This is a genomic window from Clostridium sp. BSD9I1 (assembly GCF_900185645.1).
Taxonomy (GTDB): Bacteria; Bacillota; Clostridia; order Clostridiales; family Clostridiaceae; genus Clostridium_AK.
In genome coordinates, this window is the sequence record NZ_FYAM01000023.1 from 922008 (window position 1) to 979678 (window position 57671).

Below are 57671 nucleotides of genomic sequence, written 5' to 3' on the forward strand. Positions count from 1 at the left end.
GATGCTAAAAAATCCATGGAATTATTTAAAGGCTGCGCTTATAATGAGTGGATTGAGTTATTTGATGGATTAAAAATTAAATTTACAGATGCAGGACATATTTTAGGCTCGGCCATAACTGAAATGTTGATAAATGAAAATAATCATACAACTAAGCTTGTTTACTCTGGTGATCTGGGAAATATAAATATACCTATTTTAAAAGACCCTACCTATATAGACAATGCAGATTATATTATTATGGAAACCACCTACGGAGATAAACTTCATGGAGACGTATTCTGTGATTTAAAAGAGTTAGTTAATATAATACATGACACTGTAAACCGAGGAGGAAATATTATAATCCCTTCCTTTGCTATAGGAAGAACTCAAGAAGTAATTTATGCATTAAATACCTATGTTGAGTCTGGAATCTTAAAGGGCATAAAGGTATATGTGGATAGCCCTTTAGCTTCAGAATCTACAGAAGTATTTAAAAAATATACAAAGTATTTTGATACTGAAGCTTTAAGATTAGTTAACTCTGGTGATAATCCACTAGAATTTACTGGTCTTACATTTACCAAATCACCTCAGGAATCCATGGATATAAACAATATTCAAAGTGGTGCTGTAATAATTTCCTCCAGCGGCATGTGCGATGCAGGAAGAATAAAACACCATCTTAAACACAATTTGTGGAGAAAAGAATGCTCAGTGGTATTTGTAGGCTATCAAGCAGAAGGAACTCTTGGAAAACGTATATTGAATGGAGAAGAATTAGTAAAAATACTTGGAGATGAAATCGCAGTAAAAGCACATATATATAATTTACAAGGACTCTCAGGACATGCGGACAAAAATGGGCTTTTGAATTGGGTAAAGGGATTTAAAAACAAACCTAAGAATATATTCTTAGTTCATGGTGATGAAGAAGCACAAGAGAGTTTTTATAAAATGCTTAATGAAGAAGGATTTAATTCTCATATAGTTAGATTAGGGGAAGATATATATGTATAAAGTCTCCATATTTTGCTAATAATATTACCACTAAAGTAACTTAATTCTTTATATTTACTTTAATACCACTTAATAAGTCATTATTCTTTCATTAGCTTGACAGGGAAATCATAGTATTATATGATAGAATTGACTTAAAACCTATCCCTTTCGTCCTTAATCTAAAGGATGAGAGGTTTTTGTTTTACTGAATTTTTAAGTCCTTTTATGGATTAAAATATTTATACAATAGGGAGTTGAAAAACTATGGATGGAAAAAAAGTAAGAACTAGATTTGCTCCAAGTCCAACCGGATACATGCATGTTGGTAACCTTAGAACAGCACTTTATGCCTATCTAATTGCTAAACATGATGGAGGAGATTTTTTATTAAGAGTTGAAGATACGGATCAAGAAAGACAAGTAGAGGGCGCTTTAGAAGTAATTTATAACACATTAAATGTAACAGGTCTTCATCATGATGAAGGTCCAGATGTAGGAGGTCCTGTAGGTCCTTACATTCAAAGTGAAAGAAAGCCTATTTACATGGAATATGCTAAAAAGCTTATAGATAAAGGCGATGCTTATTACTGCTTCTGTGATAAAGAAAGAATTGATATGCTTAGACAAAATTCAGAAGCTTTAAATAGACCTTTTAAATATGACAAACATTGTCTTCACCTATCAAAGGAAGAAATAGATGAAAAGATAAAGTCCGGCGTTCCATTTGTTATAAGACAAAATAATCCTTCCACTGGAACTACTACTTTTGAAGATGAGCTTTACGGAAAGGTTACAGTAGAAAATAATGAACTTGATGATATGATACTTTTAAAATCTGATGGTTTCCCTACTTATAACTTTGCTAACGTAGTAGATGATCATCTTATGAATATAACTCATGTAGTTAGAGGAACAGAATATTTATCTTCTTCTCCAAAATATAATCGTTTATATGATGCTTTTGGCTGGAATGTACCAAAATACATTCACTGTCCTCCAATAATGAGAGATGCCCAAAATAAATTAAGTAAAAGAAAAGGAGATGCTTCCTTTGAAGATTTACTTGAATTAGGATTTCTAAAGGATGCTATATTAAACTATATAGCCCTACTTGGATGGAATCCAGGAACTACTCAAGAAATATTTAATTTAGAAGAACTTATAGAACAGTTTGACTTCACTCACATAAATAAGGCACCTGCAATATTTGATATTGTAAAACTTAGATGGATGAATTCAGAGTATATAAAAATGCTTCCTATAGAAGAATTCCACAAGATGGCTCTTCCATATTACAATCAAGTTATTAAAAAAGACTTAGATTTAATGAAGCTTAGTGAACTTTTACACACTAGAACAGAAGTATTAAGTGAAATACCTGGCCAAATTGATTTCTTTGAAGAAATGCCTGATTATTCTCCAGAATTATATATTCATAAAAAGATGAAAACTAATTATGAAAATTCCCTAGTAAGTCTTGAAAAGGCCCTTCCTATATTAGAAGGACTAGAAAACTGGGATTTAACTTCTATTCATGATTCCATGATGGATTTAGTTAAGCAATTAGAAGTTAAAAATGGAGTAGTTCTTTGGCCAATTAGAACTGCAGTTTCAGGAAAACAATTTACTCCTGGTGGAGCTTTTGAAATAGCTGAAATACTTGGCAAAGAAGAATCACTTAGAAGAATCAGAATAGGAATAGAACAGTTAAAAGAAGTTCAATAAAATAAAAAGTCTCCTTGATTTTTAAGGAGACTTTTTACTCTTTAGGGGAAATTTCGCTAGACACATACTTTTCCCAAGTAATATACATATAAAATAAGCTTACTACGTCCTGCTCATTATAAAGAAGTATCTTTTCCTTCTTTTCAGCTGGCATTCGATTTATATACTCTCTATCCTTTATTACTTTTCCAAAGGTTTTGGCAAGGTTTTGCCCGCTTATAAGCTCACTTTCTCTTTCTATCTCAAATTCCTTTTCTAATGCCTTAAGACCTATATTTACGCCTTTGCACTTTTCATATTCCTTTTGCAAATCTATATGAGTAAAATATTCTTCTAAATTAAGATTCAACTTATATTTATTCATGAGATAATTTATTACAGTAAAATCGTTATTCCCTGAAAAAGTAACAATATACCTCTTCCCTTTATTTTCATATAAATTTATAAAATATTTTTTAGCTAGTCTTAAAATTTCTAAGGAGTCAGCTTTATTTTCTATCATATATTGAGTAGTGTTTAAAACCTGCTTCTCTTCATCATAATAACTGCATCCAAACACTCCTATACATATAGGTTTTTTATATACATAATGCTCTAAGTCAAAAAATACTGCTTTTTTAAATATTGATTCCTTTGTATTTATTTTTAAAGCCATATCTTCATTTATTTCTTCAACCTTTTGTGTATTTTCTCTTACAATCATAAACTCCACTCTTTCTAGATTATTTATCTTAACTTCTACATATTTAATATATCTAAACAATCAGTACTTAAGTTATAAACACTGTCTTTTCTTTCAACTATTATCTTTATTTTGTTTTTTACCTCTTCATCACTCATAACCTTTTTTAATAGTTCTTTAGTTGGATTTACACAAATGGGATACCTTATCATTTGAAACATAGAAAAGTCTCCAGCTGTATCTCCATAGGCATAACTTGCATTTAAGTCTATATTATAAAGATCTTTCAGCTCATTTATCGCTCTTTTTTTATTTACGCTGTCCCACATAGGTATAACTTCTCCGGTATATATTCCCTCTTCATTTAACTTATAAATTGTGCCCCTATAATCATCAAATCCATGTTTAACGCTCATTTCCTTAACAAGTTCAATAGGACTTCCCGAAACCGTTACAACCACATGCCCTTGGCTTCTATGCCATTTTATTCTGTCACGAGTAAAAGTGTATACTCTATCTCCCTTTTGTTCTATTACATTTTTAGCTATATATTCTACTTGATATTTAGGAAGACCTTTTACTGCTTCTATATAAATACTAGCCATTTTCAATAAATAATCATCATAATTTCCTTCTCTTTTATCCCACTTTACGTATTCAGGCTTTACTTCTTTGTACCATCTATCTTGAGATATTATTTCATATTTTATAAGCTTTTTAAATAATTCCGTAATTAACCCTTCTCTATAAAGAGTACCATCTATATCAAAAAACGCTGCTACCTTCTTCATATTCATACCTCCCTGCAATTATTATTTTAATTATTATAGATAAGTTATTTTCACTAAAAAAGTATATATTTCCAATTTACTTTTTATTATACCCTTTACTAAAGTATTTGTAAAATATATAGCTTTTAATACTTAAAAGCAGATTTATTTTTATTTAATATCTCTGTCAAGCTAAAATTTATATTGACATTCCCTGCCTATGGTGGTATATTAATATTGAGAATGATAATAATTATCAACGAGGAGCGGATAATATGTGTATTATAGATTTAAAACCTGGAGAAAAGGCTTGTATAGAAAATGTTTTTGGAAATGAAAAATTAGCAAAACGTCTTTTATCCTTAGGTTGCATCGCAGGAACAGAAGTTTGTTTAAAAAACAAGGCGCCCTTTGGTGATCCTATAATTATAAATTTTAGAGGTTTTGATTTAGCAATAAGAAAAAATGATGCAAAAAATATACTTGTAAGAGGAATAGAATATAAGGAGGCAGTTTATGACAAATGCAGCATTGTTGGGTAATCCTAACGTAGGTAAGACTTCTCTCTTTAACGCACTAACTGGTTCCAATCAGTACGTAGGAAATTGGCCTGGAGTAACGGTTGAGAAAAAAGAGGGTTATTTAGATTCTAATGTTAAAATAGTAGATCTTCCTGGTATATATGCCATGGATACCTATTCTAATGAGGAAAAAGTATCAAAAGAATTTCTTTTAAATGGCGATGTGGATGTAATCTTAAACATTGTAGATGCTTCTAATTTACAAAGGAACTTATATCTTACCCTTCAATTAAAAGAATTTAATAAGCCTATTGTATTGATATTAAATATGGTAGATATAATCAACGAAAGAGGAATAAAAATAAATTATGATGCTTTAGGTAAGGCATTAGGCGTACAAGTAATTCCAATATCAGCTTCTAAAAATATAGGTATAGATGAGTTGAAATTGCTGCTAAAAAGCGGTACTTTTTTTAGAGATAATAATGATAATGATTATCAGTTTCAGGATGAATCTCAAGCATATGCTTTTATTGATGAAGTGCTAAATAAAGTAACAGTATCTCCTGAAAATGATAATAAAAATATTGGTAAAGCTATAGATAAGATTGTTTTAAATAAATTCTTAGCTTATCCTATTTTCTTAGGACTATTATATTTAATATTTGAATTCACATTTACTTGGGTAGGAAATCCCCTAGCTGATGTTCTAGATGGTCTTTTAAATGATAAATTTGTACCATTTGTAGAAATGGCACTTTCCAGTACAAGCCCTTGGTTCCAATCATTAATAATTGATGGAATAATTGGCGGTGTTGGTTCAGTAATAGTGTTCTTGCCAGTTATACTTGCTCTTTTCCTAGGAATTTCTTTCTTAGAAGACAGCGGATATATGGCTCGTGCAGCTTTTATAATGGACAAATTCATGAGAAGCATGGGACTTTCAGGAAAGGCATTTATTCCTCTTATAGTTGGTTTTGGATGCTCAGTTCCTGCAATAATGACAGCTAGAACATTAGAAAGTGAAAAGGATAGAAAACTTACAGCACTAATAGTTCCACTTATGTCCTGTAATGCAAGACTTCCTGTATATGGTCTTTTTGCGGCAGCATTTTTCCCTGGACATGAAAGCTTATTGGTATTTTCCTTATATCTTCTAGGCATATTTATAGCTTTTATTATAGGTATAATATTTAAAAACACATTATTTAAAAAAGATGAAGAGCCATTTATACTTGAATTACCTGAGTATAAACTACCTACACTTAAAAACCTAGCTCTTCATACTTGGGATAAAGGAAAAGGATTTTTAAGAAAAGCTGGTACTATAATATTTTCAATATCAATTATAGTCTGGATATTATCTAATTTTAACATGCAAGGTATAACTGATATGAATAACAGTTTACTTGCTTCTATTGGTAAGTTTATAAGCCCTATTTTTAGCCCTCTAGGCTTTGGAAACTGGGAAGCTTCAGTTTCACTTCTTACAGGCTTTATGGCTAAAGAAGTTATAATTGGCTCCATGGGAGTAATATACGGTGGAGACTTAATGGGTATACTTCCTCAGCACTTTAACTTTGTAACTGCTTATACATTTTTAGTATTTGTTCTTCTCTACACTCCATGTGTTTCAGTTATAGCTACAATGAAGAAAGAATACGGAAATAAAATGGCTATCTTCTCTATGGTATATCAATTTGTTTTAGCTTGGATTATATCTTTTATAACATACCAGATTCTAAATGTTATATTTTAGGTGGTGAAAGGCATGATTATTCAATATATCATTACAGCAGCAATTGTCGGCTCTGCTGTATATATACTTTATAAAAATATAAAAAATAAAGGTCAAGGAAAGTGCGACTGCGGTAGTTGCTCTTCCCACTGTCCTAGTTACAAAAAGAAGTAATAGTGAAATTTCACTATTACTTCTTTTAATAACTATTTTTTATTATTGTCATCAATTCTTCTATATCTATATTTCCCCTTAGCAAGCAGTCAATAACCTTGCCTGCAGACTTTTTAGATATCTTTTCTACATCACAGGGAATTTCAATATTGCTTTTTTTAATCAAATACTGGAGATACTTGTACTGCTTTTCTGTTATAATATCATCTCTTCTTAAATCATCTTCATCAATCTTGGACACAATTTCAAACAGCTTGGGCAAATTCAGTACATCTTCAAAATTATGAAGCATGATCGTTTCTTTTAACTCTTCTCCACGTTCTTGTAAGTATTTATAATATAGATCGATGCTTATTCCACCATCAATTAAATCTTTCCTTTGTATACCTATAAATTTTTCAACAGTTTTTAAATTACATCTCTCTATACCAAGCTTTTTATAGTAAGGTCGTATCATTCTATATAAATCCACATGGTTATCAGGCATTATACAATTTATATTATGTTTTGTAAGCTTTATCTTAATAAATGGTTCATCAAATGCTTTTCCATTATAGGAACACCATGTATTAAAACCTTCAATGTCTTTTTTAAATTGCATTAGTATATCTCTTTCTTCTTGCAAGTTTTCTGCAAAGTATTGTTTAACACAAAAGGTACTTTTTTCAGAAAACCATCCTAAAGAAATAAGCATAATGCAATCCTTTTCTTTGTCAAATCCCGTGGTCTCTATATCAAAGTAAGCCATATTTTCCATATCATATTTATAAAATATATCAGGTTTTAGATCAATTGTTTCTTCTCGAGTTCTTATATACATTACTCTCCTCCAAACCAAAGCAACCCTTACTTATACAAATGCATGTAGTACCCTATTCATAAGTTAAGTACTACATGCACAATATTTATACTTACATCTCTTCTACTACATCTATTCCTAAAAGGTTCAATCCATTTTTTATAACTTGGCAAGTAGCTTCTACTAGCTTAATTCTTGCAACCTTAGTTTCCTCATCTTCTGCATTCACAATACTATGTGCATTATAGAATTTATTAAATCCTTTAGCTACATCTATAACATATCTTGTAACGATAGATGGTTCTAGTTTATCTATAGAGTAAAGTATTGCCTCATTGAAAGAGGATAGTGTTTTTGCAAGCTCAAATTCTTCTTTTGAGGATAGTTTTTTATAATTTATGCTTCCTTCTATATTGCCTGCTTTTCTTAATATGCTTTTACCTCTTGCATAACTATATTGAACATATGGTCCTGTTTCTCCATCAAAGCTCAACATTTCTTCCCAGTTAAATACTATATCTCTTTCTCTATTGTTTTTAAGATATGTGAATATAACTGCTCCGATCCCTACCTTCTTAGCCACTTCTTCTTTGTTTGCTAAATCAGGATTTTTTTCTTTTATTACTGCTGTTGTTTTTTCTATTGATTCATTTAAAAGCTCTTCAAGGAATATAACTTCTCCCTTTCTAGTTGAAAGCTTTCTGTCTGCAAATCTTACAAGTCCAAAACCTACATGTTTGCAATAATCTGCCCATTCCTTACCCATAAGTTTTAAAGTCGTAAATACCTGCTTAAAGTGCAGTGATTGTTCAAGTCCTACTACATATATGCTCTTGTCAAAATCATATGTATTTTTTCTATATACAGCTGCTGCAAGGTCACGAGTGGCATATATAGTGGCTCCGTCGGATTTCTTTATTATACATGGAGGCATATTGTAATCTTCAAGCATTACTACCTTTGCTCCATTACTTTCTGTAAGTAGACCGCATTTATCTATTTCTTCTATTACAGCATCCATTTTATCTCCATAGAAACTTTCTCCAGCATAGGAGTCAAATTCTACGTTTAACATTTCATATACTTTATTGAACTCTTTAAGACTTAAATCTCTAAATCTCTTCCAAAGTCTTACTTCTTCCTCTGATCCGTCTTCTAATTTTTTAAAGTGCATTCTTCCTTCTTCTTCTAAAGAAGGATCCTTTTCTGCTTCATCATGGAATTTTACATATATTCTAAGCAGCTCTTTAATAGGTTCTTTTTCTAATGCTTCTTCATCTACCCATCTTTTATAAGCAGAAATAAGCTTTCCAAATTGAGTTCCCCAGTCACCTAAGTGATTGATTCTAGTACAATTATATCCTTCAAAACTCAATATTTTATAAAGAGAATTTCCTATAGATGTACTAAATAAATGTCCTACGTGGAAAGGCTTTGCTATATTTGGAGATGAGTACTCCACTGCTACATTTTTACCTTCACCTGAATTTGTTTTACCATAGTTTTCTTTTTCGCTTAATATTTTTTCTAAGGTATTTTGAGTGAATACTGATTTATCCACAAAGAAGTTTAAGTATGGACCCATAGTTTCTATTCTTTCAAACCCTTCTTTGTTTATATTAGTTTTTAGCTCTTCAGCTATTAAATTTGGTGCCTTTCTGAGCACCTTTGAAAGCTGAAAGCATGGGAATGCATAATCTCCCATTTCTGGTCTAGGTGGAATTTCTATTAATGCTTCTATTTTTTCTTCTGGCATATCTACATGTTCTTTAATTCTTTTTACTAAAGTATTTTTAAAATCCATATATGTACTACCTCCATTTATTATTATTTTTACCACATATATCATTTATTATAATGCTATATCACAAAAACCCGTCCTGTAAAAAAACAGAGACGGGTAAATTCCGCGGTACCACTCTAATTGACTAATGTCCACTCCAAATTTTAACGCAAACTTGCGATTTATCTTACTTTCATAAGTACTGATTTTAGATAAACTTCTCCAAGGCTCTCTTCCTTTTTACTTTCTTGTAGACTCTCACCATACTCTACTCGCTTTAAAGAACTTTATAAAAAGTACTTTCCTTTTCATAGAATTTATATTATTTCCTTTTAAGTTACATTTTATTATATTATCATTTTTCTTATATTGTCAATATCATATATTATAATTTATCTATAAAAAGTAAACAACTACACAAGTATGCTCATAATTATAATTACATTTCTTTTTATTAAAAAAACACCATAACCTCAGCTCATAATTTGATATTTTTTATAAAAATATAGTTTTTTATGTAGAAAAGTACTAAAATAAAGATTGTACATTTAATATAATTCTTAAAGAAAGAGGTGTTCTAGTGAAACTTTTAAGACAATTAGCTATTATTCTTATAATAGGCTATTTGGGAGAACTAATACATACCGTTTTTCATTTGACAATCCCAGGAAATGTTATAGGTATGTCAATTTTATTTGCCTGTCTTTATAAAGGCATTATAAAAGTGACTATGATTGATAAAATCACAGCTTTTTTATTGGACCATTTAGCCTTCTTTTTTATACCTGCCGGAGTAGGTATACTTACTTGTTTACCTTTATTAAAAAGCAAATGGATGAGCTTTATTATAATTTGTCTTATAACAACTGTATTAATTATAGTTGTTACAGGTTGGACTATCCAATTGTATATAAGGAGGGTTGAGAAAGATGACTGAACTTTTAAACTCTCCTATGACTGGAGTGCTCATATCATTAATATGCTTTGAGCTGGGTTTATATATATACCATAAGACTAAAATACCATTTTTTAATCCATTATTAATAGCAATTATTTTAGTTATATTTATAATTAGACTTTTTAATATTAGTTTAGATTCCTTTAATATCGGGGGTAACCTCATAAGCTTCTTTTTAGGCCCTGCAACAGTTGTACTTGCAGTACCTTTGTATCATAAACTTGATCTTATTAAAAAGTACTTTACTCCCATACTTTTAGGAGTAACAGTTGGATCAATTACAGCAATGTTTAGCATATATTATATATCTAAATTATTTGGACTTAACGATGAGCTTACATTTTCCTTAGTACCTAAATCTATAACAACGCCTATTGGAATAGAGGTTTCCAAGGTAATAGGAGGGATCCCTGCTATTACTGTAGCTGCTATTATACTTACAGGTATTATAGGCGCAGTTATCGCTCCTTTAGTTTGTAAAGTATTTAAAATAAAAAATAAAATTGCTATAGGAATATCTATAGGTACAGCATCTCATGCTATAGGAACTACTAAAGCAATTGAGATGGGAGAAACAGAAGGTGCAATGTCAAGCCTTGCTATTGGAATTGCTGGTATAATGACCTCTATTTTGGCTCCAATTTTAATTAGCATGTTGTAGATAATTACGGCATTTTTAATGTTGCCTCCCGTATGGGATTTCCATCTAGGAAAACGTTCATTTCGCTAAAAACGGCTAATATTTATAAATTTAAAATACCTAAGCCTTCTAAACTCGCCTTAGCTCAGACAATAGAAGACTCTTAACGGTATTTTAAATTTATAAATAAAACCGTTTTAAAGCTCATTCAATGTTTTCTACGATGCAAATCCCATACTACATTCAACATTAAAAATGCCTTCATTTCAAGATTTAGCACACAAAATAATCAGTACATTCAATAAATCAAATAACAACTCTAACGTATTTTAATTCTTTACTTCTATTTTAAATGAAAATGAAGAAGTATGTGTTTCGTCCCATTGACCATTAATTTCATAAACATATATCCCTGTTTCATTAGGTGCATAAAAAAATCCTTCTTTTGTTCCTTTCAATGTTTTTTCAGAAACAATTTTCCCATTTCTCCAAGAAATAAGTGAAATGTTTTTTGGTTTCAAAAAAACATCAAAACTAAAAAATACTTTTCCATTGGACTCTATAATTACAGGTTGTATATTTTTTACGCTCTCTTCAGGAGGTAATCCTAAAACACTATTTCCACCTTTACCTTTATTAAACCATGCATATGTAGATGGAATAACTTTGATTTCTGAATTATTATATTTTATTAATGGAATAGGTACCTTTCCTGGCAACTTAAAAGTCTCGAAACATAAAATTGAAATTGCTAAAACAAAAATCATCCCTAAAATCATCAACAATTTTTTCAATATTTAAACCTTCTTATCATATAAATTTCATTAAGTTTGTAAATATGAGTGATATTTTTAATGTTGAATATATAGTATAGGATTTGCATTGTAGAAAGCATTGAACAAGCAACTAGAAGGTCTTTATTTCCGAATTTAAAGCACCGTTAAGAATTTTCTACTGTCTGAGCGACAGCGAGTTTAGAAAATTTAGGTGATTCAAATTCAGAAATAATTAGAGCTTCTTTGCGCAGTGAACGGTTGCATGATTTATAGAAATCTCTGATTTCATTATAAATCAGCACATCTCAGGATACTGAGATGTTTCATTAATTATGCAAATTCTATACGACCAATTCAATACTAAAAATGCCTAGCATTTTTCTTATAATATGAGTATCTATGGAAAATTATGTTTAGTGCTGACCAAAAGGCACCAGCCGACCATCCTGCTAGTACATCACTTAAATAATGTACTCTTAAATACACTCTGCTTAATCCTATAGCTATAGCTAGCATTATTAATAAAGTCGCAAAAACCCATCTTATGGTCATACCCTTTAGATGAATCAATATAAGATAAGAAGCTATTATTGCCAGTGTCATAAAAATCATAGCATGTCCACTTGGCAAACTATACCCATGCACTTCTATAATTCTTATATCTGGCCTATTTCTTTTAAAAAATGCCTTTAAAGCCTCATTTAAAAGCCATACCCCTAAAATATTCAAGGATAAAAATGCTGCCTCACTTTTAAGTTTTTTATAAATTAAGAATGAAGCTCCTAAAAGTGTGAGTATTATTACACCTGAAGAATTTCCAAGTGTAGTTATGCTGTATACTATCTTACTTAGCAAAGGTGTCTCTATAGATTTTACAAAGTTTATAGCTACCTTATCTATAGCATAATTACCTCCATTTTCAAAATAATCTTCTATTATACTTAAAAATGCAAATAAAGATATAAATGATACTAAAACTCCCAAAACCAAGTACTTCCACCTTTCATCATGTTTCTTATATGTAGAAAATGAGTGCTTAAATCTTATAAAAAAACTTTTCAATTGCCTTCCCCCCCAGATTATTCTATAACTATAATACAAAAAATGCCATGTTCTTACAACATGACATTTAAAATTTCTCATCATATAATTTTTAGCAGTTTATAAAATGCTTCATTAACTCTCTACTTCTGAATATGCATTGTATATAAAATCATATACCTTATCATATACATTAGTTGTGCCTATAACCACTATTATATCCTCGTCTTTAAATACATAGTCAGGCCCTGGGGATACTACTATTTTCCCATTTCTTCTGTAAGCTAATAAAGTAGCACCAGTAGCTTGCCAAAATCTTAATTCGTTTATTTTCTTATTTAATACTTTACAGTCCTCTTTTATTTCAACCTCAATAAGAGTAAATGGGGTTATATTTTTAAATCTATCAACAAAATCTAACACTTTTTCAAAATTCACTTCTATTTCTTCATCTAATTTTCTTTTTTTATCTATAAGGTCAAATATATTTTCTTTAACAGTTGCTAAATACTCAGTATCCTTATTTTTTTCTATAAACTTTTCGGCTGCTTGGATTGACATTATTTCTACACCACTGCCCTTTGTAGATAAAACAACATTCATGTCTTCCAATAATGCTATTGCTCTTCTTATAGTTTCTGGAGATACATTGTACATACTAGCCAGCGTTGATCTTCCGCTTATCTTTTCAGTAGCTTTAAGTTCTCCAAGTACTATTTTATTTGCTATGTCTAGAGCTATATTTTTATATACCGCTCCGCCATGTGGATTTTTCATCTATATTCCTCCAATTTTCATTAGAAATGCTTTTTTACATGATTTCGTTATAAATCAGTACATCAAATATAATATATCAAAACCCACCAAATTTCTAGTGCTTTTCACATTTTTCAAAGTATTCTATAGTTCCTCTATAAATTGCTCTTACAAAATAATCATCACTATCTTCATTAAATTCTTCTCTACTTAATCTTATAAGCTTTTGAATTATAGGAAATAACTGAATTCCATAAAGCTTCATGCACTCTTCTGGCTTTATTCCTGGCCATGCATTGCAGCTTACAACTGTTCTTCTAATTGAATTATTTACTCCTTCAGGAATGTTTTTATATACTTCATCATTTTCATATATAACTGGTTTATCTAGTGTTCCTGTAGGTATTCCCTCTATAGCTTTTACCTGAATAGGATTTATATCAGTCAAATATGGATCAGCAGTTAAATCTAGTATAACAGCATCAGGCTTTAAATATCCTATAAGTTCATTATTTATGATATATTGCGAAGGATTATCTCTAGTTGATGCATCAACCAATATATCTGTGTTCTTAAGTATCTTAATAAGCTCTTCTCTATCATTTGTTATACTTCTAGGAAGCATATTTACTATTACTCCCTTAGTATTTAGCTTGTTCATCTTTTTATTCAGCTCTATGCTACCATACTTTCCTGCTGCCTTTGCTGCATAAAGCCCTACCATTCCCATACCTATTATAGATACATTTATGCACTCTCTATCTGGATAATAAAAATTTGGCATTATCTTTGATAATTCATTAAAGGCCATTTCTATACCATTTCCAGAAGTACCATTATAATTTACTACTATTCTTTCTAAAAAGTCATTTCGCAAGGAGTCCATTGAAATTCCAAATATATTTTTCTCCTTAAGCTTTCTTACCCTAGTATCTCTAGTAGGATAATGAAGCATACTTACTAATGTTGAATTGTCATTCATAATATCTATTTCTTTAAACTCTGGGGATCTTAAAACCACTACTATATCCTTTTTATAACACTCTTCATTACTTACAAACCTTATATTTGGATTTACCTTCAAGTAATCCTCTTCTGTTATTCCCATTTTACTGCCATACTCTTCTTCTAAATAAAACATGCATTCTTCGTTTTTTAACATATTAAAAAATTCTGGTAAGAAATCTCTTTTTTCGTTTTCTTCTTTATGCATTCTTGGAAATCCTAAAGTTATCATATTTATCACCCTTTTCAAAATTTTTAAAAATATGCACTGAAATTTTTTGACAACCTAACACTTGTATTATATAATTAAGTTGTTAATATATACAACTTAATTATACTTGCCAAGTTGTAATTTTTCAATACATTTATTTACATATTGGGAATTCATCTTATATTTTTTTGAATTTTGTGTAAATTATTCTAAGAATAAATAATTGTAAATCAATAATTAATATAGAGGGGGTTTTTTTATGGGTTACATAAAAGACTTTTTTAAAAAAGATGGATTTGATTTCGCCTTATCCATAGACTCAGAAGGGACAAACTTCGATAAAAACTTAGAAAATAACGTTAAACACTTAGAAAGATTACTTAAGTTAAATACAGATAATGATGTATACACCATTCTTTTTATCACACCTTATTTTGCAGACATGCTTCATAAACTTAACTTAGTCCAGGTAATAAAAAAATACAAAGTAATTTTTGGTCTTCATATTCATCCAGATAATTTACCTGAAGAAATAAGTATGAACTGTCCATTTTTAAAAGAAAATGAGGAACTTTTAGCTTCATACAATTATGAAGAACAAAAAACTTTAATAAAATTATGTTTAGACTACTTACATTCTAAAGAAATTGCTCCTATTGAAATATTTAGAGGTGGTTATTTCTCAATGGATGATAATACCGCTAAAGCATTAATAGAAGTAACAGATATAAAATACGAATCTCACAATATTTATCGCAGTCAATATAACATTACTGAAAATCTTTTAACACCTATTCCTGTTTACGCCTACGATGATGCTGAAGAACTTAGACTAGAATATTTTAACTCAGAAAAATTGAGCGAGCTTTTAGTAGATGCTATGGAAAATAATAAGAAAGCCTTAGCTATTACTCATAGCTATCTTCTAGATCCTGAAGATTTCCACTATAAGAGAGATAATATATCTCCAGATATATATACTCGTTTAAATAACTTATTAAAAATGATAAAAATTTACAAGCAAACTATAGAACCAATTGAAAGTTCAGAATTCTAAAAGGAGAGTGAATTGTATGATAAATTATAAAGATATAGAGTTATGGAAAGATGTAACAGAAGAACAGTGGAATGATTGGAAATGGCAGGTAAAAAATAGAATTACCTCAGTAGAACAATTAAAAAAAGTTATAAATATTCTTCCTGAAGAAGAAAATGCTATAGATAAGTGCTTAAAGACATTGAGAATGGGAATCTCTCCCTATTATGCAACTTTGATAAATCCAAATGATCCTCAAGATCCTGTGAGAAAACAAGCTGTACCTACAATACACGAATTAAATTTTTCAACAGCTGATATGAATGACCCACTTCATGAGGATGCTTCTTCACCAGTGCCAGGACTTACTCATGCTTATCCAGATAGAGTATTACTTTTAGTAACAGATATGTGTTCTATGTATTGTAGACACTGCACTAGAAGAAGATTTGCAGGACATAAGGATGATTCCATGCCTCAAGATAGAATAGATAAAGCTATAGAATATATAAGAAATACTCCAGTGGTTAGAGATGTGTTACTTTCTGGTGGAGATGCTCTTATGATAAGTGATGAAAAACTTGAATATATATTAAAAAAGCTTAGAGAAATTCCCCATGTGGAAATCATAAGACTTGGTACAAGGACGCCGGTAGTTAATCCTATGAGAATCACTGATGATTTGGTTAACATGCTAAAGAAATATCATCCAATTTGGATTAATACCCACTTTAATCATCCAAATGAAATAACAAAAGATTCAATAGAAGCCTGTGAAAAGCTAGCTAATGTTGGAATTCCTCTAGGAAATCAAACAGTACTTCTAAGAGGCATAAATGATTGTATCCATATTCAAAAGGACTTAGTTCATAAACTTGTGAAAATGAGAGTTAGACCTTATTATCTTTATCAATGCGATTTATCTCAAGGTATAGAGCATTTTAGAACCAAAGTTTCTAAAGGGATAGAAATTATCGAAGGATTACGCGGTCATACTTCTGGATATGCTGTTCCTACATTTGTTGTAGATGCTCCAGGGGGTGGAGGTAAAATACCCGTAATGCCTCAATACTTAATAAGTCAATCACCAAATAAAATTGTGCTTAGAAATTATGAAGGCGTTATAACTACTTATACTGAGCCAAAACATTCAGAAGACTCTACCTGTCATTGTCCTGTATGTAGTACTTCTGAAGAAACAACTACTGATACCGGAGTATCTTCTTTATTCCATGGAAAGAAAATTAATTTAGAACCTAAATCCTTGGATAGAAAAAAGAGAATTACTGAATATAAAAAACACTCTCACCATAATTAAACAAAAAGCTCTATCCTTTGAAAGATAGAGCTTTTTATTATTCTATTTTAAATTTATTTATTTCGCCTGAAAGCTTTTGAGCCATTCTATTAAGCTCTTCTGATAATGCACTTACTTCTTCCATTTCAGCATTTTGTTCTTCAGTTACTCCACATACACTTTGTGTTGCATCCGCTATACTATTTGACATTTCTGAAACGTCTTCTACTACCTTAACAACCTTATTTCTGCTATCATCTACATTTTTTAAGCTTTCAGTTATATTGTTTATCTTTTGAACTACATTTTCTATTGCTGTGTTTATTTCTTTAAATGTTTCCTTTGTATTTTTAACTGCATGATCTTGCTCTGAAACTACTGCTTCTGCATGTTTCATAGTACTCTTTGCACGCTCAATATCTTTTTGTATATTATTGATTATACTTTTTACATTGCCTGTTGATTGCGCAGTATTTTCAGATAACTTTCTTACTTCTTCTGCAACTACGGAGAATCCTCTTCCAGCTTCCCCTGCTCTTGCAGCTTCAATTGCCGCATTTAAAGCAAGTAAGTTTGTTTGTTCTGAAATTGAAGTTATTGTTTCTACAATACTTCCAATACTATTTGCTTTTTCACTAAGTGAATTTATAACCTCTACTATTTCAAGAGATACTTCGTTGTTTTCTCTATTTTTTTCCTCTAGCTTTTCAATAGTTTCAAATCCTTTATTGGATATTTCATATACCCTATTTGAAGACCCTCTGCTGTCCTCTATATGCTCTACTACCTCATCTAACTCTGCTGATAACTCATTAGCTGCTTCTACACCATCCTGAGCATTTTGTGCTCCTTTATCAATACTAATTGTAACATCGCTAATTGTTTTTGCTACTTCTGTAATTGAAGTAGTAGTTTGCTGAGTTGACGCAAGTAATGATTCTGAGGAATTAGATACTACTTGTGAAGCTTCAAGTATATCTTGTATAAGTCTCTGCATGTTTCCTATCATTAAATTAAAACTGTTACTTAGAGTTCCAAACTCATCCTTTGAATTATAGGTACTTTTAACTGTTAAGTCTCCCTCTGATGCTTTTTTAATTAAATCTACTAAATATATAAGAGGCTTAGTGAATTTATTTGAAACAATATATGTTATTACTATTACAATTATAAGTATAATAAGTCCTAAGAATATATTTGTATTTCTTATACTTGTTATCATTGCAAAGGCATCTGATTCCTTTTCTACAGTAATAACTGCCCAGTTATCTGAACTTCCTGGAAGTTTTATTGTTTCATAAGCACTAATTACCTTATTTCCATCCTTATCCTTATATTCTTTAATTCCTGAATTTCCTTGTAATGCTTGTAATGTTATCTCTTTAAGTTCCTCAGGAACTACTATATCATCTTGATTAGTTTTAGGAGCACCACCGGCATCCTTTACTACCTTTCCAGAAGCATCCTTTACTTTTACAGTCTTAGTTAAATTCTTATAATTATAAATTTCTTGAACTTGGTCTTTCTCTGGATGGGCTATAACAGCACCTTCTCCATCTATTACATAAGCATAAGCTTTATTTGTACTATATTTTTCTACCATCTTTTGAAGCTCGTCCAGTTTTAAGTCTGCATCCATGACTCCCAGCATCTTGCCTTTATCATCTAGTATAGGAAATATAATAGAGTTAATTGCTTCGCTATCGTCATTTACAGTTAAATAAGATTTGCTCACGAACGGTTTTTGAGTAGAAACTGATTGTTTGAACCACCATCTATCTGCTCTATTAGCAAGATTTCCCTTAGTCCTAGAAGTTTGATCTCCTTTCATGTCCTGTATACAGAACAAATCAAAGTAAGGATTTCTCTTTATTGTATCCTTTATGGCTTTTGTTTGAGCCGGTCCGTCAAATGCTTTTATTATGTCACTGCTAATAACTTCTTCAGTAAGTACATAGGCTTTATTCATATAATCCGTAACTCCATTAGCAATGGTTTTGCCAAGAGTTGCATGATCTCCATATACATGTTCTTCTAAACTTCTTTGCATGGAGATATTAAAAATCAAATTGGATACTAGCAAAGGAATTGCAGCTATTAAAACTGCCATAAGTATTAATTTTTGCTTTATTGATTTCATTTGTTCCCCCTCTTCCTTGCACAATTTACAGAAATTTTAATTTTGTTGTAAATTAGCACATATCAATTTTACTGAGATACTTCCTACATAACTTTTACATTTTAATTTTATTACAAATTAGCCCATCTTATAGTTGCTGAAATGTTTACTTATAAGTGTATAATATATCAAATATTAACAAACTTCAATGAAATTTAACAATTTTTTCTGAAATATTATAACTTTCTTCAAGTACACACTTTGATACATGCAAAATTCACTATATTCAAAATTTTATATTAATTTTTATAAATCCTTTACATATATTTTCGGCAAAGTTTTCCAAAACTTTAGTTTATTTATCTTGATAAGTTTATTATATCTTTAAGTCCTGCTGCGGCAGCTCCTAAAGGATTAGAAGCCCCTCCTAATACATATATTTCTCCCATAGTATCCGTACTAAATACTGCTCCCTTATTTGTTCCCTCTACGTAAGATAATATATCATTTGAGTAAACTTCCGTAGGTTTTACCTCAATGGAAACCTTATCACGTTCTTTATAAGCATGAGCTAGAAGTTTTAATTTGGCACTTTTCTCCTTAGCTCTTTTTATGTCTTGCTCTTTAATTTCCTCTATACCCTTTATCTTTATGTCACTTAAGCTATATTCTGACTTCATAAGGCTATTAGCTAAAATTAATATCTTAGATGCACTGTCTATGCCTTCTATGTCTAGCTTGGGATTTTTTTCAGCTATTCCTTTTTCTTGTGCCTCTATCAAAGCTTCATCAAAAGAAATATTATTTTCATGCATTTTACTTAATATATAGTTAGTAGTTCCATTTAAAATACCCTTAATAGAATTAATTTTACATCCTGCTAAACTATAATGTCCCACATCCATGGTTGGAAGAGCTGCAGCTGTAGCGCCGCTATACTTTATATTTACACCCTTCTCCTTTGCCTTTTTCATTATAGTAGAAAAATTTGAAACTAATGCTCCTTTAGAAAGAAGTACTATATCCATTCCCGAATTCATTGCATTTATTGTATGCTCTAAACCAACTCCTCCATTTACATCACTTGGGGTGCAATCTACAAAAATATCTCCTTCATATATTGAATAGCTGTAAAAGGAATCACTATTCTGTTCTCCATATTCTATAAGTCCATCAGATCCCGTGGTGCATTTTAGAAGCATGTCTGAATTTAATCCATTATATTCAAATACACACCCCTTACTTCCTATAACTCCACTTAGAATTAAATTAATGTCATACTGTTCATATATTTCTGCATGCTTGTCCTTAATAAGCTGTATGAGAGCTTTCCCAACATTCCCATATCCGCATACTATTATTCTTTTGTCCATTAACATTTCACCCCTTTATAGAATACTGATTTATTATAATTATATCACAATTTTGACAAATATATAGTAAAAATAACAGTACCCAAGCAATAAAAGCTCATTTACTGTCATTTATAAAGATCCTTATATATAATTTTAAATACCTCTAGTGCTTCTTGAATTTTAACCTGTAAAAGTTCCTTTTTTTCATCAAATTCTACATAACCTGCTTCTGTAAGTGTATATATCTTTTGCATTCTATTTTGAGAATCATCCCACTTACCATCTATAAATTTTTGTTTCTCAAGTTTTTTTAAAAGAGGATATATGCCCCCAGTACTTGGTATCCATAATCCTCTTGTTCTTTCCCCTATTTTATGTGCAATATCATTTCCATTAGTTGGCCCTAAACTGAGTATATAAAGAACATATAGAGGAAGCAGCCCTTTAGTAAATACCTGTCCTACCGCTTCCTTTTCCTTTTCTACTTTTTTTAATTCCAGTAACTTTTTTTTATATTCTTCATATAGCCTTTTTTCTTCAAGCTTAGAGTCCTTGCCCATATTAGACATATATTATTACTCCTCTACTAAAATCAAGCCAACCAAACCTGGTCCACTATGCACTCCTGCTACAGGACTTATTTGGCCTCCAAAAAATCCTTCTACTACATTTTCATGCGTTGAAATTACGTCATATACCTTTTTTGATTCTTCTAATGCATCTCCATGCATTATATATAGCTTGCACTTCTTTTTATCTAAAGTTTCTTTAGCAAGCTCTAAAAGTCTATTTAATGATTGCTTTCTTCCTCTTACTTTATCATAAGTATAATACTTTCCATCATTTTTATCCACACCTATTATAGGTTTAATATTAAGAAGTTCCGCAATGGTCCCAGACACTTTTCCAATTCTGCCGCCTTTTTTTAGGTATTCTAATGTGCCTACTACAAAAAATAAATGTACCTTATCTCTTATTCTTGGTATCTCATTTACTATATCAGCAAAACTCATTCCCTGAGCTATCATTTCTCCACATTTTTGAGCTAATATACCTTCCCCCATGGAAATTGAACGTGAATCGTATACATGTATATTTAAGTTAGGATGATTTTCGCTTACTAGCTTAACACTATTATATATACCCGAAAGTCCTGAAGAAAGTGTAATTATAATAGCATGAGTGTATCCTTCATTTTCTAATTTGGTTAACAAATCTTCTGCATCTTGCATAGAAGGCAGCGAAGATGTTGGTACCTCAACTTTAAAATTATCATAAACCTCCTGAGGCGTTATCTCCAATTTATCCTTATATTCTCTGTCACTATATATAATCCTAAATGGCAAAATCTCTATATTGTATTTTTTTATAATATCTTCATGTAAATCAGCAGCTGTGTCTGTAATTAAAGCTATTTTTTCCAATGAATATTCCTCCCTATCAATATATCTTCTTAACTAGTATTTCACATATTATATAAATTATATCATCTTTTAAGCAATTATCAATACTGATATATATCAGTACTGATACCAATCACCATTGATACTTATATTACTAATAAAAGCTTATTATTTATATTTATTTTTATTAAATATTTAGCTATACTAATACCGAGGTGTTGATAAATGGAAAATATAAATAATCTAAATGAACTACAAAGTTTTATAAATGGCAATACTTTTGCATTCCTATATGTATCTTCTAAAAACTGTAGTGTGTGCACTCCTCTTTCCTACAAGATGGAAGAAATGTTATCGCAATTTACAAATATTAATTTAAGAAAAATGGATTTGGATGAGCTTCCCGAAGTAGGGTCTACTTTGTCCTTATTTACTGTTCCTATGATGATACTATTTATTGAAGGACGTGAAACATTTAGAGAATCTAGGTTTGTAAAAATAAATGAGTTCAGAGATAATATAAAAAGAATTTATGATATTTATTATAACTAAATCATATTACTATAATACTTTGTCTTAGGAGTGATATAATGAAGATAGTTTGCATTGGCGATAGCTTAACCTACGGGTATGGTGTTCCTACGGAAAATAGCTGGATACACTTAGCTTCTGAAATATCAAATAATACATTTATAAATTCAGGTTTAAATGGTGATACAACCTCAGGTATGCTCTTTAGACTTGAAGAAGACTTAATAGCTTTAAAACCTGATAAAGCATTTATAATGGGTGGAACTAATGACTTTTTAATGGGATACAAATTACAAAACACAGTTGAGAATATAGATGTTATAATTAGTGAATGTATAAATAATGACATAATCCCTTATTTAGGTATACAAATGAAAGCAGATAAAAAATTAGCTGAGCTTTATTGGAGTTCTTATATAAATTATGATGAAGTTAATTTAAAAATTGAAGAGTATAGAACTCATTTAATAAAAAAGTGCGAAAAGAAAAACTTAGTCTACTTTGATTTCTATGAGGTATTTGAAAATAACTCTACAAAAGATCTTTATTCAGATGGAATACATCCAAGTATTTATGGTCATAAATTAATGAGTTCTATAATAGAATTCTAGTACATAAGAAATGTTAAAACTTTATTAAAAAAGTTAAAATATTACGAAAATAAAAACTTTAATGTTTTTTGATAATTTTTTAACATAGATATTTTACTTATCACAAAAACGTGATAAAATATTTTCGTCGGTATTCTTATGAAACTGAACAAGTAAGTTTAATAAGAAAGTTCCGAATTATATCCTTATCAAGGAATAAGAACGGAGGTAAGATTTATGGAAAAAAATCTAAGAACTACTACCCACATCAACACTAGACAGCTTGCCGTTGTTGGTATGTTGTCCGCTATTTCCATCATACTTGGAGCTACTGGATTAGGCTTTATACCTATTCCCCCTGCAAAGGCAACCATAATGCATATACCTGTAATTATAGGTGCTATTGTCGAGGGGCCTATGGTTGGTGCCCTAATTGGACTTATGTTTGGTGTATTTAGCGTAATACAATCTGTTATAAATCCAACACCACTATCCCCTATATTTATGAATCCTTTAGTTTCAGTATTACCAAGAGTTTTAATAGGTATAGTGTCTTACTATTGTTACATATCTATTAAAAACATTCCTTTTATAAAAAAATCAAATATGGTTAAAATAGGAATTACTGCTGCTATAGGTACTCTTACTAACACTATAGGTGTACTTGGCATGATGTATATCCTGTACGTAGAGAAATATGCACAAATCTTGCATATAAGCTCCTCTGCAGCTAAAAAAGGTATAATTGCCATAGGTGCTACTAATGGATTACCTGAAATCACAGTATCAATACTTATAACTATACCAGTAGTAATGGCAGTAAAAAAACTTAAAAAGTAACTTATACTCCCGATTTTTCTAATCGGGAGTTTTTTGAATATAAGTATCTTTTTATATTATATATATTTAAAATTAAAACAAAATATAAAAGTGAGGTTTGAAAAATGGAAGAAATAAATTTTATAGATATAGAAGGCATTAGCGTGGGTCATGCAGAGGATATGGAAGGAGCTACAGGCTGCTCTGTTGTAATATGTAAGGATGGTGCTACAGCCGGAGTAGATGTGCGTGGTGGTGCACCAGGAACTCGTGAAACTGATCTTTTAAATCCCGTTAATCTTGTTGATAAAATACATGCAGTGGTTTTATCTGGTGGAAGTGCTTTTGGTCTCGAAGCATCTAATGGTGTGATGCAATACCTAGAAGAACAAGATATAGGGTTTGATGTAACTGTAGCTAAAGTTCCGATAGTATGTTCTGCGGTTCTTTTTGACTTAGTTATTGGTAATCCTAAAGTTCGTCCCGATAAGTCTATGGGATATAAAGCTTGCTTAGATTCGGAAAAAAATAATAAAGACGTTCAGGGAAATGTAGGAGCCGGAACCGGAGCTACAGTTGGAAAAATACTTGGTCCAGATCACTCTATGAAAGGCGGATTAGGATCCTATTCAGTTAAAGTCGGTGATCTTCAGGTTGGAGCACTAATAGCTGTTAATTGTCTAGGAGATGTAGTAAATCCTGAAAATGGAAAAATAATGGCTGGAGTCATTGATGAAAACTTAAACTTCATTGACACAGAAAACATAATGATATCTCAATATAGAGAAAAGAAAAATTTATTTTCAGGAAATACCACAATTGGAGTTGTAGTAACTAATGCTAAGCTTACAAAAGCTCAAGCAAGTAAGGTGGCCTCTATGGCACATAATGGATATGGAAGAACCATGCGTCCTGCTCACTCTATGGCTGATGGAGATACTATATTTACTATGGCTACTGGGACAGTTGATGCCGATATAAACGTAGTAGGACTTTTAGCGGCACGGGTTGTAGAAAAAGCTGTTATAAATGCCATAACTCATGCAGAATCACAATATGGGCTTATGGCTTGGAAAGACCTTCCCCATAAGGTTTGTCAATATTTTTAATACTCTGGGTCGTATAGACTTTTCATCTAGGAAGGCTCATTCAATGACTTCTACGATGAAAATTCTATGCTCCAGAGCATTAAAAAGTTCTTCATGCGAACTGCTGAAGGAAGAAATATTAGAACTCTTTTGCGTAGCGAACGGTTGCATAATTTATAGAAATCTATGATTTTGTTATAAATTAGCACATCTCAGTATGCTGAGATGTGCTAATCAATTATTCAAATTCCATACGACCTGTTCAACAATTAATAGTTACAATAATGAGCTAGAGATTAGAGATTAGGGAATTCTTTAAAATCCATTGTTCCTAGAACCTTTAGCTTTCCCCTTATTTACGAAGTACCATACTTACATGAGGAATTCCTCCTTCATAAAACAATTCTCCATAAGGTGTAAAATTAAGCCTCTCATAAAATCTTTCTGCATGCTTTTGTGCATGAATATGTATTTCATGAGCTCCTAGCTCGAAGGATTTTTTCACTAAGTTCTCTACTAGCATTTTACCTATATTTTTACCTCTATATTCCTTTATTACTGCAATTCTTCCTAGCGAGCAGCTATCCCCTCTAAAAATTATTCTTCCGGTAGCTATAGGAACATCATCATTATAAAATATAATATGCGTAGAAGACACATCTAATTTATCTCTTTCAACTTCTTCTGGTACATTTTGTTCTTCAATAAATACCATTTTTCGTATTTCATGCGCATCCCTTAAATCATCATCTCCTGCTTTCCATATCACTTTAAACACTTCAACATCTCCCTTCATAATTTTATTATATAAGAGTTTTTTAAAATATTTAATAAAAAAAATTATATTTATATCAATGAGCTTATTATAAAGTATGTACCAAAAATCTTACATGTCCGATTTTTTATAAAATATACTAAGTATAAAATATCTTAAAAAGAGTAAATTAATTTATATATATTATATTTATTTAACACTATATTTATCTAATAAAAATACTTACTAAAGCAATAAGGGAGGAATAACAATGAGAATGCATAAGAAAAACGGATATGTATTAGGAGCTGCCATGGTAGCTGCCGCAGCTGGTGTAGGTACTTTAATATACAAAACAGTTAATAAAAAGTCCGATGATAATGAATATGAAGGTAAAGCTGGAACTATAGAAATTGAAGAACTAGAAGATCTTCCAGGCAATGGCGAAATCTATGGAAATTTTAATAAAGTTGATAACATGAATACTTTTACCAATACTTCTACAAATACTTCTGCAGATATAAATTATGGTGAAGATAATCAAATGAAAAACAATATAAATATAGATCAAAATGTAAGTAAAAGCTTTCAGGAAGAAACAAAAAAAGATAGAGATGACTTAACCAACTTATGGAAAAGGGATTTTGATGCAACACTTAAAGGTGCTCCTAAAAATCCTGAAAAGGAGTCTAACACTTTAGGTACAAATAATACTTTTACAAATACTGCAGCTTCAAATCCTACTACAGTTAACTCTTCAACAACTTTAAGTTATACTGTAGGTGAAGCAATGCATGATGCATTTAATGACAGTGTTAATTTAAATAATGATAATGATGATTATTCTTTTAATAAAAAAAATGCTGAAGCAACTAAAAATTACTATAATCAATATAAGAGAAATTAAAGGGATGCTATTTAGCATCCCTTTCAATTTTAATTTTTTCCAAGTATTTGATTTACTGTAGGATTTTCATTTAACTTATTTAAATGATTTATATCAAGTACTGCTTCTGCAATATTTAATGAATGATCTCCTATTCTTTCAAAGTTACTTAATATATCAAGATATATGGCACTTACCCTTGCTTCACAAGTAGCACTACTAAGTCTCTTTATATCATTGTCTCTAAGTAACTCTTGAACTTCATCTATTTTTTCTTCTACTTCATATACAGACTTTGCAAGTTGTATATTATTTTTTTCAAAACTTCCTGATGCCCTTGTAAGAGCGTCTAAGGTATATCCATATAACGACTGAAGTTCTTCCATAGCATCTTCTGAAAATACAAGTCTTTTATTTATCTTTTCCTTTGATAAATCTGATATATTCTTAGCATGATCTCCTATACGTTCTATATCTTTTACCACATGAAACATAGAAGTAACTATATCAACTTGTTGTTTGGAAAGTTCCTCATTAGATAATTTTACTAAGAATTTAGTTATTTCTTCCTCTAATAAATCTATAAGATCTTCAGTTTCCCCAACCTTTTTTATTAAATCTTCATCACCCTTTTTCAGTGATTCTACTGACATCTCAAGGCATTCTTTTGCCTTACCCGCCATATGTACTATTTCTCTTTGACATTGTCCTACTGCTATAACAGGAGTTTCAAGCAGTCTATCATCTATGTACTGAACTCCAATATGTTCTTCCATTTCGTCTCCTGGAATAATTTTATTAGCAAAAGCTACTAAGTATTTTATAAACCAAATTTGTATTAAAACATTTGCTATATTGAAAAATGTATGTGCATTTGCAATTTGCTTTGCTATATTTCCTGGAGTCAATATCATAATAAGATTAGATATTGGTTTAAGCAAAATTAAAAATATAGTTGTACCTATAACATTAAAAGTAAAATGTATGAGTGCTGCTTTTCTAGCATTCTTATTTGTTCCTATACTTGATAAAAGTGCAGTTACACAAGTTCCTATATTATCCCCAAATAGTACTGGTAGTGCAACGGATATAGGTAATACTCCATTTTGGCCTAATGCTATAAGTATTCCTATAGTTGCAGAAGAACTTTGCACTATTGCCGTAAGCCCTACACCAACTAATATTCCCAGAAATGGATTAAATGATAAAGTAGCTACTAGACTCTTAAATCCTTCAGATTTCGCAAGTGGTTTCATAGAACCAGACATAGATTCCATACCTATAAATAATATACCAAATCCTAGTATTATATTTCCTATTTCTTTTGTTTTTCCACCCTTAGAAAAGAGAATTATAATCGCACCAATCCCTACAAATATTGGCGCTATTGCGGTCAAATCCAGAGCTACAAGTTGCCCTGTAATAGTTGTACCGATATTAGCACCCATTATAACTCCTGCGGCTTGATACAAATTCATAAGGCCAGCATTAACGAAACCTACTACCATAACAGTAGTGGCACTACTACTTTGAATTACTGCCGTAACTACTGCACCTGTAAGAACAGCTTTTATAGGATTAGATGTAATCTTTTCAAAAAAGACCTTCAATCTATCTCCTGCTGCATTTTCTAGGCCATCTCCCATTACCTTCATTCCATAAAGAAATAAACCTAATCCTCCAAACAATCCAATCAACATTGATCCAATATTCATTTTCATGCTCCTTCCAAATTAATTATAAATAATACAAATCGATTACTCTAAGCATTTATACGCATGAGTTATAGATAATTTTAGTCTTACTATAAATCAATATACTTTTATTTTATCGATATGTTTCCCTTATAAATAATATATTAAATTTGACTAAAAAAAATAATTCTTAAATTTATTTAACACAATCTTAACAAAACACCCCCTCTAAATTACTTAAATGTATTTATTTTGAAGTATGAGTCCATAGTTTGTTAATTCAAAACGAATTTTGTAAAGTCTAATCATTTAATCATTAAAAAAACAAACCATAATATAATTAAATTATATTATGGTTTTAAAATTGCTTTAAATTTATTTGTAGTTTTTAATATCTATTCCTCCAAAAGCTGCAACACATCTTACTTTTAAAACCAGCCTATCATTTAACGAATTTTCTTCATATTCTTTAGTTTTGTTGCTCCAACCTCCAAATATAGGAATCCCTGTAACAATTACCTTCCAACCTTCTGGCACTAATATATCTATTCCTCCAAAGGCTACCGTTAAGTCAAGCACTGCTCCTTCTCTTGCTAATTCACTTTTTCTCAAATCTATATCTGCTCCTCCGAAAATTGCAGTTACTTTTCCTCCCTTAAAGTTTTTAGATATGTTTTTATTTTCTATTCCTGAAAATAACGTAAAGTAATCTATATATTCATCTGAAACTTCCTTTATTCCCTTACCTAGAAATTTCTTATCTGAACGAGAAAAAATTATTTTTATTCCTATTGTTATAAATACTATAGGCCATAATAAGGATCCTAAACTTTGCGTTATAATGCCTAGTTCCCTTAACTGAAAAAAAGCTCCTATTCCTATTATTATAAGTCCACTTGTATTAGAAATTGATTTATTTGTAATTTGTATCAATCCAATAAAAATTATTATTAATGGCCACCAAATAGAAATTATATCCCCAAAATCCCATATTCCAAGTTGATTAAACAAAGTTCCAATTCCTATAAATATAAATATTAATCCTAAGACAGATTTTTGTTTCATTTTTTCTATCCTCACTTAATTTATTATTTTGTAAATTAATTATATACTATTGTAAACTTATTTGTTACTAATAGAAGTCATTTTTATTATATTTCTATAAACCTTCCATAATGTTATTATAATTTTTATTTTAAATTAGGACAAAATAAAGGTGTACTAAAAACAAACCTTGAATGGAGGGTATTAAATGGATAATAAAAACTGTAGAGATATAGAAACTGAAAATAGAATAGAGGAATTAATAAATGTAGTAGAAAATCATACACGTACACAAAGACATTTAGAACAGCACTCAGATATTGCTTCACCTAATCAATTATCTAACGCTAAACATATTCAACAAGTTAGAGAAGATAATATAGATAGCTTAAAAGATAAAATAGTTTATGATGATGGTGGTCCGACAAAGGAGAAAGAAAACATCCGTAAAAATATAGAATTTGCTAATGGATATATTAAGAACAATAAGGATCATATGGGCGAAAAACAATTAGAAAACATGTTAGAAAAACAAGAAAATCGTCACCAAAAATTAAATGAACTTCAATAAAAAATATATAACATTTTTTAAGCATTAAAGAAAAGGCACTAGAAACTAGGAAATTGGGGATTTTATATAACAAACCCCAAACTTCCTAGTTTCTAGTACTTTAGTTTATTTGTGTTTAATATTATTTAATGTTTTTATTCTATAGTTATTACTTCGTACCCTGCTTCTGCAACTACTCTTTTTATTTCATCATTACTTACTTCATCATCAAATCTTCCTACAAGTGTTTTACTTTCAAGATTACCTTCTAAATTTTCCCCACCTAATTCAAGCAGTGCATTTTTAACATGACTAAGGCAATGCGCACAAGTCATTCCTTCAACTATAATTTTCTTTCTCATTTTTATTTCTCCCTTCTCTTTTTAAGCTTTTTATTATATTATAACTTTAAGGTTTTTAGCCTTAATGCGTTTAGCAACACGGAAACAGAACTTAAACTCATTGCAGCTCCTGCAATCATAGGATTTAATAGCGGACCTCCAAATACATGAAGTATCCCCATTGCTACCGGTATCCCTATAGTATTATACCCAAATGCCCAAAATAAATTTTGCTTTATGTTTATTATTGTCCTCTTACTTAAAAGGATAGCTCTTGGCACATCCATTAAATCACTTCTCATAAGAACTATATCAGCAGATTCTATGGCCACATCCGTACCTGAACCTATAGCGATACCTATATCTGCTTGTGCTAAAGCAGGTGCATCATTTATTCCATCTCCTACCATAGCCACTTTCTTGCCTTCCTTTTGAAGCTTTTTCACTTCATTAGCTTTATCTTGAGGTAATACTTCAGATAACACTCTATCTATTCCTACTTGTTTAGCAATAGCTTCCGCAGTTCTTCTATTATCTCCCGTAATCATTGCTACTTCTATTCCAAGCTTATGCATTTCTTCAACTGCCATTTTACTTGTTTCCTTTAATTTATCCGCCACTGCAATTATACCTATTATTCTCTCAGACAAAGCTACATACATAGGGGTTTTCCCATCTTCTGCAAGCTTTTCAGATATCTTTTCTATTTCCTTTGTTAAAAGATTTCTTTCATCCATTAACTTCTTATTACCTAGAAAAATATCTTTCCCATCTATTTTAACTTCTATTCCTTTTCCTGGGACTGCTTTAAATTCTTTAGTTTCTTTAAATTCTAGATTTTTTTCTTCTGCATTTTTTACTATAGATTCTCCTAGTGGATGCTCTGAATTTTTTTCTCCACTTGCCGCAAGTGTTAATAATTCTTCTTCATTAAAATCAAAAGTAATTATATCTGTCACTTCAGGTTTACCCTGAGTTATAGTTCCTGTCTTATCTAAAACCACTGTCTTTATATGATGAGCACTTTCCAAGGCTTCCCCACTCTTTATAAGAATTCCATACTCTGCTCCCTTTCCTGTTCCTACCATTATAGCTGTAGGAGTTGCTAATCCAAGGGCACAAGGACATGCTATTACTAGTACTGATATAAATATAGTTAAGGCAAATGTATTAGTTTCGCCATATAATTTCCATCCTATAGACGAAAGTATTGCAAGCACTATTACTATAGGCACAAAATATCCAGATATAATATCTGCAAGCCTTGCAATAGGTGCCTTGCTTCCTTGAGCTTCTTCAACTAATTTTATAATTTGAGATAGCACTGTATCCTTTCCTACTTTAGTTGCTTCATATTTTACAGATCCATTTTTATTTATACTTCCACCTATTACTCTATCTCCCTTTGTTTTTTCCACTGGAATACTTTCTCCAGTAAGCATTGATTCATCTATCGAAGTAATGCCTTCTACAATTACACCGTCTACAGGAATCTTTTCCCCTGGTTTTACTACAACTATATTTCCTACTTCTACTTCGTCTATAGATATTTCAGACTCTACTCCATTATTTATAACTCTAGCTGTTTTAGGTGCAAGTCCCATGAGTTTTTTAATTGCTTCTGATGTCCTCCCCTTACTTCTTGCCTCTAAATATTTACCCAAAGTTATTAAAGTAAGGATAACTGCAGCTGATTCAAAATAAAGGTTGTGTGCTGCATGGTGATTTCCTATAAATATTTTATACATAGAATATAAGCTGTATACAAAGGCGGCCAAAGTACCTATTGCTATTAGGGAGTCCATATTAGGCTCTCTTCTTATTAATGTTTTAAATCCTACTCTGTAAAACTTTGCCCCTAAAACTATAACAGGTATAGTTAAAGCAAGCTGAACTACTGAAAACACTTTAGGATTGATATCGGGGCTTATGAAGTCTGGCACAGGAATTCCTATCATAGGTCCCATAGCTATATATAGAAGAGGAATTGTAAGTATGGCAGATAGTATGAACCTCTTCCACAAATCATCCATTTCTTTTTCCTTTTTTTCTTGATGAACATCCTTAGTTTCTTCTTCTATCAATTTATATCCTGATTTTTCTATAGCTTTTTTAATCTCACCTATACTAGCAATTTCAGGATCATAGGTAACTGTTAATTTCTCCAAGGCTAAATTTACATTTGCCTCACTTACACCATCTACCTTTTTAGCAGCTCTTTCTACTGCTTTAGAACAAGACGCACACGTCATTCCTTCTACGGAAAACATTTTAGTTTGAGTTTCTGTAAAAGCCTTATATCCTGCTTTTTCAATAAAGTTTTTAACTTCTTCCAAATTCATCTTTTCATCTTCAAAATCTATCATAAGTTTTTCTGTTGCAAAATTCACATTAGCTTCTTTTATCCCATCGACTTTTTTCGCAGCTCTTTCTACCGCCTTAGCGCAAGCCGAACAAGTCATTCCTTCTATTTTAAGAATTTTTCTCATTTTTCCCACCTCTCTTATAGTTATTTATTTTTAGAACTATCTTTCTTATTTTTATCATTGTTACTATTTAACCCACAGCAATCTAATTTATTGCTTCCAAAGGTCTTGTCATTTTCTTCTGCAATTTTTCTTATAAATTTCTTTAAAAATGCCTTCATAATTGTTTCTCCTTTAATCATCACTTTTGAATAAGCTTTTCTAAAACTCCTATAATCTCATCTACCTTTTCATCTCCATTATCATTCATAAAGGCATGCTTTACACAATGATTTAAATGTTGTTTTAGTATAAGCATATTTGCTCTTTTCAGTAAAGCTTGAGATGCTATTATTTGGTTAGATATATCTATGCAGTATCTGCCATCCTCTAACATTTTTATTATTCCCTCTATTTGTCCCTTACAAGTTTTTAAAGCTTGCATTGCTTTCTTTTGTTCTTCATTCAACTTCCATACCTCCCTCCCCCGGTGGGGGTGCATTTTATTTTATTATATACTCATTAAGTGTATTTTTCAAGTATAAATTTTATCTTTTTTTAATCTTGCTATTATTTACTAATCTTAAGACTTTTATTAAAATAAGGAGCAGATAAACTTAAGAGTTTATCTGCTCCTTATTTTGCCCCATTCACTATCTAATATCCCATATACATACATATCATGCCATGTTCCATCTCTTCTGACTGCTTCCCTTAATATCCCTTCTTTTTTAAATCCCAGTTTTTCATATAACCCTATAGCTTCTTCATTATAACTTATTGTTTCCAGCTGAAGCCTATGTAAATTTAATTCTCTAAATGCAAAATCTATTACGAGAGATAGTCCTTCGGTACCATATCCCCTACCGCGATAATTATTATTTCCTATTCCAAGCCCTAGCCATCCAAATCTATTGTTCCAATTTATTCTATCTATCTCTATATATCCTATAAATTCATTCTCTTCTTTAGTGCGAAGTGCAAAAAAATAGTTATTTGAATTATTCACTTCTCCTAAAAGCCATTCTTTTATTCTTCCTCTATACATTGGTGCAGCGGCATTAAAGTCGAATTTTCTTAAAAACTCGGTATCCTCATACCATTCCATCATTATGTCTATATCTTGTTCTTTTAATGATGTTATTTTTAACTTTTCACTTTTTAACAAATTATTTTTTAGCATTCATTATCCCTCCTATAAAACTTTCCTACTATGTTATATAATTATAAATCATATAAATAGTTGCATCAATTATTCTTATTTATAAATAAATTTACACATATAATTTTCAAAATGACCAAACTTAGTCAATTTCATAAATATTAACATTTCGTTAAATTAATTAAATTTTCTGCGTTTTTGTGAAAATATTGTGTCTAGTTCTCAATTATGATAAACTTAAATTGTTGAATTTTTAACATATCTATTATGCAATTTATTCACTTATTGTAAAATTATCAAATATACAAATTCTGTACAAAATTAACGATTATACAAATTTCATATAAATTTGTCGAACAAGGAGGAAATAGTATGTCAATAGAATTTTTAATGGATATAGTAGTTATACTACTAAGCACTAAATTATTTGGACTATTAGCTAAACGATTTCAAATGCCTCAAGTAGTTGGTGCACTTTTAGCTGGACTTATAATAGGTCCTGCATTTTTAGGATTAGTTCATTCTAGCGACTTTTTATCAAAGCTTTCGAAATTAGGTGTACTTCTTTTAATGTTTACTGCCGGACTTGAAACCGATTTAGAAGAACTTAAAAAGAGTGGTAAGGCTTCATTTATTATTGCACTTGCTGGAGTAATCGTACCTTTGTTAGGTGGACTTGCCGTAGCTGGTTTCTTTAATAATGACGGAAAGCCTTTTAGTGGAGATCTACAAACTCTTTTGCAAAATATATTTATAGGTATAGTATTAACTGCTACATCTGTTAGTATTACGGTAGAAACCCTCCAAGAGATGGGAAAATTAAAAACTCCATCCGGTACAGCAATTCTTGGAGCAGCTATAATAGACGACATTTTAGGTATTGTACTTTTAACTGTTGTTACAAGTGTTTCTAACCCATCTGTAGATATCAAGGTAGTTTTGTTTAAAATTGTAGCTTTCTTTGCTGTTTCTGCGGTATTTGGAATATTGTTTTATCATGGATTCAACAAATTATCTTCCGTAACAGTAGATAAGAAAAAACTTCCAATATACGCTTTAATCTTTTGCTTCGTAATGGCTTTTGATGCAGAACACTTCTTTGGAGTAGCGGATATTACAGGTGCATACATTGCAGGTTTAGCTTTATCTAAAACAAGCGAAGCACATAATATAATGGAAACTGTAGAAACTGTTTCAACTACATTATTATCTCCTATATTCTTTGCTAATATTGGTATAGCTACTGTTATACATGGCATGAATATGAAAATGATAATATTTACCTTCTTATTATTAATAGTTGCTATATTAAGTAAATTAGTTGGATGTAAATTTGGAGCACAAGCTTGCGGATATTCTAAACAAGATGCTCTTCAAATTGGTACTGGAATGATATCTCGTGGAGAAGTTGCCTTAATAGTTGCAAACATCGGCGTATCTATGAAGCTTATGAAGGAAGAATATTTTGCTCCACTTATATTAGTAGTTATAGTTACAACAATTATAACTCCAATACTTTTAAAAGTTGTTTATGGCTATGAATCAGAAACCGAATCAGTTCCTGGCTTAGAACGCGTATAAGACATATTTTAAATAGAAGAACTCCTGGTAATTTAGCCAGGAGTTTTTATTATATTAGTAACTGTTTACTGATATCAAAAGTTGGTTTCATGTCCTATATAACATGCAATTTCCCTATTTAAAAATAGGTCTTGTATATAATCCATTTTATCCCGCGCAGTACCCTCTTCACTTTTATATGCATATTCCTTTCCTAACTGATTCCATTTGGAGTCTCCAAGTCTATGAAATGGTAATATGTTAATTTCAAACAATCCTAGAGAATTCATAAATTCTGCAGTTTGTATAATATTTTCATCATTATCATTAAAATCTCTTATTACTGGCATTCTTAAAACCAGCCTTCCATTCCAGTTTGACTTTGTAAGCTCTCTTATGTTTTTTAATATCAAATCATTATATACTCCCGTTTTTTCCTTATGCTTTTCTCTGTCCATATGCTTTATATCTATAAATGCAAAATTTATATATTTCATCACATCTAGAAAAGTTTCTGTATCCTTGTATGCTGTAGTTTCTATTGCAGTGTGTATATACTTCTGTTTACATCTTTCTAAAACCTTAATTAAAAATTTTGATTGTAATAGCGGTTCTCCACCACTAAAGGTAACTCCCCCTGTATCTCCCCAATATTGTCTATCCCTATTTAATATATTTATAAGGGAATCTATATCATACCATTTCCCACAAAGCTTTAAAGCTTCATAGTAGCACGCATTAGTACATTCAAAAGTATTACAACTTCTACATTTTTCCCAATGAATATTTAGAGACTTATCCTGATTTATACTTATTGATTGCTTTGGACAAACATTTATACACATTTCACATCCGTTATTAGATTTACACTTACTTTGGGCAAACATTAATTTTTCTCCATAATACCAGCTTTCAGGATTAGCACACCACTCACATTTTAAAGGACATCCAGACATAAAACAAATAGTCCTGCATCCAGGTCCATCATGTACCGAATAACTTTGTATATCAAAAATTAATCCTTTATTTTCTTGCAAGTTCTACTCCCTCCTCCCACAATTAATCAAAGACTTTGCTTTAAAAAATTATTAATGTTTAACTTATCAAAGCAAAGCCTTTAATCAATCTTTGTTATTTTGCTGCTTCCTTTTTATTATCAATACACAATGGTAATGATAAAGCTGCTACTATGGATACTGCAAAGGAACAAGTTGCAAATATTATAGAGTAAAGATAGCTTCCGGATTTGTCAAATAAAAATCCTCCCATGAAGCTTCCAAGAGCTGGTCCTATACCCATAACAACTAAAGTTGCTGTTCCCCAAATCTTGCCTAGTGTTTTACCTCCATAAATAGTCCCTGCATATCCTGCAACTCCGCCTGGTTCAATTGCCCAGTAAATAGCGAATAATATACACGCAATTCCACCTAGAATAATTGACTGTTTACTCATTAGAAGAAGTATGCAAGCAATTACTCCCATAACCGGTGCAAAAATAAGCATTATTTTTCTGCCCTTTGTTTCATTTCCAACTTTTACAACAACCTTATCTGCTATGACTCCCATTAAAGGCATGGTGATTATTCCTGCAATACCTATCATTACATATAAATTAGTAGCTGTACCTAATGATAATTTAACATCCGTAGTCCAATAGGTAACAATTTGAGTCCAAATTAAAAATTCTGCTACCATACTAGTTAAAAAAGCAACTATTGCTCCCCAAATAGGAAATGTACCAAAGGCTTCTTTAACTGTCCACAAGTGTTCATTTCCAGATGCCTTTTTGCCTGGAGCAGTTCCAAATGCTTCTAGTCCGTAATCCTGAGGATTTTTCTTCGCTACAATTGCTGCAATTATAAGAGCAATTAATACCACTACTGAAAGCCCTCTCATTGCAAGTCTCCAGTTCATAGTAAGTAATATCTTTTTGACTCCTAAACTTAAAGCAACTTGAGCTACTGGCGCTCCCATAAAAGCAATGCCCCACATAGTAGCATAGGATTTCCCTATATACCATTTACGAACAGATACTGTAGAAGAAACCCAAAGCATACCTGTACCTATGCCTGCAAAAACTGCATAAGGAATTAAATATCCAAAATAAGTTTGAGCAAAACTTGTTACATAAAATCCTAAAGCCGCACATACAGAGCCAATAGCATAGGCAGGTTTAGTTCCCCACTTATCTATTATCATACCACTGAAAAATGCTGTTACTGCATATACCATCATCATGATTGAGTATCCAAGGGAGACCTTGGATACACTCCATCCAAGGTCTTTAGTCATTGGTCCTAAGAGTACAGAAAAGGTAGATCTGTATCCAAATAGACAAAATACTGCTAGCCAAGAAGCAAGTACAACCATGTGACCTAATTTACTTGCTCTTCTATCTTCCATAGACTTTCCCCCTAATTATTTTTTTTCATATCCTTCACAAGTTACTCCCATAAGCTCTCCATAGGTCCAATACTCTTTATTAAGTCCACTACATATTCCCATATTATCTGCATTTGGACTTTTAAACTTGCTGCAATTTTTACATTTTGGCGCTTCGTTAAAATTCTCACATACTTCAGAATCTATAAATATAATAGAATTTGTTTTTCTACATATTCCTTTAGCTACGTCTATAGATGCAAAATTCAAACAATCATTGTGTTTATTGTTATTTGTCATAATACTACACCCCTTCATATTCTGTTCTTGCAACTACTTCATCTTGGATTGGTTTTCCTATTTCACACCAATATTGAGTAAACCCGGCTACTCTTACCATTAAATCTCTATAATTTTCAGGCTTCTGTTGAGCATCTTTTAAAACCTTAGAGTCTACTATATTATATTGAATATGATATCCACCCTTTCTCATATAAGCTCTTGTAAGATCGAGAAGTTTCTTTGCTCCTTCCTCACCTTTTATAGCACTTGGATGAATTTTTAAGTTCATTTGAGAATTTTGTGATTTAGTATGATCCCAAATAGTTGCAGAGTTAAACAACGCATAAGCTCCATTTTTATCTGTTCCAGGATATGCAGACATAGATCCATCTGAATACGTTGTTCCTGCCAGCCTACCATCTGGAGTTGCAAGTGTTGCTGCTCCCTGGGCACCATGAGTGGATACAGAAATTTGACACGCATACATCTTCTTACCAAATAGTGATTCATAGTTATGAGTCATTTCACAGAACCAATCTTCATATTCCTTTAGAATACTATCTGCGTACGCATCATCATTTCCGTATTTAGGCGCAAGTAAACAATCTCCATATATTTTGTCATACTTACTTCCATCTTCTCTCTTTTCCTGATCTGCTAGTGAGTAACTTCCTACTTCTGATGCAGTCTTAAATCCAAAATTATTAAGAATCGCTTCTTGCACTTCTTCCAAAGTGTATTTTTTATCATCATATACAAGTTTCTTAATTGCCGCTAATGAGTTAACCATATTTATGGTTCCACAGCTCTCAACATTATAGGTTGCATTATATCTATATCCCATATTTCCAATATGCTGCCCTTTGTCTAGACAATCTGGTTTAAGCATTGAGCTAAACACTGCCATATTATTTTTTCTCCAGATGTCATGCTGAATATTATTTGTTCTAGCAAGGCAATCGCAAGTTATATTATAATATTCTTTATAGATATTCCAAAACTCTTCATAGCTTTCAAGCTTTTTGTTGTGAGGAGGATATACTTGAATATTTGTTCTGTAGTCCTTACCATTTGTTATCACTAGTTCCAATATTTTAGGATTTGCAATAAAGTGTACTCCTACGCTGGTTGGCTGTCCTGCTCCCCCTGGAATAAGGTATTTCTTTCCATTCAAAGTAAGCTCTTTCCATGCGCAAGGTGATGTTTCTAAGCATCCTCCTATGGCAAAGGATCTAGCTTCTTCTACTGTCATACCTTCTCCTGCATACTGATTTAATATAAATTGCATACCACCTTGATTATTCATCCATGCTGGATATCCCGCTCCAGTTTTATCACATTCAATGCATTTCAGTAAAAATTCTTCTGGAAGCTTTTCGTCATATAAAACTGATAATGTTGGTTGAGGAGATCCACAGGTAATTCCAGCTTCAACTATTAACATTTCAAGTTCATTAGCTGCAGATTTACCATCCTTAGTGAGACCACCTAAGCTTAAGTTATTAAATGTATTTCCTGAAAGCACTCCGCCTACAACTCCTGTAGAAGCAAAGCAATCTATACATGTAAATTTAACTCTATGAAGCTCCAATAATTCTAACGCTTCCTTTTTAGTAAGTCTTCCTGCTTCTAAATCCTGTTCAAACCAAGGATAAAGCACCTGCCCTACTCTTCCTGGTGAAAGTCCTGAAATAGCATCTTCATTTAAACAAGCAATGTGAATAGTATAAGTAAGCTGAAGTGCTTCTTTAAAAGTTCTTGGCTGATTGTGAGCTATCCATTCTAGGCAATTTGCTATTTCTTCGTATTCTTCTCTTTGAACTTTCTCTTCTGTTATATTAATAAGTCTTTTGGCCTCCTTCACATAATTTAAAATCCAGTTTTGTATTCCTTCTACTACTAACTTTACAGCTTCATAGAAGTACAGCCTGTCCATACCTATTACTCCGTCTCCATCAGCATTTCCAGCTACTTCCCTCTTACATTCTTCAGCCATTTTTATTAACCCATCAAATCCATATTGGAGAGGATAATAATAATTTATAACTTCTCTTCCTTGTGGAAGTGTAAATCCTGAGTCAAACATACATATTAAACTTTTCATTATATTTTCTTTGATTTGATAACTTGGAACCATTTGCTCATACTTATGTCCTAAATCCTCTACAGATTTTCCTACCCATGCCTTTGCCAGTGTTACCAATGCAGGAACTTCTTCTTTTCTAATCCCAAACTTTCCAGCTATGGATACTACATTTCCAAAGCTATTAGTAACATTTCCTCCGCCAGTACCAAATTTACTTAACTCACCAGCACTAGCACTTCCTCTTTTTAAAGCTTCTTTATAAAGCTCATCTTCCTTTGCTACAAAGAATCCTTCTGAAAGCCAAGGCATTGGAAATGATCCTCTGTAGTAGTTAGTTTTTTGCATTACAAGCTTTTCTCCTGGAAAGATAGTTGGAGTTACATGTGAAAATGCACATTTTAATGCCTCAGCTCTTCTGATTACATTAACTTCTCCTTCTAGCTCATTCCATCTTCTTGTGTACCAGTATGGAAATTCTGTATTAGTGGAGGATAGTGTATTATAGTATATATCCCTTAGTTTTTTTGCTCTCTCCGTAGGTTCTTTCTTTACTTCTCTATCTACTAGCTCCTCCGGCGCAGTTCCCCCCGCTTGAAAATTAATAGGTAATCCTTTAGCTGCTAATATGTCTGCTAGTTTTGTCTTTATTGACATTTTTATCTCCCCCTAATGTCTCTGAAATTGTTTTACAACCTATAAATATGTTTATACCTATTTTTTTATTACTTTACAAAAAGTTCAAAAACTGCAGTAATAGCTACTACAGTTTGAAATTATCTATTTTTATTTATATTTTAATATCTTTTTTATTACTTTGAGCAAGTTGCTTCCATTTACGTTAGCTTTATCACAAAACTCTCCAATCTTACCTGTTTTACATCCTGCCTTTATCCCAGCCTCCACATCGGTATCCCTGTCTCCTATCATCCAGCTTTCTTTAGCATTTATATTATATTTTTCTATAAGCTCAAGTAACATGGTAGGATTGGGCTTTCTACAAGAAGCATTTCTATCATAAAAGGGACAGTATACTATTTCCCTTATCTCTCCATAAGGTTCTACCTCTTTTATAAGCTTTTCATGTATTTTTTCAAGCTCCTCTTCTGTTAATGCTCCTACTTCTATCCCACCTTGATTTGTTACTACAAATATACTATATCCAGCCTCAGCTGCAATTTTAATTCCTTCCTTTGCCTCTTCAAATATTATTAAGTCTTCAGGAGTACATACATATTCTTTAAAATCATTTATTACTCCATCTCTGTCTAAAAATATTGCTTTATTCAAATACACTAACCTCCTGTATAAAAACTTGTTATTACATGAAATAAATATAAAATAGTTTTTATTATCTAATAAACAAGTTCATGAAAAATTTTCATTGTAAATATTAATACTACATTATAATTGTGTGCATAATAAACTATTTTGAATAATATAAATTATAGTTTATATAAATATATAATTATTTATTCTAATTATATCCTTAATCCATAAAATTCTCAAATATGTTAAACTTTATAACATTTTTTATTGACTAATAGTTCATAAAAATATATCATATGAAAATACGGTAAATAAAGAGGAGGGATTTCCTTGAATATAGATAAAGAAAAAATTAAAACCGACTTTCGGCAAAATCTCATCAACTTATATTCCATAGATATTGATGAAGCTTCTGCCTTTCAAAAATATGTTGCCTTAGGTTTCTTAATAAGGTCCTATGTGGGAGAAAACTGGTTACAAACTAACAAGAAATATACTAATAATAAAGATAAACAGGTATATTATTTTTCTATGGAATTTTTAATTGGTCGGCTTCTTGGTAATAATATGATGAATTTAGGAATTTATAACATTTGTAAAGAAGCGTTAAAAGAACTCAATATAAACATAAACGAACTTGAAGAAATTGAAAGTGATGCTGGTCTTGGCAATGGTGGTCTTGGAAGACTTGCTGCTTGCTTTTTAGATTCCATGGCATCTCTTAATATTCCCGGCCATGGCAATGGTATAAGATACAATTATGGACTTTTTGAGCAAAAGATAATAGATGGTTATCAAGTAGAGGTACCTGATAAATGGTTAAAGGAAGGCAATGTATGGGAAACTAGAAAAGCTAATAAATCTGTTACTGTTGATTTTTACGGAACCGTAAAACATATATACGAAAATGGGAAAACAAAATTCATACAAGAAAACACAGAAACAATACTTGCTGTTCCCTATGATACTCCTGTTATAGGATATAATAATAAAACAGTAAATACTCTAAGACTTTGGAGCGCTGAACCTATTGATAAAGATTTTGACTTAAATTTGTTTAGCCAAGGAGAATATTCTAAAGCAGTTGAATACAAGTCTTCTATTGAGTCTATAACCAAAGTACTTTATCCAGATGACTCTACAGAAAAAGGAAGACTCCTTAGATTAAAACAACAATATTTCTTCGTAAGTGCTGGAATTCAAAGCATACTTCGAAGATATAAAAAGCTTAACAAACCAATAACCGATCTTCCTAAATATATTGCTATACAAATAAATGATACTCATCCAGCTGTTGCAGTACCTGAACTTATGAGAATATTAATAGATGTTGAAGGACTTCATTGGGATGAGGCATGGAATATAACTACAAATACTATAGCTTACACTAATCATACAATTCTTGCCGAAGCAATGGAAAAATGGCCTATAGATATATTCAAGGGGCTTCTTCCAAGGATCTATATGATAATAGAAGAAATAAATAGACGATTTTGTATTGAGGTTATAGATAAATTTAATGATTCAAATAAATTAAAAGAAATGTCAATAATACAAGATGGATATATAAAGATGGCATTCCTTGCTATTGTCGGAGGGCATTCTGTAAACGGGGTTGCCAAACTTCATACAGACCTTTTAAAAAAGCAAGAACTATCTAATTTCAATGAATTTTATCCTGGTAAATTTAATAATAAGACCAATGGTATAACTCACAGACGATGGCTTTTAAAAGCTAATCCAAACTTAAGTAACCTTATAACTAAAAATATTGGAGAAGGTTATATATACGAACCACTAGACCTAATAAAATTAAAACCTTTTGCATATGATAGTGGGTTTAGAGAAGAATTTCATAAAATAAAAATTAATAATAAAATTGAATTTTGTAGGTTTGCTAAAGATAAATTTAATATGGACATAGATCCTAATTCCATATTCGATGTTCAAGTTAAAAGATTACATGCTTATAAAAGGCAGATTTTAAACTTATTTAATATAATGGATTTATATTTTAGACTTAAAGATAATCCTGAAATTGATATTATACCTAGAACGTTTTTCTTTGGCGCTAAAGCTGCTCCCTCTTATCATCTTGCAAAACAAACTATAAAACTTATTAATACTGTAGGCGATATGATAAACAATGCTCCTTGTGTGAAGGGAAGAATAAAAGTTTATTTCCTTCCTAACTATTCAGTGTCCTTAGCAGAAAAAATAATTCCTTGCGCTAATGTAAGTGAACAAATTTCTACTGCTACCAAGGAAGCATCCGGTACTGGAAACATGAAATTTATGATGAATGGAGCTATTACATTAGCCACCTTAGATGGTGCTAATATTGAAATAAAGGATGCTGTAGGGGAAGAAAATATAGTTATATTTGGACTAAACAAAGAGGAAGTTTTAAACTACCAAAAAAATCGCAACTATAACTCCTATGATTTTTATAATTCTGACATGAGGATAAAAAGAATATTAGATTCACTCATAGATGGCTCGTTAAATCCTAACAAAAATGAATTTAAAGATATATATGATTCTCTTTTAAGTGGAAATGATGAATATTTTGTTTTAAGAGACTTTGCAGCCTATGTAGATGCCCAAAATAAAATAGATGCTCTTTACAGGGATAAAGATCTTTGGAACAAGATGTGTGTTATAAATATTGCTCATTCAGGAAGATTTTCTTCCGATAATACCATCAAAAGATATTGGGAAGATATTTGGAGCGTATAAAAAACATTTAAACATTTTTAATGCTCTGGGTCGTATAGAATTTTCATCTAGGAAGGCGTTCATTTCGCCAAGAACGGCTAATATTTATAAATTTAAAATTCCTAAGCCCACTAAACTCGCTGTCGCTCAGACAGTAGCTGGCTCTTAACGGTATTTTAAATTTATAAATAAAGCTGTTCTAAGGCTCATTCAATGCCTTCTACGATGAAAATTATGTACTCCCAGAGCATTAAAAAGTTCTTCAGTTTAACTGCTGAAGGAAGGAATTTCGTTTTGACGAAATTCCTTGAGATTGACACTTATCAAAGTGCTGACAAGCCCGCAGACCGATAGGTCGGGAAATATTAATCATACAATTTATTATTAAGAACCTTTTATCATACTCTCATATGTTTAACTTATGGTTATGTTAAAGAATAGTGTTGGTAATATAATATTTTTTAAGGAAACATTAAAAAAGTTTCCCCTAATTCACATTTTAAGAAGATTCCGACCTAAATAAAAATTTAATTTACATTCTTCATATCAATTGTTTGTATCTTTCCATCAATATTTATGATAACCTTTATCACTTCATCTTTATTCTCTATTGCTTGACCCCTACCACCTGATTTCATAGTATAAGTTCTTTTGTTTGGAGGACTATCATTGTAATCTTCAGTTAATTTACTGTCTCCAGCACTGCTTTTATAGGATATTTCTAAATGCTTAACTGAAGATAACTTGGATAGGTCTTTTTTATAAGTAACCGTAAACACCCTGTCACAGATACTATCGTATTCAGCCTTTCCATTCTTTTCATTAAACGTTACTGTTCCATTTACCTTTAATTCAACAGACCAAAGTTCATTTTCACCTTTATAAATATAGTTGTGACTAATATTTTTCCTACTTGAACACCCTGTGACCATCAGTAGAATCATAACAATTAGAATACAATTTAGTTTTCTCATCTTACATCCTCCTAAAAATTTTACCATTGCTAATTTATATAAACTTTTTAGTAAAAAATGTATTTCATTCTATATCTCTGTTTTAGGATTAATGAACAATATCTTACTATTATTTAAATATCGCATATTTGTAATTAATAAACCATATAAGATCATTATGACTTATGTTTGAAAAGTAGCAAATTCTCCAATCTTTATAATTCAGAGCTTACATATAATTATATTTTTTAAGAATTTGCCAGAAGTGCAATTGAAGAAATAATTAGTAATAAAAAAATCCAGCCTATCCAACCATATTTCTCATTTTTTGAAATAGCTAGAAAGACAGACCCTATTAGACACAAAGGAATACCTATGATAATTACTTTACCAAAATTATGAATATAAATGCTTTGAATTATTATTAAAATAAAGCCTATAAGACAAAGTATACTTAGTATAAAAAAGAATTTTTCTCTACTTTTCATAACTTCCCCCTTAATGGTAAAATATTTGTACTTATAATAAGTATATCATAATATTTCCATAATGTTCCTTAATAAAAACTAAAAGCTCCCTAAACATCTTAAGGAGCTTCTTTACCTAAGCTATGAACTATTATTTTTAATTTTTCTATAAAACTCCTTCACAGTAATTTACTACCGTGACGTTTCACTAGAAAATTTGGAAATACTTTTATTTACTTAAATATTCAGGTCTAGGAATGAAATCAATACTTTGCACTTGGAATATTTCATCCTTATATATATATTTAATTATAAACTCTCCAACTCCTGGGTTTGTTCCTACACCTAAAAGAACTCTTGAATACAATATATTATTATTAGCTTCAAATCCAATATGATGTCCATATCCTGCTCCTAGGTCTTCATAAGGTAACGCTGTCATACCCCTTTTGTTTAGCACTGTTTTTTTATTATTTAATATTATTATTACTTGCTCAGGGGAATTTTCCAGGTGAGCATTCTTATGCAGAGGAATTAAAGGATTTTCAACTAATAGTTCATAAAAAAATAAATCCTGTTTTATTACGTGAACTTCTTCATCTTGTACTCCTGTACCATATCCCTTATTTAAAATAACTACAAGTTCATTTTTGCCATCTTTATTTAAATCTGAAAGTATCAATTCAGGTTTACGGCTAGGGTTATCTACGTTTTCCCATTCAAAATACTTTTTCACATCATTTATTTCAAGTATAAAGCCTCTGTATCTTCCTTCGACTTCATCATATTGTACATAATAGAGTTTAATATTTGAATTTGGTATTTCAGCAACAAGTCTTTTTTCATCCTCACCATATATACCATGCAAAACATTAATATAATAATTTTGTGTGAGGTTACTATATGCCTTTATGTTTATATTGCTATACAAAGAAAATAATAATAAAAATACAAATGTAGCTTTAAAAACTACTACTTTTTTATTCATACACCATCACCCACTATTCTTATCTATTTAAAAATAGTGTTAGGTATTTAAGTGCTTACTATGCTTATTTTAAGACGCAATAAATTACAATTGCCCATTTATCTAATTACATATTACTATGTAACCCTTCGGGCCGCCGCCCTAAAAGATATTTATGTGATAATTTCTAAAACATCTTAGAAATTCAATTAGCTGAATTCCATTCTCTAGCAGTTTTCATGAAGGCATTTTTAATGCTGGAGAGTGTAGAATTTTTATCGTAGAAGGCATTGAATGAGCTTTAAAAGGGCTTTATTTATAAATTCAAAATACCGTTAAGAGCCTCCTACTGTTTGAGCTTACGGCGAGTTTAGGAGGCTTAGGTATTTTACATTTATAAATATTAGCCCCTATTAGCGAAATGAACATCTTCCTAGATAAAAATTCTATACGACCCCCAGCATTAAAAATGTCGTCCTATTTTGAACTCAGAGAACTTTTTGCTTCAAGGACTTCTTCTCTTGATAAATTACCTTTTTCTAAAGCAGCATCATCTAGTTTAAGCAAAGAATCATAAAATTCTTTTGCAAAGGTTATAGAATCTTCATCCTTGCCTGTAGCATCAAAAAGCTCATATAAATAGTCCTCCCCTGCTGCAAAATCTCCTACTTCTTTGTAGTAACTTATAATTCTTTGTAAAGTTTCTTGAGAAAGCACATAACCTGAAGTCTTTTCTATTATATCGGGTATATCTTGAAAATACCTATCAAGATCAGTTTCTTTATCACATAAGAAAGCTTCAATAAATAAATTTAACGCCTTTATATATATGTAAAAACTTTCGTTATCTTTTCCTTGAATAGCTAATATATGTGCTCTTTGCTCCAATAACTTTGATATTATAATAGCCTTATCTTTTTCAATTTCACCACCAACTTTTAATATATCAATTAAATTATCATTACTCATAGAATTGAAAAATAAGGAATTAAGTCTAAATAAGTTGCTAAATGTCTCGTCAATAAGCCGTAAAGCTGCATCGTAGTCTTTATCGTTTGTTAAATTAAGAACTTCCTCAAAGCTTTCTTCAAATTGATTTGTAAGTCTTTTAGAAAAGTTACTTTTAAGCATAAAACTATTCCTCCATTTTAACTAAATTATTAACAGCTAAATTATACCATAACTTAAACTTCCATAATACTTCATTAAATTTTTGCATTATTAGTTTTATTATGTATATGTTATAATTTACATACATCACGGGTTAAAATGTGAAATATATATAAGTACTTTAATATTTTAAATAAAATAGAGATTAATGAAAGGTAGTGAATAGGTATGAGATATGAAGGAGTGGTATATAGACCTCCAAGTGAAGCGTATAGTTTAATAGTGCAGGCAACCGTAGGGTGTGCCCATAACAAATGTACATTTTGCAGTATGTATAAAGATAAGAAATTTAAAATCAGATCTCTAGAAGATATATTTATAGATTTAGAAACGGGACGTTCCCACTATAAAAGAGTAGATAAAATTTTTCTAGCAGATGGCGATGCCCTAGTTCTTAAAACAGAAAATTTAAAATCTATTCTTAGAAAGATAAGGGAACTATTCCCTGAATGCACACGAGTTGGTATTTACGGAACACCAGGAGATATTTTAAGAAAAAGCATAGATGAGTTAAAAGAGCTTAAAAGTGAAGGTTTAGGAATTGTATATCTTGGAGTAGAAAGCGGCAGTAATTTAATACTTCAAAATATCAAAAAAGGAGTTACTGCTGAGGAAATGATACAGGCAGGTAAAAAGATTAAAGAGAGCGGATTAACTTTATCTGCAACTCTTATTTCGGGGTTAGGTGGAAAAGAAAATTTAGAAGAACATGCTAAGGAGTCTGCAAAAGTCATAAGTGAAATTGATCCTGATTATCTAGGACTTCTAACTCTTATGTTTGAGTCAGAAACCCCTCTATATAAAGAAGTTCAGGAAGGTAAATTTAAGCTTTTACAACCAAGTGAAATAATGATGGAAACAAAGCTTTTAATAGAAAATTTAAAGGTTACAAACTGCGTATTTAGAAGTAATCATGCCTCAAACTATGTATCTCTTAAAGGCACTTTACCAGAGGATAGAGAAAATCTTCTAAATAAAATAAACTCCGTTCTTCAAGGAAATCAAGGTTATAAAAGCGAAGCCTTTAGAGCACTATAAAAGGATATTACGACATATTTAATGTTGAACCTATCGTATGCGATTTGCATTTAAGAAGGCGTTCACTACGTAAAGAAGCTCTAATATTTATGAATTTAAATCACCTAAACTTTTTAAACTCGCTGCCGCTCAGACAGTAAAAAGTTCTTTACGGTGTTTTAAATTCATAAATAAAGAGCTTCTAATTGCTTGTTCAAAGTCTTCTACAATGCAAATCCCATACTAAATTCAGCATTAAAATGTCTCATGCACACTGCTGGTCGTAATATTTCTATGATTCTAAACTAGCTTTATTTGTATTCACCTTAACTGTAACCTTTTTAGCTGTCATTAGGAACCATGTTAGAGCTAAAATTGCTCCTATTATTCCTGCTGGCAATCCAATTCCCATTGATAATTTAAATCCTTCTGGCGCAACTATTATATAAGTTATACATACTGCAGTCATAAATACAGCTGGTACTGATGCCATCCAATGACTTCTTCCTTTATAAACTAAATACATTGCAGATGTCCAAAGAACTATTGTAGCTAATGTCTGATTTGACCATCCAAAGTATCTCCATACTATTCCAAAGTCAATTTGTGTTAAAATAAATCCTATTATAAATAATGGTATACTAATCATTAACCTGTTTTTTATAGATTCTTGCTTAAAGTTTATAGAATCGGCTATTGTAAGTCTTGCACTTCTAAACGCTGTATCCCCTGAAGTTATAGGACATGCTACAACTCCAAGTATTGCAAGTATTCCACCAATTTTTCCTAGTAAACTATTACATATTATATTTACAACTGCACCCGCATTGTTACCGTTTTCTGCCATGAACTTAGTAAGTCCTTCAACTCCTCCAAAGAAAGTCATTGATGCAGCTGCCCATACTAGTGCAATTATTCCTTCTGCTATCATTGAACCATAAAATATTCTTCTGCCTTGTCTTTCACTTGTAATGCATCTAGCCATTAGTGGTGATTGTGTTGAATGGAATCCTGAAATCGCTCCACAAGCTATTGTTATGAATAGCATTGGAAATAATGGATAATTTTTTGGATTAACATGCATATTGTTAAGATTTCCTGCAATTTCTGGTATATTATATCCACCTATTATTAAAGCTCCACCTACTCCTACACACATTATTAATAAACATAATCCAAATAAAGGATAAACTTTTCCTATCAGCTTGTCTATTGGAACAAGAGTAGCTATTATATAATACGCAAATATTATATATAGAAAAGTTTTAAGTCCTATAGAAGGTACTAGTCCATTTAAGATTCCTGCTGGTCCACTTACAAATACAACCCCTGTAAGAACAAGTAGTATGACTGAAAATACTCTCATAAAGTTTTTAAAACCCTTACCTAAATATTTTCCTACAACTTCTGGAATACTTGCTCCATCATGTCTTACTGATAGCATTCCTGAAAAATAATCATGTACTCCTCCTGCAAAGATAGATCCAAATACAATCCATAAGAATGCAGATGGCCCCCACATTGCTCCTGAAATTGCTCCAAATATAGGTCCAAGTCCTGCTATATTTAAAAACTGAATTAAGAATATTTTCCATTCAGGCATTGGTACAAAGTCAACACCATCTTCGAGTCTTATTGCTGGTGTTTTTATTTTGTCGTCTGCCCCGAAAAGCTTTTCAACAACTTTACCATAAATAAAATAACCAACTATTAACGCAATAATTGAAAGTATAAATGATATCATGCTTCTCCCCCCATTTAAATTAAATTTTAAGCTATCACTTAACCTAAAGTTAATTCTATGGCTAAATTATACATAAATTTAATAGAATATTTTCATTTATTACGCCAAATAACAAAAAAAGCACATAAAGTGCATTTATATGCCCATTAAGTGCTTAAATGAATTTATATTATTTCTACTTACAGGTATTTCTCCTTCTATTCCTTTTAGTTTAATCATGTAGGTATTATTAAACCAAGGTATTATTTCTACTACTTTTTCTAAGTTTACTATATAGGATCTATGAGTCTTAAAAAACATGTTTGTGGGAAGTCTTTTATAAATCTCTGATATACTACAATTTTCTATATAGCTGTCATTTGTAGTATAAATTAATGTCTCCCTTTCCTTTGCCTCGCAATAACAAATATCACAAATATCTATCACTTTTAACTTATTATTCTTCTTTAATGTAATTTTATTACCTATACATGGTGTATTTTGCTTTTCTTCTCTATCTTCTAAAGCTTCCAACTGCCTCAAGGTCCTTATAATCCGCTCTTCTGAATAAGGCTTTAAAATATAATCAAATGCTTTTATCTCAAAAGCATCTACTGCATGCTCTTTATATGCTGTTATAAAAACAACAAAGCTGTTCTTTTCAAAGTTATTAACTATTCGTGCCAAAGCAACGCCATCTAATTTAGGCATGTTTATATCTAAAAATATTATATCTGGCCTATTTTTTTCAATATATTCAAGCGCTTCTATAGAATCTTCAAATTCACCATCAATATCTATATTACTAAATTCACGTATAAAGTGCTTCAACTCTTCTCTTGCTGGATATTCGTCATCTACAACTATACAATTCATAAAATCATCCTTTCAATGTTTCCACTATAAAAGTAGTTCTAGTTCCTTTATCTAGCCTTTCCATTTGAAGTCCTTTTCCATAAAGATATTTTAATCTATTATTTACGTTGGATATTCCTATTTTATTTTCCTGCATATTGTCATTATATACTCTTTCTATAACTTTCTCTGAAATTCCTACTCCATCATCTTCAATAATAACTTTAGCTTTATTATTCGTTATCTTTTTCACGTAAATTTTAACAGTACCCCTTTTGTTTCCTTCTAAAATCCCATGTTTTACAGAATTCTCAACTATAGGCTGTATTATCAAGCTTGGTATTTTTATATTTATATCTTCATCTATATCATAAATTACATTTAATTTATCTCCAAATCTAGCCTTTTCCACTTCTACGTATGCTTTGACTTGTTCTAACTCTTTATAAATATCTACTAAATTATCCCCTATCTCTAAATTATATCTTAAATAAGTAGATAAATTAATAATAAGTTCCCTTGCTTTATCCGGATTTATACGCACAAATGAAATAATGGTATTTAAAGCATTAAATAAAAAATGAGGATTTATTTGAGTTTGCAGTGCTTTTATTTCAGCCTTAGTTGCCATTTCCTTAAGCTTCCCAAGCTTACTTATTTCAAGCTGTGTAGATATAATTTGTGAAAGACCTATTGCTAGATTTGTATTTCTAAAGGATATAGCATCTTCCTTACCATAATATATTTTTAAGGTGCCTATTATTTCATCTCCATCCTTTAATGGCGCTATAATAGCTGATCTTAATGGACACGTACCGCATGAACAATCTATTTGCTCTGCATTTGTTAAAATTAATATTTCCCCCTTTTCTATAACCTTTTCTGTGGCACCAGTTAAAATATCATTTCCCTTAATATGATGGTCCTCCCCCATGCCAACATGGGCTAGAACGTATTTTTTATCCGTTATCGCTACTGCATCTGCATCAATGGATTCCCTTATAATTTCACAAATATTTTCAAAAGAATTGTTATTGATTTCTCTAAAGTATGGTAATGTTTTATTAGCTATTTCTAGAGCTATCTTTGCTTGCTTTGCTGCAATTTGTTCTTTTTCTTCAAAAATATTTTGTATTAATAAAATTAATATTGATATACCTATAGCATTTGTAAATACCATAGGGATATATATATATTTAACTATATTTAAAGCTGTAGAAAATGGCTTCGACATAATAAGAATTAATACCATCTCTAAGCTTTGCATAAGTGCACCTCCAATAAGGCCATAAATCCACTTGTTTTTATAATTTGAGTACTTATAAAAAACACTGGTTACAATTCCTGAAACAATTGTTGCAATAGCACATGGAACTGCAGTAAGAGTACCAATATTTATTAATAATCTATGCAGCCCCGCAATAATTCCAGATGCAATTCCTACAAAAGGCCCACAAAGTAACCCTCCAGCTACAACCCCGATAATTCTTGTATTTGCTATTGCACCATTTATATCCGTTCCCATATAAGTTCCTAGCACACCAAATCCACCAAATATTATAGATAGAATAATTAAATCCTTCTTTTTAAATTTATCTTTTTGTATTATATTTTTAAAACTATTAGACCTTGATACAATAAATCCTACTAAAATCACATAACCCATATTATTAGTAAGATTTCTAATTAATTCCATAATTACCTCCATCTCCTACGCTTAAACTAAAAACATCTTTTCCAAATTATTTTATTTTGTATACACTAGCACTTCACTTATAATATATACAATTATAGCATAATCATTTATGTTTTATTTTAGAGTTTTTTTGCAAAACTATTGCATAATTATAAACACCATGCTATACTAACATCAATTTAAAACACAGTTGGATATTGCTAAGTTACTCCATAGAGGTGCTGTAATTAAAGACCTTAGCATTTTTAAAAGGAGATGTATTAAAATGAATGTAAAAGATATTATCTTAAGTAACCTTTCTGAAATTAAGAATTTGAGAAAAATCTTGCATAAAAATGCAGAACTAGCTCATAAGGAATTTAAAACTCAAAAAATAATAATGGAAATACTTGAAGATTTAAATATAAAATATAGCCCTTGTGCTGGAACAGGTGTTGTAGGAGAATTAAATACTGATGCGACTTGCATAGGTGTTAGATCTGACATAGATGCTCTTCCTATAAATGGAGTATTTCATGGTTGTGGACATGACTATCATACAGCTATAGCACTTGGAACTGCAATGGTACTAAAAGAAATGGGCTTTGATAAATGTGTTAAGTTTTTATTTCAACCTGCTGAAGAGCTAGATGGTGGCGCCTACCCTATGATTCAGGAGGGGGCTTTAAAAAATCCTGAAGTTAAATATATGATAGGTTTTCATGTTTGGCCTAATTTAGAAGTCGGAAAAATAGAAGCTCCTGATGGTCCTTCTATGGCTTCCGTAGATGACTTTTCTATAAAATTCAAAGGCGTTGGTGGTCATGCTGCTATGCCTCATTTATGTAAAAATCCTATTTATCCCGCTATGGACTTTATACAAACTATGAATAATAAAACCAAAATGGAAGTAAATCCTTTAAACCCTCATGTATTAACTTTTTCATCAATTAATGCAAATAACACCGCATCTAATGTAATACCTGAAAAAATAGAGGTACTTGGAACTTTAAGAACCTTTGATACGGCTCTTGTTGATAAAATTAAAAAAGATTTATATGAAACCTGTGCTTTTTCAGCTAAAAAATATGATTGCGAATATGAATTAAACTTTCAAGTTGCATATCCTCCTTTAACTAATGATAAAGATTTATGTGACAAATTTTATAAATCTGCTGTGAATACTTTAGGTGAAGAAAATGTGTTAACTGCTGAAAAAACCTTTGGTGCAGAGGATTTTGCTTTCTTTGCTCACGAAGTACCTTCAGTACATTTTAGAGTAGGTATAAGTGATGACAAACAAGGTTTACATCCACTTCACTCCCCAGTGTTTGATGCAAATGATGATGCAATTTTTTATGCTATTTATACTATAGTAAACTTTATATTAGAAGTAAGTGATGAAATTTAGAATTTCTATCAATTTAAAAATAGAGAATCCCATATAGTATTTAATCAATACTATATGGGATTCTCTAAAAATTTACACTGACGTGCTTTTTCCTGATACTTTCTTATTTATTAAGTTTGGCAAATAAGGTACAACTAATTTTTCATATATACCGCCACCTAAAATTGCCCCTATAATTGGTGCAAATATTGGTACAATCAGTCCATAGCCATTAGGGCCAATAACTGTTGATCCCCATCCTGCGAGTAAAGCTACAAGTCTTGGGCCAAAATCACGAGCTGGATTCATTGCAAAACCAGTTAAAGGTCCATAAGACGCTCCAATAAATGCTACAGTTAAACCAATAGCTACTGCTGGTATTCCTGCCTTAGGAGAACCCTCGTTGTTTCCATCAGTTACTGCAAAAATAACCATTAACAAAACTGCTGTAATACATACTTCAATCATAAAAGCATTAACCATAGATATATTGGCTGCTGGGAATGTACTAAATATTCCAGCGGTAGCCCATCCATCTTTTGATGCCCTTATTATGTTTTTACTACTTTCAAAGGCTGTAATAGTTGTTCCATATAACCCGTAAGTTAATGCAGCTCCTAAAAATGCTCCAATCACTTGAGAAATAATATAAGGGATAATCTTTTTTTTATCAAAGCCTTTCCATACTGCAAGAGCTATTGTTACTGCAGGATTTAACTGTGCTCCTGAAATTGATCCCACTATATATACCGCCATAGTTATTGCAAGTCCCCATACTAAGCTTAGTTCCCAAAATGTCACATTAGTTCCTGCTGTAACAAGTGCTGCAACAACTCCTGTTCCTATGAAAATGAAAAGAAATGTACCAATAAGTTCTGCTAGACATTCCCCAAGCAAATTATTTTTCATACAATCTCCCCCTATATTTTAGTTACTATAAATATATTTAAATAAAGCTTTATAATAAGTGCTGCAGTAATTCCTTACTAGGCCCTGATATTACAGCTTTATTTACAAGCATTCCGCTTTCAAGTGCAGTACCTGCTCCAACTGTTACTGCATTTTTAACCGAACTAATTTCTCCAGTGAAAGTTACAAAAGCTTTTCCCCCTATTCCTACCCCCAATCTTACTTCTATTAAATCTATATTGGCTGACTTCACCGCAGCATCGGCTGCAACAATAGCTGCAGCAATGCTAAAAAACTCCAAAACTCCTAAGTCTTTTAGTTTTTCAATATTTCCTGATGCAGTTATAGCTGGAATTACCTGCGGATGAACATTTGGTAAAATCAATTTATTTACCAAATAATTTTCCCCTAAGCTCATACCATGATTAATAGCAGTTTCTACAGCACCTACGTTTCCTGTGATTAGGATTACATATTTGCCTGGACAAACACTTTTTGCAAAGATCAAATTAACTTCTGCAGCCTTTAGCATTTCATCTGCAACTTGAATTCCCCTAGCTATACTATTTAATTCAATCATACCTATAGTTCTTATCATTTTATCACCTCAGCTTAAATAGCTTTTATTGATATACTATCACTTATTTCGAAAATTACGCCCCCAATAGTTGCATGAACATTGGACCCCATTTTCCCTTCTTCTATCTTCCCTATAACTTGGCCTATCTCTACAGTATCCCCTACCTGAACTACTGGAATTGCACCACCACCTATACCTTGTCTTAAAGGAATTTTTACTTCTTTTGGATTTACTTCTTCCCCTTCTTGAAGCCTTTGCTTTTTATACTTATCTAAATGTAATCTTGCTATTAATCTGTTGGTAGGTATTTTTCTATACTCCCTCATTGTATTAGCTGTAAAGCTATTGGTTTTGTTTTCCCATTTTTCACCGTTGTTCCTTAACTTGCCTTTTAAATAAATATTTATTCTCTTTGGTGATAACCGCATAGGGCAAGCATACATTTCACATATTCCACATTCGCAACATATAAGTGCTTGTTTTACAACTTCATTATCTAACTCATTTAATGCAACACTTCTCATAATCTTATGAGGATTTAACGGATGTCCAATTAAATTTCTAGGGCACATGTCTGTGCAAAAGCGGCATTGTATACAAGCTGATTTTGCTTGATTTTTCATATGCTCAATAGTTAGCTTTTCCCTGTGGATTAAGTAATGATTTTCAGGAATTACAATAATTGCTCCATCTGTTTTTGTTATAACTGTATCTTTTATTTGATCTTTTGAAATCTTTCTTCCCATCATTGGTCCACCGATAATTAATGAATAATCCTTTATAAGTGTTCCACCACACTTATCTAAGACATCTTTTATCTTTGTTCCTATGGGCACTTTAATAATTGAAGGTGTCTGTATTTCTCCTATAACCGTAACAAACTTATATGTAACCATTTTTTCTTCAAGTGCTTGAAAGATATTAAATACCGTACCTGCATTTGATACTACAGCGCCAACATTTAAAGGTATTCCTCCTGGTGGTATTGTTCTTCCTGTAACCTCATAAACTAAGATTTGTTCATCTCCAGCTGGATAAAACACTCTACTTAAATGCAGCTCAACTCTGGAATTAAATTTTTTTATGGAAGCCTTTAGTGCCTCTATTTCTTCATGGTATTCTTCTTTTAATCCAATAATTATGTGTTCTGCTTCAATAGTTCTTCCAATTTCTTCTACTGCTTGTATTATTTCATCGCTGTTATTTCTCATTATATACTTATCCGATTGAAGTAATGGCTCGCATTCTAATCCATTTATTATGAAATATTCCACCTTACAATTTAACTTAAGATGAGTAGGAAATCCAGCTCCACCTGCACCTATAACTCCAGCATTTTTGATTTTTTCAAGCAAATCCAAAATTCACCCCTCCTTTTAGATGAGAGTTATGAGTTAAGAGTTAAGAAAAATATATATCATAATATTAACTCCTTACTCTTAACTCTTATTTAATTTCTATACAATTCTAAATGCTTCAACCATTGTACATCTTCTTTTTCTTGTAAAACTTAATGCATTAGTAAGCCCTTCCCCTGTTGGTCCTGCTATGGTAAAGGTTGTATGTCCTTCTCCTCCAAATCCAATTCCTGCATAAGATGGTGCATTTTTAACGAATATCGTAGTGTCTATAGCTCTTGCCATCTTAGTTAAATTATCCACATTTTTGGAATGCATAATTGCTGTATGTCTATTCCCATGTTCATCTTCCACAGCAAGTTCTAAAGCTTCCTTAAAGTTCTTAGCCTTAACTATTGGAAGAATAGGCATCATGAGCTCTTCCTGAACAAAGGGATGGCTGTTTTCTGCTCTGTAAATTAAGCATTCAATTCCATTTGCTGCATCTTTTCCTATGCTTTGCAGTAAATACTTAGCATCTTTCCCTATAAACTTCTTATTTGCGGAATACGTATTTCTTTCTCTATCATAAATTAAAACTACATTAGCTAGCTTCATTGCTTCCTCATCATTTAAC

The 57671-nt window shown here is 31.1% G+C and carries 55 protein-coding genes and 1 other annotated feature (2 of these 56 cut by a window edge); of the genes, 19 read left to right on the plus strand and 36 right to left on the minus strand.

Going from position 1 to position 57671, the window contains the following annotated elements; all coding sequences use genetic code 11:
- Positions 1-1002, plus strand: partial view of an MBL fold metallo-hydrolase RNA specificity domain-containing protein gene (locus BSD9I1_RS12085; RefSeq protein WP_186430522.1) — the 3' portion only. The gene continues 384 nt to the left of window position 1, outside the view; 1002 of the gene's 1386 nt are visible here — the last part of the coding sequence; the start codon falls outside the window, past its left edge; it ends in the stop codon at positions 1000-1002.
- A 246-nt stretch (positions 1003-1248) separates the two neighbouring features.
- A complete protein-coding gene (gltX, locus tag BSD9I1_RS12090) occupies positions 1249-2709 on the plus strand; it encodes a glutamate--tRNA ligase (protein WP_186430523.1) in 1461 nt (486 codons plus the stop codon).
- Positions 2710-2743: 34 nt separating this feature from the next.
- On the opposite strand, the gene BSD9I1_RS12095 is transcribed toward gltX, so the two are convergent.
- Positions 2744-3412 (minus strand): ribonuclease H-like domain-containing protein, encoded by a 669-nt coding sequence (locus BSD9I1_RS12095; protein WP_186430524.1) that lies wholly within the window; start codon positions 3410-3412, stop codon positions 2744-2746.
- Positions 3413-3447: 35 nt separating this feature from the next.
- Positions 3448-4182, minus strand: a complete 735-nt coding sequence (locus BSD9I1_RS12100; RefSeq protein WP_035308915.1) for an HAD-IB family hydrolase — start codon at positions 4180-4182, stop codon at positions 3448-3450.
- 254 nt (positions 4183-4436) lie between these two features.
- Here BSD9I1_RS12100 and BSD9I1_RS12105 point away from each other — a divergent pair, with 254 nt between their 5' ends.
- From BSD9I1_RS12105 to BSD9I1_RS12115, 3 genes are read left to right on the plus strand one after another with little or no spacing between them, the layout of a single operon-like run.
- Positions 4437-4703, plus strand: coding sequence for a ferrous iron transport protein A (locus tag BSD9I1_RS12105; protein WP_052085737.1), 267 nt, complete (start codon positions 4437-4439; stop codon positions 4701-4703).
- Entirely contained in the window at positions 4678-6441 is a 1764-nt protein-coding gene (feoB, locus tag BSD9I1_RS12110; RefSeq protein WP_186430525.1) for a ferrous iron transport protein B, read from the plus strand. Before BSD9I1_RS12105 ends, feoB begins: the two co-directional genes overlap by 26 nt.
- A 12-nt stretch (positions 6442-6453) precedes the next feature.
- Positions 6454-6594, plus strand: a complete 141-nt coding sequence (locus BSD9I1_RS12115) for a FeoB-associated Cys-rich membrane protein (RefSeq protein ID WP_081957164.1) — start codon at positions 6454-6456, stop codon at positions 6592-6594.
- A 25-nt stretch (positions 6595-6619) separates the two neighbouring features.
- On the opposite strand, the gene BSD9I1_RS12120 is transcribed toward BSD9I1_RS12115, so the two are convergent.
- The gene (locus tag BSD9I1_RS12120; RefSeq protein WP_035308918.1) at positions 6620-7414 is read right to left on the minus strand and encodes a ribonuclease H-like domain-containing protein; all 795 of its coding nucleotides are present in this window, start codon (positions 7412-7414) and stop codon (positions 6620-6622) included.
- Between the two features lie 91 nt (positions 7415-7505).
- Positions 7506-9197 carry an arginine--tRNA ligase gene (argS, locus tag BSD9I1_RS12125; RefSeq protein ID WP_186430526.1) on the minus strand — a complete coding sequence of 564 codons (1692 nt, stop codon included), beginning with the start codon at positions 9195-9197 and terminating at the stop codon, positions 7506-7508.
- An 85-nt stretch (positions 9198-9282) separates the two neighbouring features.
- Positions 9283-9497: a binding site (T-box leader), on the minus strand.
- A 259-nt stretch (positions 9498-9756) separates the two neighbouring features.
- On the opposite strand from argS, the gene BSD9I1_RS12130 reads away from it, so the two are divergent.
- Positions 9757-10113 carry a CidA/LrgA family protein gene (locus BSD9I1_RS12130; protein WP_186430527.1) on the plus strand — a complete coding sequence of 119 codons (357 nt, stop codon included), beginning with the start codon at positions 9757-9759 and terminating at the stop codon, positions 10111-10113.
- Entirely contained in the window at positions 10106-10795 is a 690-nt protein-coding gene (locus BSD9I1_RS12135; protein ID WP_186430528.1) for an LrgB family protein, read from the plus strand. The genes BSD9I1_RS12130 and BSD9I1_RS12135 overlap by 8 nt, the downstream gene beginning before the upstream one ends.
- A 308-nt stretch (positions 10796-11103) precedes the next feature.
- Here the strand turns inward: BSD9I1_RS12135 and BSD9I1_RS12140 are convergent, their stop codons facing one another.
- From BSD9I1_RS12140 to BSD9I1_RS12155, 4 genes are all read right to left on the minus strand, one after another.
- Positions 11104-11568 (minus strand): hypothetical protein, encoded by a 465-nt coding sequence (locus BSD9I1_RS12140; RefSeq protein ID WP_186430529.1) that lies wholly within the window; start codon positions 11566-11568, stop codon positions 11104-11106.
- A 342-nt stretch (positions 11569-11910) separates the two neighbouring features.
- Positions 11911-12612: a phosphatase PAP2 family protein gene (locus tag BSD9I1_RS12145; RefSeq protein ID WP_186430530.1), complete on the minus strand. Its 702-nt coding sequence runs from the start codon at positions 12610-12612 to the stop codon at positions 11911-11913.
- Positions 12613-12726: 114 nt separating this feature from the next.
- Entirely contained in the window at positions 12727-13368 is a 642-nt protein-coding gene (locus BSD9I1_RS12150) for a TrkA C-terminal domain-containing protein (protein WP_186430531.1), read from the minus strand.
- 94 nt (positions 13369-13462) lie between these two features.
- Entirely contained in the window at positions 13463-14584 is a 1122-nt protein-coding gene (locus tag BSD9I1_RS12155; RefSeq protein ID WP_186430532.1) for an alanine dehydrogenase, read from the minus strand.
- 238 nt (positions 14585-14822) lie between these two features.
- On the opposite strand from BSD9I1_RS12155, the gene BSD9I1_RS12160 reads away from it, so the two are divergent.
- Together BSD9I1_RS12160 and ablA are read left to right on the plus strand one after the other, a co-directional pair.
- Positions 14823-15620 (plus strand): hypothetical protein, encoded by a 798-nt coding sequence (locus BSD9I1_RS12160; protein WP_186430533.1) that lies wholly within the window; start codon positions 14823-14825, stop codon positions 15618-15620.
- Between the two features lie 16 nt (positions 15621-15636).
- Entirely contained in the window at positions 15637-16917 is a 1281-nt protein-coding gene (gene ablA, locus BSD9I1_RS12165; RefSeq protein ID WP_186430534.1) for a lysine 2,3-aminomutase, read from the plus strand.
- 37 nt (positions 16918-16954) lie between these two features.
- On the opposite strand, the gene BSD9I1_RS12170 is transcribed toward ablA, so the two are convergent.
- From BSD9I1_RS12170 to BSD9I1_RS12185, 4 genes are all read right to left on the minus strand, one after another.
- Positions 16955-19036 (minus strand): methyl-accepting chemotaxis protein, encoded by a 2082-nt coding sequence (locus tag BSD9I1_RS12170; protein ID WP_186430535.1) that lies wholly within the window; start codon positions 19034-19036, stop codon positions 16955-16957.
- Between the two features lie 338 nt (positions 19037-19374).
- A complete protein-coding gene (locus BSD9I1_RS12175) occupies positions 19375-20388 on the minus strand; it encodes a homoserine dehydrogenase (protein ID WP_035308938.1) in 1014 nt (337 codons plus the stop codon).
- 107 nt (positions 20389-20495) lie between these two features.
- Complete coding sequence (locus BSD9I1_RS12180) at positions 20496-20939, minus strand: PadR family transcriptional regulator (RefSeq protein WP_035308940.1); 444 nt, start codon at positions 20937-20939, stop codon at positions 20496-20498.
- A gap of 6 nt (positions 20940-20945) precedes the next feature.
- Positions 20946-21794, minus strand: a complete 849-nt coding sequence (locus tag BSD9I1_RS12185; protein WP_186430536.1) for a DegV family protein — start codon at positions 21792-21794, stop codon at positions 20946-20948.
- Between the two features lie 204 nt (positions 21795-21998).
- On the opposite strand from BSD9I1_RS12185, the gene BSD9I1_RS12190 reads away from it, so the two are divergent.
- From BSD9I1_RS12190 to BSD9I1_RS12205, 4 genes are all read left to right on the plus strand, one after another.
- Complete coding sequence (locus BSD9I1_RS12190) at positions 21999-22325, plus strand: thioredoxin family protein (protein WP_186430537.1); 327 nt, start codon at positions 21999-22001, stop codon at positions 22323-22325.
- A gap of 38 nt (positions 22326-22363) precedes the next feature.
- Positions 22364-22915, plus strand: a complete 552-nt coding sequence (locus BSD9I1_RS12195) for a GDSL-type esterase/lipase family protein (RefSeq protein WP_186430538.1) — start codon at positions 22364-22366, stop codon at positions 22913-22915.
- A 216-nt stretch (positions 22916-23131) separates the two neighbouring features.
- A complete protein-coding gene (locus BSD9I1_RS12200; protein ID WP_035308948.1) occupies positions 23132-23734 on the plus strand; it encodes an ECF transporter S component in 603 nt (200 codons plus the stop codon).
- A gap of 104 nt (positions 23735-23838) precedes the next feature.
- On the plus strand, positions 23839-24822 hold the full coding sequence (locus tag BSD9I1_RS12205; protein ID WP_186430539.1) for a P1 family peptidase: 984 nt from the start codon (positions 23839-23841) through the stop codon (positions 24820-24822).
- Between the two features lie 331 nt (positions 24823-25153).
- Here BSD9I1_RS12205 and BSD9I1_RS12210 read toward each other — a convergent pair whose 3' ends face one another.
- On the minus strand, positions 25154-25579 hold the full coding sequence (locus BSD9I1_RS12210; protein WP_207653902.1) for a GNAT family N-acetyltransferase: 426 nt from the start codon (positions 25577-25579) through the stop codon (positions 25154-25156).
- 247 nt (positions 25580-25826) lie between these two features.
- On the opposite strand from BSD9I1_RS12210, the gene BSD9I1_RS12215 reads away from it, so the two are divergent.
- The gene (locus BSD9I1_RS12215) at positions 25827-26462 is read left to right on the plus strand and encodes a hypothetical protein (protein WP_186430541.1); all 636 of its coding nucleotides are present in this window, start codon (positions 25827-25829) and stop codon (positions 26460-26462) included.
- A gap of 29 nt (positions 26463-26491) precedes the next feature.
- Here the strand turns inward: BSD9I1_RS12215 and BSD9I1_RS12220 are convergent, their stop codons facing one another.
- Positions 26492-28156 (minus strand): Na/Pi cotransporter family protein, encoded by a 1665-nt coding sequence (locus BSD9I1_RS12220; RefSeq protein WP_186430542.1) that lies wholly within the window; start codon positions 28154-28156, stop codon positions 26492-26494.
- A gap of 354 nt (positions 28157-28510) precedes the next feature.
- The gene (locus BSD9I1_RS12225; RefSeq protein ID WP_186430543.1) at positions 28511-29200 is read right to left on the minus strand and encodes a LiaI-LiaF-like domain-containing protein; all 690 of its coding nucleotides are present in this window, start codon (positions 29198-29200) and stop codon (positions 28511-28513) included.
- Between the two features lie 187 nt (positions 29201-29387).
- Between BSD9I1_RS12225 and BSD9I1_RS12230 the strand changes: the two genes are divergently transcribed.
- Positions 29388-29750: a hypothetical protein gene (locus BSD9I1_RS12230; protein WP_186430544.1), complete on the plus strand. Its 363-nt coding sequence runs from the start codon at positions 29388-29390 to the stop codon at positions 29748-29750.
- A gap of 134 nt (positions 29751-29884) precedes the next feature.
- Here BSD9I1_RS12230 and BSD9I1_RS12235 read toward each other — a convergent pair whose 3' ends face one another.
- The 5 genes from BSD9I1_RS12235 to BSD9I1_RS12255 form a co-directional block, all read right to left on the minus strand.
- On the minus strand, positions 29885-30091 hold the full coding sequence (locus tag BSD9I1_RS12235; RefSeq protein ID WP_035308961.1) for a heavy-metal-associated domain-containing protein: 207 nt from the start codon (positions 30089-30091) through the stop codon (positions 29885-29887).
- 38 nt (positions 30092-30129) lie between these two features.
- Positions 30130-32559 (minus strand): heavy metal translocating P-type ATPase, encoded by a 2430-nt coding sequence (locus BSD9I1_RS12240; protein WP_186430545.1) that lies wholly within the window; start codon positions 32557-32559, stop codon positions 30130-30132.
- 20 nt (positions 32560-32579) lie between these two features.
- Complete coding sequence (locus tag BSD9I1_RS12245) at positions 32580-32717, minus strand: LDCC motif putative metal-binding protein (RefSeq protein ID WP_186430546.1); 138 nt, start codon at positions 32715-32717, stop codon at positions 32580-32582.
- Between the two features lie 20 nt (positions 32718-32737).
- Positions 32738-33004, minus strand: coding sequence for a metal-sensing transcriptional repressor (locus BSD9I1_RS12250; RefSeq protein WP_035308965.1), 267 nt, complete (start codon positions 33002-33004; stop codon positions 32738-32740).
- A gap of 156 nt (positions 33005-33160) precedes the next feature.
- Complete coding sequence (locus BSD9I1_RS12255; protein WP_186430547.1) at positions 33161-33718, minus strand: GNAT family N-acetyltransferase; 558 nt, start codon at positions 33716-33718, stop codon at positions 33161-33163.
- 351 nt (positions 33719-34069) lie between these two features.
- Between BSD9I1_RS12255 and BSD9I1_RS12260 the strand changes: the two genes are divergently transcribed.
- Positions 34070-35278 carry a cation:proton antiporter gene (locus BSD9I1_RS12260; RefSeq protein ID WP_186430548.1) on the plus strand — a complete coding sequence of 403 codons (1209 nt, stop codon included), beginning with the start codon at positions 34070-34072 and terminating at the stop codon, positions 35276-35278.
- A gap of 74 nt (positions 35279-35352) precedes the next feature.
- Here BSD9I1_RS12260 and hpdA read toward each other — a convergent pair whose 3' ends face one another.
- The 5 genes from hpdA to BSD9I1_RS12285 form a co-directional block, all read right to left on the minus strand.
- Positions 35353-36294, minus strand: a complete 942-nt coding sequence (gene hpdA / locus BSD9I1_RS12265) for a 4-hydroxyphenylacetate decarboxylase activase (RefSeq protein ID WP_186430549.1) — start codon at positions 36292-36294, stop codon at positions 35353-35355.
- A 94-nt stretch (positions 36295-36388) separates the two neighbouring features.
- A complete protein-coding gene (locus tag BSD9I1_RS12270) occupies positions 36389-37660 on the minus strand; it encodes a nitrate/nitrite transporter (protein WP_186430550.1) in 1272 nt (423 codons plus the stop codon).
- 15 nt (positions 37661-37675) lie between these two features.
- Complete coding sequence (gene hpdC / locus BSD9I1_RS12275; protein WP_186430551.1) at positions 37676-37939, minus strand: 4-hydroxyphenylacetate decarboxylase small subunit; 264 nt, start codon at positions 37937-37939, stop codon at positions 37676-37678.
- 4 nt (positions 37940-37943) lie between these two features.
- Positions 37944-40661, minus strand: coding sequence for a 4-hydroxyphenylacetate decarboxylase large subunit (gene hpdB, locus BSD9I1_RS12280; protein WP_186430552.1), 2718 nt, complete (start codon positions 40659-40661; stop codon positions 37944-37946).
- A gap of 129 nt (positions 40662-40790) precedes the next feature.
- Entirely contained in the window at positions 40791-41294 is a 504-nt protein-coding gene (locus BSD9I1_RS12285; protein ID WP_186430553.1) for an HAD-IIIA family hydrolase, read from the minus strand.
- Between the two features lie 309 nt (positions 41295-41603).
- On the opposite strand from BSD9I1_RS12285, the gene BSD9I1_RS12290 reads away from it, so the two are divergent.
- On the plus strand, positions 41604-44012 hold the full coding sequence (locus tag BSD9I1_RS12290) for a glycogen/starch/alpha-glucan phosphorylase (protein WP_186430554.1): 2409 nt from the start codon (positions 41604-41606) through the stop codon (positions 44010-44012).
- Positions 44013-44518: 506 nt separating this feature from the next.
- Here the strand turns inward: BSD9I1_RS12290 and BSD9I1_RS12295 are convergent.
- The 4 genes from BSD9I1_RS12295 to BSD9I1_RS12310 form a co-directional block, all read right to left on the minus strand.
- A complete protein-coding gene (locus BSD9I1_RS12295) occupies positions 44519-44965 on the minus strand; it encodes a hypothetical protein (protein WP_186430555.1) in 447 nt (148 codons plus the stop codon).
- 227 nt (positions 44966-45192) lie between these two features.
- On the minus strand, positions 45193-45432 hold the full coding sequence (locus BSD9I1_RS12300) for a hypothetical protein (protein WP_186430556.1): 240 nt from the start codon (positions 45430-45432) through the stop codon (positions 45193-45195).
- A 208-nt stretch (positions 45433-45640) separates the two neighbouring features.
- Positions 45641-46399: a hypothetical protein gene (locus tag BSD9I1_RS12305; RefSeq protein ID WP_186430557.1), complete on the minus strand. Its 759-nt coding sequence runs from the start codon at positions 46397-46399 to the stop codon at positions 45641-45643.
- 456 nt (positions 46400-46855) lie between these two features.
- Positions 46856-47509 (minus strand): DUF6483 family protein, encoded by a 654-nt coding sequence (locus BSD9I1_RS12310; RefSeq protein WP_186430558.1) that lies wholly within the window; start codon positions 47507-47509, stop codon positions 46856-46858.
- A 207-nt stretch (positions 47510-47716) separates the two neighbouring features.
- On the opposite strand from BSD9I1_RS12310, the gene BSD9I1_RS12315 reads away from it, so the two are divergent.
- Positions 47717-48586, plus strand: a complete 870-nt coding sequence (locus BSD9I1_RS12315) for a radical SAM protein (protein ID WP_186430559.1) — start codon at positions 47717-47719, stop codon at positions 48584-48586.
- Between the two features lie 271 nt (positions 48587-48857).
- On the opposite strand, the gene BSD9I1_RS12320 is transcribed toward BSD9I1_RS12315, so the two are convergent.
- The 3 genes from BSD9I1_RS12320 to BSD9I1_RS12330 all read right to left on the minus strand — a co-directional run bounded on the left by BSD9I1_RS12320 (position 48858) and on the right by BSD9I1_RS12330 (position 52839).
- A complete protein-coding gene (locus BSD9I1_RS12320) occupies positions 48858-50309 on the minus strand; it encodes a carbon starvation protein A (RefSeq protein WP_186430560.1) in 1452 nt (483 codons plus the stop codon).
- A gap of 135 nt (positions 50310-50444) precedes the next feature.
- Entirely contained in the window at positions 50445-51164 is a 720-nt protein-coding gene (locus BSD9I1_RS12325) for a LytTR family DNA-binding domain-containing protein (RefSeq protein ID WP_186430561.1), read from the minus strand.
- A gap of 4 nt (positions 51165-51168) precedes the next feature.
- The gene (locus tag BSD9I1_RS12330; RefSeq protein ID WP_186430562.1) at positions 51169-52839 is read right to left on the minus strand and encodes a sensor histidine kinase; all 1671 of its coding nucleotides are present in this window, start codon (positions 52837-52839) and stop codon (positions 51169-51171) included.
- Between the two features lie 265 nt (positions 52840-53104).
- On the opposite strand from BSD9I1_RS12330, the gene BSD9I1_RS12335 reads away from it, so the two are divergent.
- Entirely contained in the window at positions 53105-54229 is a 1125-nt protein-coding gene (locus BSD9I1_RS12335; RefSeq protein ID WP_186430563.1) for a M20 family metallopeptidase, read from the plus strand.
- A 72-nt stretch (positions 54230-54301) separates the two neighbouring features.
- Here the strand turns inward: BSD9I1_RS12335 and BSD9I1_RS12340 are convergent, their stop codons facing one another.
- The 4 genes from BSD9I1_RS12340 to BSD9I1_RS12355 all read right to left on the minus strand — a co-directional run.
- Complete coding sequence (locus BSD9I1_RS12340; protein WP_186430564.1) at positions 54302-55117, minus strand: MIP/aquaporin family protein; 816 nt, start codon at positions 55115-55117, stop codon at positions 54302-54304.
- Between the two features lie 49 nt (positions 55118-55166).
- Positions 55167-55715 carry a BMC domain-containing protein gene (locus BSD9I1_RS12345; RefSeq protein ID WP_186430565.1) on the minus strand — a complete coding sequence of 183 codons (549 nt, stop codon included), beginning with the start codon at positions 55713-55715 and terminating at the stop codon, positions 55167-55169.
- A gap of 14 nt (positions 55716-55729) precedes the next feature.
- On the minus strand, positions 55730-57058 hold the full coding sequence (locus BSD9I1_RS12350) for a 4Fe-4S dicluster domain-containing protein (protein WP_186430566.1): 1329 nt from the start codon (positions 57056-57058) through the stop codon (positions 55730-55732).
- A 96-nt stretch (positions 57059-57154) separates the two neighbouring features.
- Positions 57155-57671, minus strand: partial view of an aldehyde dehydrogenase family protein gene (locus tag BSD9I1_RS12355; protein ID WP_186430567.1) — the end only. The gene runs 893 nt beyond the window's last position; only the last 517 of its 1410 coding nucleotides appear in the window; the start codon falls outside the window, past its right edge — the gene reads right to left on this strand; its stop codon occupies positions 57155-57157.

Bases quoted from the DNA above. Each gene is read 5' to 3' on its own strand.
- gltX (WP_186430523.1), top strand. From the start codon at position 1,249: ATGGATGGAAAAAAAGTAAGAACTAGATTTGCTCCAAGTCCAACCGGA.
- BSD9I1_RS12095 (WP_186430524.1), bottom strand. From the start codon at position 3,412: ATGATTGTAAGAGAAAATACACAAAAGGTTGAAGAAATAAATGAAGAT.
- BSD9I1_RS12100 (WP_035308915.1), bottom strand. From the start codon at position 4,182: ATGAAGAAGGTAGCAGCGTTTTTTGATATAGATGGTACTCTTTATAGA.
- BSD9I1_RS12105 (WP_052085737.1), top strand. From the start codon at position 4,437: ATGTGTATTATAGATTTAAAACCTGGAGAAAAGGCTTGTATAGAAAAT.
- feoB (WP_186430525.1), top strand. From the start codon at position 4,678: ATGACAAATGCAGCATTGTTGGGTAATCCTAACGTAGGTAAGACTTCT.
- BSD9I1_RS12115 (WP_081957164.1), top strand. From the start codon at position 6,454: ATGATTATTCAATATATCATTACAGCAGCAATTGTCGGCTCTGCTGTA.
- BSD9I1_RS12120 (WP_035308918.1), bottom strand. From the start codon at position 7,414: ATGTATATAAGAACTCGAGAAGAAACAATTGATCTAAAACCTGATATA.
- argS (WP_186430526.1), bottom strand. From the start codon at position 9,197: ATGGATTTTAAAAATACTTTAGTAAAAAGAATTAAAGAACATGTAGAT.
- BSD9I1_RS12135 (WP_186430528.1), top strand. From the start codon at position 10,106: ATGACTGAACTTTTAAACTCTCCTATGACTGGAGTGCTCATATCATTA.
- BSD9I1_RS12150 (WP_186430531.1), bottom strand. From the start codon at position 13,368: ATGAAAAATCCACATGGCGGAGCGGTATATAAAAATATAGCTCTAGAC.
- BSD9I1_RS12155 (WP_186430532.1), bottom strand. From the start codon at position 14,584: ATGATAACTTTAGGATTTCCAAGAATGCATAAAGAAGAAAACGAAAAA.
- BSD9I1_RS12160 (WP_186430533.1), top strand. From the start codon at position 14,823: ATGGGTTACATAAAAGACTTTTTTAAAAAAGATGGATTTGATTTCGCC.
- ablA (WP_186430534.1), top strand. From the start codon at position 15,637: ATGATAAATTATAAAGATATAGAGTTATGGAAAGATGTAACAGAAGAA.
- BSD9I1_RS12170 (WP_186430535.1), bottom strand. From the start codon at position 19,036: ATGAAATCAATAAAGCAAAAATTAATACTTATGGCAGTTTTAATAGCT.
- BSD9I1_RS12175 (WP_035308938.1), bottom strand. From the start codon at position 20,388: ATGGACAAAAGAATAATAGTATGCGGATATGGGAATGTTGGGAAAGCT.
- BSD9I1_RS12180 (WP_035308940.1), bottom strand. From the start codon at position 20,939: ATGTCTAATATGGGCAAGGACTCTAAGCTTGAAGAAAAAAGGCTATAT.
- BSD9I1_RS12190 (WP_186430537.1), top strand. From the start codon at position 21,999: ATGGAAAATATAAATAATCTAAATGAACTACAAAGTTTTATAAATGGC.
- BSD9I1_RS12195 (WP_186430538.1), top strand. From the start codon at position 22,364: ATGAAGATAGTTTGCATTGGCGATAGCTTAACCTACGGGTATGGTGTT.
- BSD9I1_RS12200 (WP_035308948.1), top strand. From the start codon at position 23,132: ATGGAAAAAAATCTAAGAACTACTACCCACATCAACACTAGACAGCTT.
- BSD9I1_RS12205 (WP_186430539.1), top strand. From the start codon at position 23,839: ATGGAAGAAATAAATTTTATAGATATAGAAGGCATTAGCGTGGGTCAT.
- BSD9I1_RS12215 (WP_186430541.1), top strand. From the start codon at position 25,827: ATGAGAATGCATAAGAAAAACGGATATGTATTAGGAGCTGCCATGGTA.
- BSD9I1_RS12220 (WP_186430542.1), bottom strand. From the start codon at position 28,156: ATGAATATTGGATCAATGTTGATTGGATTGTTTGGAGGATTAGGTTTA.
- BSD9I1_RS12225 (WP_186430543.1), bottom strand. From the start codon at position 29,200: ATGAAACAAAAATCTGTCTTAGGATTAATATTTATATTTATAGGAATT.
- BSD9I1_RS12230 (WP_186430544.1), top strand. From the start codon at position 29,388: ATGGATAATAAAAACTGTAGAGATATAGAAACTGAAAATAGAATAGAG.
- BSD9I1_RS12235 (WP_035308961.1), bottom strand. From the start codon at position 30,091: ATGAGAAAGAAAATTATAGTTGAAGGAATGACTTGTGCGCATTGCCTT.
- BSD9I1_RS12240 (WP_186430545.1), bottom strand. From the start codon at position 32,559: ATGAGAAAAATTCTTAAAATAGAAGGAATGACTTGTTCGGCTTGCGCT.
- BSD9I1_RS12245 (WP_186430546.1), bottom strand. From the start codon at position 32,717: ATGAAGGCATTTTTAAAGAAATTTATAAGAAAAATTGCAGAAGAAAAT.
- BSD9I1_RS12255 (WP_186430547.1), bottom strand. From the start codon at position 33,718: ATGCTAAAAAATAATTTGTTAAAAAGTGAAAAGTTAAAAATAACATCA.
- BSD9I1_RS12260 (WP_186430548.1), top strand. From the start codon at position 34,070: ATGTCAATAGAATTTTTAATGGATATAGTAGTTATACTACTAAGCACT.
- BSD9I1_RS12270 (WP_186430550.1), bottom strand. From the start codon at position 37,660: ATGGAAGATAGAAGAGCAAGTAAATTAGGTCACATGGTTGTACTTGCT.
- hpdC (WP_186430551.1), bottom strand. From the start codon at position 37,939: ATGACAAATAACAATAAACACAATGATTGTTTGAATTTTGCATCTATA.
- hpdB (WP_186430552.1), bottom strand. From the start codon at position 40,661: ATGTCAATAAAGACAAAACTAGCAGACATATTAGCAGCTAAAGGATTA.
- BSD9I1_RS12295 (WP_186430555.1), bottom strand. From the start codon at position 44,965: ATGAGAAAACTAAATTGTATTCTAATTGTTATGATTCTACTGATGGTC.
- BSD9I1_RS12300 (WP_186430556.1), bottom strand. From the start codon at position 45,432: ATGAAAAGTAGAGAAAAATTCTTTTTTATACTAAGTATACTTTGTCTT.
- BSD9I1_RS12305 (WP_186430557.1), bottom strand. From the start codon at position 46,399: ATGAATAAAAAAGTAGTAGTTTTTAAAGCTACATTTGTATTTTTATTA.
- BSD9I1_RS12310 (WP_186430558.1), bottom strand. From the start codon at position 47,509: ATGCTTAAAAGTAACTTTTCTAAAAGACTTACAAATCAATTTGAAGAA.
- BSD9I1_RS12315 (WP_186430559.1), top strand. From the start codon at position 47,717: ATGAGATATGAAGGAGTGGTATATAGACCTCCAAGTGAAGCGTATAGT.
- BSD9I1_RS12320 (WP_186430560.1), bottom strand. From the start codon at position 50,309: ATGATATCATTTATACTTTCAATTATTGCGTTAATAGTTGGTTATTTT.
- BSD9I1_RS12325 (WP_186430561.1), bottom strand. From the start codon at position 51,164: ATGAATTGTATAGTTGTAGATGACGAATATCCAGCAAGAGAAGAGTTG.
- BSD9I1_RS12330 (WP_186430562.1), bottom strand. From the start codon at position 52,839: ATGGAATTAATTAGAAATCTTACTAATAATATGGGTTATGTGATTTTA.
- BSD9I1_RS12335 (WP_186430563.1), top strand. From the start codon at position 53,105: ATGAATGTAAAAGATATTATCTTAAGTAACCTTTCTGAAATTAAGAAT.
- BSD9I1_RS12340 (WP_186430564.1), bottom strand. From the start codon at position 55,117: ATGAAAAATAATTTGCTTGGGGAATGTCTAGCAGAACTTATTGGTACA.
- BSD9I1_RS12345 (WP_186430565.1), bottom strand. From the start codon at position 55,715: ATGATAAGAACTATAGGTATGATTGAATTAAATAGTATAGCTAGGGGA.